Annotated in this window: 50 protein-coding genes; 29 read left to right on the forward strand and 21 right to left on the reverse strand. The window is 71.8% G+C overall.

What is annotated here, in order from left to right:
* Positions 1-782, reverse strand: a 782-nt coding sequence (locus ABFC67_RS00580) for an MFS transporter (RefSeq protein WP_346736093.1), incomplete at its 3' end; no start/stop codon positions are given.
* A gap of 76 nt (positions 783-858) precedes the next feature.
* Positions 859-1,419: a hypothetical protein gene (locus tag ABFC67_RS00585; protein ID WP_346736094.1), complete on the reverse strand. Its 561-nt coding sequence runs from the start codon at positions 1,417-1,419 to the stop codon at positions 859-861.
* Positions 1,420-1,700: 281 nt separating this feature from the next.
* Here ABFC67_RS00585 and ABFC67_RS00590 point away from each other — a divergent pair, with 281 nt between their 5' ends.
* Positions 1,701-3,356, forward strand: a complete 1,656-nt coding sequence (locus tag ABFC67_RS00590; RefSeq protein WP_346736095.1) for a 7TM diverse intracellular signaling domain-containing protein — start codon at positions 1,701-1,703, stop codon at positions 3,354-3,356.
* A gap of 115 nt (positions 3,357-3,471) precedes the next feature.
* Complete coding sequence (locus ABFC67_RS00595) at positions 3,472-4,125, forward strand: class I SAM-dependent methyltransferase (RefSeq protein WP_346736096.1); 654 nt, start codon at positions 3,472-3,474, stop codon at positions 4,123-4,125.
* A 13-nt stretch (positions 4,126-4,138) separates the two neighbouring features.
* On the opposite strand, the gene ABFC67_RS00600 is transcribed toward ABFC67_RS00595, so the two are convergent.
* Together ABFC67_RS00600 and ABFC67_RS00605 are read right to left on the reverse strand one after the other, a co-directional pair.
* Positions 4,139-4,696 carry a YkvA family protein gene (locus tag ABFC67_RS00600; RefSeq protein WP_346736097.1) on the reverse strand — a complete coding sequence of 186 codons (558 nt, stop codon included), beginning with the start codon at positions 4,694-4,696 and terminating at the stop codon, positions 4,139-4,141.
* Between the two features lie 94 nt (positions 4,697-4,790).
* Positions 4,791-5,948 (reverse strand): serine hydrolase, encoded by a 1,158-nt coding sequence (locus ABFC67_RS00605; protein ID WP_346736098.1) that lies wholly within the window; start codon positions 5,946-5,948, stop codon positions 4,791-4,793.
* Between the two features lie 143 nt (positions 5,949-6,091).
* Between ABFC67_RS00605 and ABFC67_RS00610 the strand changes: the two genes are divergently transcribed.
* The 3 genes from ABFC67_RS00610 (at position 6,092) to ABFC67_RS00620 (ending at position 9,170) form a co-directional block, all read left to right on the forward strand.
* Positions 6,092-6,580, forward strand: coding sequence for an 8-oxo-dGTP diphosphatase (locus tag ABFC67_RS00610; RefSeq protein ID WP_346736099.1), 489 nt, complete (start codon positions 6,092-6,094; stop codon positions 6,578-6,580).
* A gap of 91 nt (positions 6,581-6,671) precedes the next feature.
* Positions 6,672-8,468 (forward strand): DEAD/DEAH box helicase, encoded by a 1,797-nt coding sequence (locus ABFC67_RS00615; RefSeq protein WP_346736100.1) that lies wholly within the window; start codon positions 6,672-6,674, stop codon positions 8,466-8,468.
* 255 nt (positions 8,469-8,723) lie between these two features.
* On the forward strand, positions 8,724-9,170 hold the full coding sequence (locus ABFC67_RS00620) for a hypothetical protein (RefSeq protein WP_346736101.1): 447 nt from the start codon (positions 8,724-8,726) through the stop codon (positions 9,168-9,170).
* Between the two features lie 19 nt (positions 9,171-9,189).
* Here the strand turns inward: ABFC67_RS00620 and ABFC67_RS00625 are convergent, their stop codons facing one another.
* Both ABFC67_RS00625 and ABFC67_RS00630 read right to left on the reverse strand, forming a co-directional pair.
* Entirely contained in the window at positions 9,190-10,305 is a 1,116-nt protein-coding gene (locus ABFC67_RS00625; RefSeq protein ID WP_346736102.1) for an NAD(P)/FAD-dependent oxidoreductase, read from the reverse strand.
* A 10-nt stretch (positions 10,306-10,315) separates the two neighbouring features.
* Positions 10,316-10,876, reverse strand: coding sequence for a hypothetical protein (locus ABFC67_RS00630; RefSeq protein ID WP_346736103.1), 561 nt, complete (start codon positions 10,874-10,876; stop codon positions 10,316-10,318).
* Positions 10,877-11,009: 133 nt separating this feature from the next.
* Between ABFC67_RS00630 and ABFC67_RS00635 the strand changes: the two genes are divergently transcribed.
* Positions 11,010-11,963: a CPBP family intramembrane glutamic endopeptidase gene (locus ABFC67_RS00635; RefSeq protein WP_346736104.1), complete on the forward strand. Its 954-nt coding sequence runs from the start codon at positions 11,010-11,012 to the stop codon at positions 11,961-11,963.
* Positions 11,964-12,011: 48 nt separating this feature from the next.
* The gene (locus ABFC67_RS00640) at positions 12,012-12,665 is read left to right on the forward strand and encodes a DUF2238 domain-containing protein (RefSeq protein ID WP_346736105.1); all 654 of its coding nucleotides are present in this window, start codon (positions 12,012-12,014) and stop codon (positions 12,663-12,665) included.
* A gap of 18 nt (positions 12,666-12,683) precedes the next feature.
* On the opposite strand, the gene ABFC67_RS00645 is transcribed toward ABFC67_RS00640, so the two are convergent.
* From ABFC67_RS00645 to ABFC67_RS00655, 3 genes are all read right to left on the reverse strand, one after another.
* Positions 12,684-13,583 carry a sensor domain-containing protein gene (locus tag ABFC67_RS00645; protein ID WP_346736106.1) on the reverse strand — a complete coding sequence of 300 codons (900 nt, stop codon included), beginning with the start codon at positions 13,581-13,583 and terminating at the stop codon, positions 12,684-12,686.
* Positions 13,580-13,945, reverse strand: coding sequence for a PadR family transcriptional regulator (locus tag ABFC67_RS00650; RefSeq protein WP_346736107.1), 366 nt, complete (start codon positions 13,943-13,945; stop codon positions 13,580-13,582). The genes ABFC67_RS00645 and ABFC67_RS00650 overlap by 4 nt, the downstream gene beginning before the upstream one ends.
* A 109-nt stretch (positions 13,946-14,054) precedes the next feature.
* On the reverse strand, positions 14,055-14,477 hold the full coding sequence (locus ABFC67_RS00655) for a universal stress protein (RefSeq protein ID WP_346736108.1): 423 nt from the start codon (positions 14,475-14,477) through the stop codon (positions 14,055-14,057).
* Positions 14,478-14,643: 166 nt separating this feature from the next.
* On the opposite strand from ABFC67_RS00655, the gene ABFC67_RS00660 reads away from it, so the two are divergent.
* The 6 genes from ABFC67_RS00660 (at position 14,644) to ABFC67_RS00685 (ending at position 19,218) form a co-directional block, all read left to right on the forward strand.
* Complete coding sequence (locus tag ABFC67_RS00660) at positions 14,644-15,570, forward strand: peptidylprolyl isomerase (RefSeq protein ID WP_346736109.1); 927 nt, start codon at positions 14,644-14,646, stop codon at positions 15,568-15,570.
* Between the two features lie 63 nt (positions 15,571-15,633).
* Positions 15,634-16,641, forward strand: a complete 1,008-nt coding sequence (locus ABFC67_RS00665) for a CapA family protein (RefSeq protein ID WP_346736110.1) — start codon at positions 15,634-15,636, stop codon at positions 16,639-16,641.
* Between the two features lie 71 nt (positions 16,642-16,712).
* The gene (locus tag ABFC67_RS00670; protein WP_346736111.1) at positions 16,713-16,970 is read left to right on the forward strand and encodes a DUF2249 domain-containing protein; all 258 of its coding nucleotides are present in this window, start codon (positions 16,713-16,715) and stop codon (positions 16,968-16,970) included.
* Position 16,971: 1 nt separating this feature from the next.
* A complete protein-coding gene (locus ABFC67_RS00675) occupies positions 16,972-17,400 on the forward strand; it encodes a hemerythrin domain-containing protein (protein ID WP_346736112.1) in 429 nt (142 codons plus the stop codon).
* A complete protein-coding gene (locus ABFC67_RS00680) occupies positions 17,397-18,014 on the forward strand; it encodes a hypothetical protein (RefSeq protein ID WP_346736113.1) in 618 nt (205 codons plus the stop codon). Before ABFC67_RS00675 ends, ABFC67_RS00680 begins: the two co-directional genes overlap by 4 nt.
* 103 nt (positions 18,015-18,117) lie before the next feature.
* Complete coding sequence (locus tag ABFC67_RS00685; RefSeq protein WP_346736114.1) at positions 18,118-19,218, forward strand: hypothetical protein; 1,101 nt, start codon at positions 18,118-18,120, stop codon at positions 19,216-19,218.
* Between the two features lie 29 nt (positions 19,219-19,247).
* On the opposite strand, the gene ABFC67_RS00690 is transcribed toward ABFC67_RS00685, so the two are convergent.
* Positions 19,248-20,243: a ribose-phosphate pyrophosphokinase gene (locus ABFC67_RS00690; protein WP_346736115.1), complete on the reverse strand. Its 996-nt coding sequence runs from the start codon at positions 20,241-20,243 to the stop codon at positions 19,248-19,250.
* Between the two features lie 231 nt (positions 20,244-20,474).
* Between ABFC67_RS00690 and ABFC67_RS00695 the strand changes: the two genes are divergently transcribed.
* From ABFC67_RS00695 to ABFC67_RS00710, 4 genes are all read left to right on the forward strand, one after another.
* A complete protein-coding gene (locus ABFC67_RS00695) occupies positions 20,475-20,672 on the forward strand; it encodes a DUF2892 domain-containing protein (RefSeq protein WP_346736116.1) in 198 nt (65 codons plus the stop codon).
* 11 nt (positions 20,673-20,683) lie between these two features.
* Positions 20,684-20,977 (forward strand): hypothetical protein, encoded by a 294-nt coding sequence (locus tag ABFC67_RS00700; protein ID WP_346736117.1) that lies wholly within the window; start codon positions 20,684-20,686, stop codon positions 20,975-20,977.
* A 72-nt stretch (positions 20,978-21,049) separates the two neighbouring features.
* Positions 21,050-21,979 (forward strand): DMT family transporter, encoded by a 930-nt coding sequence (locus tag ABFC67_RS00705; RefSeq protein ID WP_346736118.1) that lies wholly within the window; start codon positions 21,050-21,052, stop codon positions 21,977-21,979.
* A 146-nt stretch (positions 21,980-22,125) separates the two neighbouring features.
* A complete protein-coding gene (locus ABFC67_RS00710; RefSeq protein WP_346736119.1) occupies positions 22,126-22,827 on the forward strand; it encodes a hypothetical protein in 702 nt (233 codons plus the stop codon).
* Positions 22,828-22,840: 13 nt separating this feature from the next.
* Here the strand turns inward: ABFC67_RS00710 and ABFC67_RS00715 are convergent, their stop codons facing one another.
* Both ABFC67_RS00715 and ABFC67_RS00720 read right to left on the reverse strand, forming a co-directional pair.
* Positions 22,841-24,187 carry a GAF domain-containing protein gene (locus ABFC67_RS00715; RefSeq protein WP_346736120.1) on the reverse strand — a complete coding sequence of 449 codons (1,347 nt, stop codon included), beginning with the start codon at positions 24,185-24,187 and terminating at the stop codon, positions 22,841-22,843.
* Entirely contained in the window at positions 24,184-24,831 is a 648-nt protein-coding gene (locus ABFC67_RS00720) for a hypothetical protein (RefSeq protein WP_346736121.1), read from the reverse strand. The genes ABFC67_RS00715 and ABFC67_RS00720 overlap by 4 nt, the downstream gene beginning before the upstream one ends.
* Between ABFC67_RS00720 and ABFC67_RS00725 the strand changes: the two genes are divergently transcribed.
* Positions 24,824-25,075: a hypothetical protein gene (locus ABFC67_RS00725; RefSeq protein WP_346736122.1), complete on the forward strand. Its 252-nt coding sequence runs from the start codon at positions 24,824-24,826 to the stop codon at positions 25,073-25,075. The two genes, ABFC67_RS00720 and ABFC67_RS00725, sit on opposite strands and share 8 nt — an antisense overlap.
* A 43-nt stretch (positions 25,076-25,118) precedes the next feature.
* Positions 25,119-26,552, forward strand: a complete 1,434-nt coding sequence (locus ABFC67_RS00730; protein WP_346736123.1) for an amidohydrolase family protein — start codon at positions 25,119-25,121, stop codon at positions 26,550-26,552.
* Between the two features lie 57 nt (positions 26,553-26,609).
* Here ABFC67_RS00730 and ABFC67_RS00735 read toward each other — a convergent pair whose 3' ends face one another.
* Both ABFC67_RS00735 and ABFC67_RS00740 read right to left on the reverse strand, forming a co-directional pair.
* On the reverse strand, positions 26,610-29,471 hold the full coding sequence (locus ABFC67_RS00735) for a TonB-dependent receptor (protein ID WP_346736124.1): 2,862 nt from the start codon (positions 29,469-29,471) through the stop codon (positions 26,610-26,612).
* A 119-nt stretch (positions 29,472-29,590) separates the two neighbouring features.
* Positions 29,591-30,526 carry a helix-turn-helix transcriptional regulator gene (locus tag ABFC67_RS00740; protein WP_346736125.1) on the reverse strand — a complete coding sequence of 312 codons (936 nt, stop codon included), beginning with the start codon at positions 30,524-30,526 and terminating at the stop codon, positions 29,591-29,593.
* A gap of 511 nt (positions 30,527-31,037) precedes the next feature.
* On the opposite strand from ABFC67_RS00740, the gene ABFC67_RS00745 reads away from it, so the two are divergent.
* The 3 genes from ABFC67_RS00745 to ABFC67_RS00755 all read left to right on the forward strand — a co-directional run bounded on the left by ABFC67_RS00745 (position 31,038) and on the right by ABFC67_RS00755 (position 34,531).
* The gene (locus ABFC67_RS00745; RefSeq protein WP_346736126.1) at positions 31,038-31,949 is read left to right on the forward strand and encodes a LysR family transcriptional regulator; all 912 of its coding nucleotides are present in this window, start codon (positions 31,038-31,040) and stop codon (positions 31,947-31,949) included.
* Between the two features lie 122 nt (positions 31,950-32,071).
* Positions 32,072-33,613: a D-alanyl-D-alanine carboxypeptidase/D-alanyl-D-alanine-endopeptidase gene (gene dacB, locus ABFC67_RS00750; RefSeq protein ID WP_346736127.1), complete on the forward strand. Its 1,542-nt coding sequence runs from the start codon at positions 32,072-32,074 to the stop codon at positions 33,611-33,613.
* 72 nt (positions 33,614-33,685) lie between these two features.
* Positions 33,686-34,531, forward strand: coding sequence for a DUF72 domain-containing protein (locus tag ABFC67_RS00755; RefSeq protein WP_346736128.1), 846 nt, complete (start codon positions 33,686-33,688; stop codon positions 34,529-34,531).
* 22 nt (positions 34,532-34,553) lie between these two features.
* On the opposite strand, the gene ABFC67_RS00760 is transcribed toward ABFC67_RS00755, so the two are convergent.
* The gene (locus ABFC67_RS00760) at positions 34,554-35,774 is read right to left on the reverse strand and encodes a hypothetical protein (RefSeq protein ID WP_346736129.1); all 1,221 of its coding nucleotides are present in this window, start codon (positions 35,772-35,774) and stop codon (positions 34,554-34,556) included.
* A gap of 176 nt (positions 35,775-35,950) precedes the next feature.
* Here ABFC67_RS00760 and ABFC67_RS00765 point away from each other — a divergent pair, with 176 nt between their 5' ends.
* Positions 35,951-38,245 carry a cbb3-type cytochrome c oxidase subunit I gene (locus tag ABFC67_RS00765; protein ID WP_346736130.1) on the forward strand — a complete coding sequence of 765 codons (2,295 nt, stop codon included), beginning with the start codon at positions 35,951-35,953 and terminating at the stop codon, positions 38,243-38,245.
* A 68-nt stretch (positions 38,246-38,313) separates the two neighbouring features.
* Here the strand turns inward: ABFC67_RS00765 and ABFC67_RS00770 are convergent, their stop codons facing one another.
* A complete protein-coding gene (locus ABFC67_RS00770) occupies positions 38,314-38,850 on the reverse strand; it encodes a flavin reductase family protein (RefSeq protein WP_346736131.1) in 537 nt (178 codons plus the stop codon).
* Between the two features lie 65 nt (positions 38,851-38,915).
* Complete coding sequence (locus ABFC67_RS00775) at positions 38,916-39,491, reverse strand: nitroreductase family protein (protein ID WP_346736132.1); 576 nt, start codon at positions 39,489-39,491, stop codon at positions 38,916-38,918.
* Positions 39,492-39,643: 152 nt separating this feature from the next.
* Between ABFC67_RS00775 and ABFC67_RS00780 the strand changes: the two genes are divergently transcribed.
* Complete coding sequence (locus ABFC67_RS00780; RefSeq protein WP_346736133.1) at positions 39,644-39,865, forward strand: RNA-binding S4 domain-containing protein; 222 nt, start codon at positions 39,644-39,646, stop codon at positions 39,863-39,865.
* A 37-nt stretch (positions 39,866-39,902) separates the two neighbouring features.
* Positions 39,903-40,571 (forward strand): class I SAM-dependent methyltransferase, encoded by a 669-nt coding sequence (locus ABFC67_RS00785; protein ID WP_346736134.1) that lies wholly within the window; start codon positions 39,903-39,905, stop codon positions 40,569-40,571.
* A 53-nt stretch (positions 40,572-40,624) separates the two neighbouring features.
* On the opposite strand, the gene ABFC67_RS00790 is transcribed toward ABFC67_RS00785, so the two are convergent.
* Positions 40,625-40,795, reverse strand: a complete 171-nt coding sequence (locus ABFC67_RS00790; protein ID WP_346736135.1) for a hypothetical protein — start codon at positions 40,793-40,795, stop codon at positions 40,625-40,627.
* Positions 40,796-40,887: 92 nt separating this feature from the next.
* On the opposite strand from ABFC67_RS00790, the gene ABFC67_RS00795 reads away from it, so the two are divergent.
* From ABFC67_RS00795 to ABFC67_RS00810, 4 genes are all read left to right on the forward strand, one after another.
* Positions 40,888-41,823 (forward strand): NAD-dependent epimerase/dehydratase family protein, encoded by a 936-nt coding sequence (locus ABFC67_RS00795; RefSeq protein WP_346736136.1) that lies wholly within the window; start codon positions 40,888-40,890, stop codon positions 41,821-41,823.
* A gap of 39 nt (positions 41,824-41,862) precedes the next feature.
* Positions 41,863-42,348, forward strand: coding sequence for an NUDIX domain-containing protein (locus ABFC67_RS00800; protein WP_346736137.1), 486 nt, complete (start codon positions 41,863-41,865; stop codon positions 42,346-42,348).
* A 69-nt stretch (positions 42,349-42,417) separates the two neighbouring features.
* Positions 42,418-42,993 (forward strand): YceI family protein, encoded by a 576-nt coding sequence (locus ABFC67_RS00805; protein WP_346736138.1) that lies wholly within the window; start codon positions 42,418-42,420, stop codon positions 42,991-42,993.
* A gap of 101 nt (positions 42,994-43,094) precedes the next feature.
* A complete protein-coding gene (locus ABFC67_RS00810) occupies positions 43,095-43,454 on the forward strand; it encodes a DUF1428 domain-containing protein (protein WP_346736139.1) in 360 nt (119 codons plus the stop codon).
* 140 nt (positions 43,455-43,594) lie between these two features.
* Here ABFC67_RS00810 and ABFC67_RS00815 read toward each other — a convergent pair whose 3' ends face one another.
* The 3 genes from ABFC67_RS00815 to ABFC67_RS00825 all read right to left on the reverse strand — a co-directional run bounded on the left by ABFC67_RS00815 (position 43,595) and on the right by ABFC67_RS00825 (position 45,548).
* Complete coding sequence (locus ABFC67_RS00815) at positions 43,595-44,587, reverse strand: hypothetical protein (RefSeq protein WP_346736140.1); 993 nt, start codon at positions 44,585-44,587, stop codon at positions 43,595-43,597.
* 89 nt (positions 44,588-44,676) lie between these two features.
* Positions 44,677-45,111 (reverse strand): hypothetical protein, encoded by a 435-nt coding sequence (locus ABFC67_RS00820; protein WP_346736141.1) that lies wholly within the window; start codon positions 45,109-45,111, stop codon positions 44,677-44,679.
* Complete coding sequence (locus ABFC67_RS00825) at positions 45,108-45,548, reverse strand: hypothetical protein (protein WP_346736142.1); 441 nt, start codon at positions 45,546-45,548, stop codon at positions 45,108-45,110. The genes ABFC67_RS00820 and ABFC67_RS00825 overlap by 4 nt, the downstream gene beginning before the upstream one ends.
* Positions 45,549-45,930: the final 382 nt, after the last annotated feature.

A 45,930-nucleotide genomic window follows, 5' to 3' on the forward strand; every position in this document is an offset into this window, starting at 1 on the left:
ACCATCGTCTGCGCGCCGACCTTGGGCGTGTCGAAGTGGTGCTGGGTCTTGAGGAAGGTCGGGTAAAGATCCTGCGAGCCGTGGCTGAACATGTTGAACAGCGCCATCAGCACGATCAGGTAGGCGAAGCGCCCCCAGTGCCCGCGCATCGCCGCCAGCGCGCTGCGCGGCGCGCCCGCTGCGCGGCGCGCCTGCCACACCGGCGACTCCGGCACCGCGCGGCGGATGTACAGCACCAGCAGCGCCGGCAGCGCGCCGATCATGAACATGCCGCGCCAGCCGATGTGGTCGAACAGCAGCCAGTACGCCGCGGCACCGAGGAAATAGCCGCACGGATAGCCGCTCTGCAGCAGGCCGGACACCAGCCCGCGCGAGCGCGCCGGGATGGATTCCATCGCCAGCGAAGCGCCGATGCCCCACTCGCCGCCCATCGCCACGCCGAACAGCGCGCGCAGCACCAGCAGTGCCGACAGCGATGGCGCGAACGCGCAGGCGAAACCCAGCGCCGAATACAACACCACGTCCAGCATCAGCACCGGACGCCGGCCGTAGCGGTCGGCCAGGCGGCCGAACACGAACGCGCCCAGCGGGCGCATCGCCAGGGTCAGGAACAGCGCGAAGGTGACCGCCGGTATGCCGACGCCGAACTCGCGCGCGACCTCCGGCATCACGAACACCAGCAGGAAGTAGTCGAACGCATCCAGCGTCCAGCCGAGGAAGCTGGCCAGCACGGTGTGCCGCTGGGCGTGGTCCAGTTCGCGCAGGGGAGCCAGGAACGCCATCGTCGCCTCCGTCGCGGCGGACGCAACCGCCGGCGCCGCGCAGGCTAGCACGGCGTCGGCGCGGCCCGGCGGCGCGCTATTTCGCCGGCGGCGGCGCGTAGCGCAGGTTGTCGAGCAGCGGCGTGCGCGGGCGCTGGATCACCAGCATGGGATTGCCGGCCAGCTCGTGGCAGCCGGTACAGGCGGCGGAGAGATCGTCGTAGGCCCTGGCGAACGCCGCCCTGTCCTGCCGGGCGAGCGCATCCTGCACGCGCGCGATCGCCGGATTCATCACCGAAGGCATCACCTCGGAGAGCTTCTGCGGCTGCAGCTCGGCGGCGTCGCCGTTGCTCTGCTCGATGCCGCGCAGCGCCTCGCCCAGTTCGCCGACCATGAAGTAGGCGAGATTCCAGTTGCCCGCCTCGCCGGCCCACCACAGGCGGTCGTGGCGCAGCTGCAGTTCCAGCATCTGCTGGCCAAGCTCTGGCCCCCGCACCTGCGTCTGCAGCGCGGCGACCTGCGCCTTCAATGCGGCGATCTCCGCCGCCAGCGCGGCGGCATCGTCGCGTTTGTCCGAGACCGCGGCGGGCGCGGCGCAGCAGGCGCACGCGGCCACCACCGCCATCGTCGACAGCAGCCAGCGGGAACGGATCGACATGGTGCGCCCTCAATGCGAACGATTATGATTTGCGCATGATCGCCGCTGCGCCGATGCGACGCAAGGCCGGCCGCTGCGACGCGCGTCGCGGCTGCCGCCAGGCGCGTCCACGGCATCGCCGCCGGCGTTCGGAACTGCGCGGACTTGTCCACGTTGCGAAAAATGCGCATCCGGGTTGCGCGCCCGGACGCGGCCCCGTATGGTGCGATCCACATGGGGATCAGGGTGCAGCCTTGGCGACACGCAACGCGGAACTCGCGGGCGGAAGCCGCGGTACACGCGTGCCGCGCCGGCGCTCGGCCTGGTGGCGGCTGGTCTGGGTGCTGCTGGCCTGGCCTGTATTGCTGCACGCGGCGCAGGCGCAGTCGCAGTCGAATTCGCTGCGCATCGAGCGGCTGACCCAGCCGCTGACGCCGGGCGAGATCCGCGCCGACCGCGGCACCCTGCCTTGGCAACCGGTGGCGGAATCGCCGGTGCGCGTCGGCGAAGGCTGGCTGCGCCTGACCGTGCTCGGCCCGCTGCCGGTGTCGCGGCCGCTGTACCTGGCGATGCCGCGGCGCGGCACGGCGCACATCGAGGTGTACCTGCCGAATCGCGTCGAACCGCTGGTCAGCGACGACTACGACGGCCCCTATCGTGCGGATGTCTCCACCCGCATGCACGTGTTCGAGATCGACAGGCTGGCGGCCGGCGATCGCCTCTACGTGCGCGCGACCGGCATGCGCGTGGCGCTGCTGCAGCCCGCCCTGCTCAGCCACGACGCGCTGCTGGATCGCGACCGCCTGCCGGCGCTGCTGACGCGCGTCCTGCGCATCCTGCTCGGCCTGGCCGGCGCAACGATGCTCGGTTGCGCGATCCTGCGGCGCGAGGGCGTCTATCTGGCCGGCGGTGCCTACCTGCTGCTCTGGCTCGCCTTCCTGAGCGCCAACGACGGCAGCCTGTATACGCTGCCCGGCACGGGCTGGCTCGCGGCGTTGCGCGTGACCGGCCCCTGGCTGTTCGGGCTGGCGGCGACGATCGCGCTGACCGCGTTCGCGCGCCCCCTGCTGCGCCTGCCGCGCCGCACGCCGCGCCTGGACCGCCTGCTGGTCGCGCTGATGCCGGCGTTCGCCGCGATCGCCATCGGCGCGCAACTGCCGGCGATACGCCCCTGGCTGCTGCCGCTGGGGAACGCAGCCAACGCGCTGCTGATACTCGACACGCTGGCGCTGCTTGCCGCCGCGGCGCTCGCCGCGCGCCGCGGCGCGCGCTACGCGAAGGTCTTCCTGCTGGCGTGGACGCCGACCGCCGCCAGCATCGTCGCCGACGCCATGGCGGCGACGCGCCTCGTCGACCTGTCGCAGGACATCGGGCTCGCCCTGATCGGCATCGCCGCGTTCGGCGGCGTCCTGTTCGCCGCGATCGCGGTCGATCGCGCCACGCTGCGCGGGCGCATGCTGGCGGCCGGCGCCGCGATGCGGCGCGGGGACGCGTCCGCGGAAGCGCTGGATGCCGCCCTGCAGCGCCTGTGCATGCTGGCCCGCGAGGGCGTGGTGCGACGCTTCGCCTTGCTGCTGATCCACCCGGGCGAGCCGCAGCCGAACGGCGAGCCCTTCCGCGCGGATGCGCACGCGGCGGCGCTGCGGCATACGGCAGCGCTGCTGCACGCCGAGCTGCGCGCGAACGACCGCTTCGGCACCTGCGGCGACGGCGTGCTGATGGCGCTGCTGCCGGATGCCGATCGCGCCGCCGCGGACGCCGTCGCCGGGCGCCTGCGGGCGCGCGCGCGGCATGCGCCGCTGACCGTGGTCGGCGTGGACGTGAACGTCTCGCCCAGCGTCGGCAGCGCGATCGGCAGCGCTTCCGCGGCCGATCCCGCGACGCTGCGCCTCGCCGCGGAACGCGCGCTGCAGGAGGCGCGCCAGGCCGCCGGCGACGTTGCCGCCGCCAAGCGCTGAACCGCACCCGGAACCTGCATGGCCGGCCGCGACGACGGCGCGGTTTCGCGCCGCAGCGCGACAAGCGCGCGCGGCTGGGCTATGGTCGCGTCATTGCCGTTGCCGCAGAGCAACCGTGCCCCCAGCCGACCTCGCCATTGCGCGCATCGTGCGCCGCCTGCCCTCGCGCGGGCTGCGCGGCTATGCCAGCGGCAAGCTGCGTATCGACCCGGTCTACGCCGAGGCCACGCGCATCCTCGCCGGCAGCCCGCTCGGACTGCTCGACATCGGCTGCGGCATGGGCCTGCTCGGTGCCTACCTGCGCGAACACGGCTGGCGCGGCGACTACCTCGGCATCGACAACGATCCGCGCAAGATCGCGGCGGGCCGCGCCGCGGTCGCCGGCGTGCTGCCGCCGCTGCGCCTGGAAGCGGGCGACGACCGCGCGCTGCCGGCGTTCAGCGGCCACGTCGCCCTGCTCGACGTGCTGCACTACCTGCCGGCGCCGCGCCAGCGCGCGCTGCTCGCCGCCGCCGCGGCGCACGTCGCGCCGGACGGCCTGCTGCTGATCCGCAACGTGCTGCGCGACCGTTCCTGGCGCTACCACGCCACCGTGTTCGAGGAACACCTGCTGCGGCTGTCGCGCTGGATGCGCACCGGCGCCACCTATTTTCCCAGCCTCGACGAGATCCGCGGCCCGCTGCAGGACGCCGGGCTGCGGGTCGAATGCCGTCCGCTGTGGGGGCGCACGCCGTTCAACAGCCACATCGTGACCGCGCGCCGCGCCTGAGCCGGCGCGACGCTCAGCGCCCGTCGCCGGCAGCCGCCGCGGGCGCCGGCGCGCCCAGCGCGTCGCCGCGCTGGCGCATGCGCCGCAGCAGCGCCACGCGCCGCTGCGCGAGCTTGCGCGCATAGGCGGTGCGCTCCGCGGGCGCCTGCGGCAGCGGGCCCAGCGCGGCGCGGTAGGCGCAGAAGCCGTCGTAGGCGCCGACCACGTGGCGCAGCCGGCGCAGCAGCAGCTCCAGCATGATCGCGTCGTCGAGCAGGCCGATCACCTCGACCTCGTCCGGGATCATGTCGTCGGGGTCGCCGAAGTACACCAGCGTCCTGACCACGTCGTCGCGCTCGGGCGACGGCAGCGCCCACGCCTCGTCCTCGAGCATCACGATCAGGTGCTGCACCTCGACGATGCGCTTGCGCACGTAGCCGGGCGCGCTGGCGATCGGCAGGTGGTCCAGCGCGTGCTTGGCGGCGTCGAGGATGTCCGTCTCGTCGGCGCAGCACACCAGCCGGTGCGCGCGCGCCAGCGCCTCGTGGAAACGCCGGATGTCCGCGTCTTCCAGTTCGATGGTGATGCGCATGCCGTTTCCCAGGTGCGCCGCGGCCGTCGCGCCGATGCGCAAGCATGCCGCAAGCGATCCGCGGCGTCATCCGGCGCCGCGCAGCGCGGCTGGCTCATCGCTCCGGCGCCGCCTGCAGCGCGCCGAGGATGCGCGCGATGGTGCCGGGAAAATCCTTGTCCCAGCGCAGCACGACGACCAGGTCGTGCGCGCCGTCGACGTAGATGTAATGGCCGCCGAAGCCGGCCGCCCAGTAGGCCGACCCGGGCGCCGCGGGCACCGCCTTGCGGCCGGTATTGAGCCACCACAGCAGGCCGTAGTCGTCCTTGGCCGGCGAGGGCCGCTGCACCTGCGGGATCCAGTCGGCCGGCAGCACCTGCCGTTCGCCCCAGCGCCCGCCGCGCAGGAACAGCAGGCCGTAGCGCGCGTGGTCGAGCGCGCTGACGAACATGCCGCCGCCGAAGTGGCCGCCGCCCGACACCGACTGCATGCGCAGGCCGTCCAGATCCACCCAGGAATCGTCGTAGCCGGTCCAGCGCCAGGTGGCGGAGGCGCCGATCGGGTCCATCACGCGCTCCTTCAGCACCTGCGGCAGCGGCTTGCGCCAGACCTGCAGCAGTGCGTAGGCCAGCGCGTTGATGCGCACGTCGTTGTACTTGAAGCGCGTGCCGGGCGCGTACAGCGTGCGCTGCGGCCAGCGCGCGCGGTCGGCGCCTTCCGGGCGATCGGCCCAGTCGGGGATGCCCCACAGCGTGCCCTGCCAGTCCGAGGTCTGCGTCAGCATGTGCCGCCAGGTGATCGGCGCATTGTGCGGCGAGGCGTAGGAACCATCGTCGACGGTGTCGGCCAGGCGGTCGTCCAGCGAACCGATCAGGCCGTCGGCCAGCGCCAGGCCGGCGACGCTGGAAAGGTAGCTCTTGGCCACGCTGAAGGTCATGTCGGCGCGCGCCACGTCGCCCCACTGCGCGACGATGTAGCCGTGGCGCACCACCACGCCGGCGGCGCCGACGCGCGGCTTCGTCGGACCGTGCACCCGGTAGCCCGGCTCGCGCGGGCCGTAGTGATCGAGCAGCACCTGGCGCATGTCGGCCGGCTGCACGTCGGCGTGCGCCTGCGCGTAGGCGACCGCCTCGGCCAGCCGCCGCGGATCGAAGCCGGCCGCGGCGGGCTCGCGCCGTTCCCAGTGCTGCCGCGACGGCACGTAGTCGGCCGCGCCCGCCGGCGCGGCCAGCAGCGCGAAGGCCAGCGCGAGGCCGGAACGCAGGAATCGCATGGCTTTCCCCCTGTCTGGAGCGGACCCGACGCGGACCGGTGCGCAGTGTCGCAGGCCGGCGCGGCGGCGCAACCCGCAAAGGTCACGCCGGCGGCGCGGTGCGGCGCGCCCTACAATGGCGCGTTTCCGCTGCGCGCGCCGCCATGCCCTACACGCCCATCGCCGCCACCCTCGGCTACGTCCTGTCGGCCGACCGCTCGCAGGTGCTGCTGATCCACCGCAACGCGCGCAAGGACGACCACCATCTCGGCAAGTACAACGGCCTTGGCGGCAAGCTCGAAGCCGACGAGGACGTGCTCGCCGGCATGCGCCGCGAGATCCGCGAGGAGGCCGGCATCGACTGCGTCGAGCTGGCCCTGCGCGGCACGATCAGTTGGCCCGGCTTCGGCAAGCGCGGCGAGGACTGGCTGGGCTTCGTGTTCCTCGTCACCGCCTTCACCGGCACGCCGCTGGAACGCAATCCGGAAGGCACGCTCGAATGGGTGCCGGTGGCGCGCATCCTCGACCTGCCGCTGTGGGAAGGCGACCGCCACTTCCTGCCGCTGGTGTTCGATGCCGACCCGCGCCCGTTCCACGGCGTGATGCCCTACCGCGACGGCCGCATGCAGTCCTGGCGCTACAGCCGCGCCTGATCCGCGCGGCGCGCGGCGCGCGGCGGCCCGACGCGCTACCATACCGCCCCGCCGATGCGTCCGCTCCGGCGTTCCACCCGCCGTCGAGCCCATGTCCAGCGATACGCCATCCCCCAGTTTCCGCGATCTCGGCCTGCCCGCGCCCCTGCTGCAGGCGCTGGACGCGGTCGGCTACGAATCACCCTCGCCGATCCAGGCCGCCACCATTCCGCCGCTGCTGCAAGGCCGCGACCTGCTCGGCCAGGCGCAGACCGGCACCGGCAAGACCGCCGCGTTCGCGCTGCCGATCCTGGCGCGCCTCGACGCGACGCAGGGCAAGCCGCAGGCGCTGGTGCTGGCGCCGACGCGCGAGCTGGCGATCCAGGTCGCCGAAGCGTTCCAGCGCTACGCCTCGCACCTGCCGGGCTTCCGCGTGCTGCCGATCTACGGCGGGCAGGCCTACGGCCCGCAGCTCGGCGGCCTGAAACGCGGCGCGCAGGTGGTCGTCGGCACGCCGGGGCGCGTGATCGACCACCTCGAGCGCGGTTCGCTGGACCTCTCGCAGCTCGCCTGGCTGGTGCTCGACGAGGCCGACGAGATGCTGCGCATGGGCTTCATCGACGACGTGCAGAAGGTGCTGGAGAAAACGCCGCCGACGCGCCAGGTGGCGCTGTTCTCGGCGACCATGCCGGCGCCGATCCGCCGCATCGCGCAGACCCACCTGCGCGAGCCGGTCGAGATCACCATCAAGGCGAAGACCACCACCGCCGCCAACATCCGCCAACGCTACTGGTGGGTCGACGGCATGCACAAGCTGGACGCGCTGACGCGCATCCTCGAGGCCGAGCCGTTCGAGGCGATGATCGTGTTCGCGCGCACCAAGCTGGCCACCGACGAACTGGCCGGCAAGCTGCAGGCGCGCGGCTTCGCCGCCGCCGCGATCAACGGCGACGTGGCGCAGCCGCAGCGCGAGCGCATCATCCAGCAGCTTCGGGACGGCAAGCTCGACATCCTGGTCGCCACCGACGTCGCCGCGCGCGGGCTCGACGTCGAGCGCATCAGCCACGTGCTGAACTACGACATCCCCTACGACACCGAATCCTACGTGCACCGCATCGGCCGCACCGGCCGCGCCGGGCGCAGCGGCGAGGCGATCCTGTTCGTCACCCCGCGCGAGAAGGGCATGCTGCGCGCGATCGAGCGCGCCACCCGCCAGCCGATCGCCGAGATGGAGCTGCCCAGCGTGGAGGCGGTCAACGACCGCCGCGTCGCACGCTTCATGCAGCGCATCACCGACACGCTGTCCGCCGGCGGCCTGGAGGCGTTCCAGGCGCTGATCGACCGCTACGAAAGCGGCCACGACGTGCCGACGCGCGAGATCGCCGCGGCGCTGGCGCGTCTCGCCCACGGCGAGGCGCCGCTGCTGCTGGAAGCGCCGCCCGTGGCGAAGCGCGCGCCGCGCGCCGCGGACGAGCGCGGCGCGCACGGCGCCGGCGCACGCCGGGAGGCGCCGTCGGGCAAGCCGCGCCGCGACGAACGCGGTGCGCGCCCGCAGCGCGCGCACGCGCCCGAGGCGGGCTTCGAGACCTACCGCATCGAAGTCGGCCACGCGCACCGCGTCAAGCCCGGCAACATCGTCGGCGCGATCGCCAACGAGGCCGGCCTCGACAGCCAGTACATCGGCCGCGTGCGCATCGAGGACGACTACAGCCTCGTCGACCTGCCCGAAGGCATGCCGTCCGAACTGCTGCAGCACCTGAAGAAGGTGCGCGTCGCCGGGCGCATGCTGCGCATTGCGCGCGTCGAAGCCGACGGCGCAGCCTCCGTGCCGGAGCGCGCGTCGCGCAAACCTGCACACGGTCGTCCCGGCGGCAAGGCGCCGCCGCGCCGCCCGCGCGAGCGGCGGTGAGGTGGTGTGGCGGGGATCGAGAAGCAGGATGCAGGGAGCGAGGCCTCCGCGCCCGCCGTCATTCCCGCGCAAGCGGGAATCCATTTTGCTTTTGCGGGGCGCCAGGAAGATGGATTCCCGCTTGCGCGGGAATGACGACCGAGGGGGACGCTTCCCGGTCCCCACTTTCCAATCCCTGCTCCCCCCCCCCTTAACACCCCCTCTACCATCACGCGCCCAGAATGACGCTGCCTCACCTTCAGGCGGAGGTGGCCCATGAAACAGCGCTGGGCGTTCTTCAAGGAGGCCGACCGCTCGTTCGGCCTGTTCTATCCGCGCCACTACGTGGTCGCCGGCTTCGACACCTACGAACGCGCGCAGACCGTCGCGCGGCAATTCATCGAGGCCGGCTTCGCCCACGACGACGTCGCCGCCGCGACCGGGCCGTTCGTGGCGCAGCGACTGGAGTCGCGGCGCAGCGCTAACTGGCTGCAACGCATCGAGGCGTCCATCGCCGAGGCCGTCGGCACCGAGGCCGGCTACATCGAGGACGACCTCAAGCTGGCGCGCCGCGGCGGCGCATTCCTGTTCGTGTACGTGCCGGACGCGGCGGCCGGGAAACGCGCCCGCCTGCTGCTCCGGCGCAGCCATCCGGTCTATGCGCGCCGCTACCACCCGCTGGGCATCGAGCGGTTGATCTATCCGCCGCAGTCGACGCTGTAGGCGATCGCGGCGGCGGCACCTAGCCGACCGCGCCGGCGAGGCGGTCGCGGACTTCCTCGCCCAGCGCGAGGCTGGCGGTCAGGCCGGGCGACTCGATGCCGAACAGATTGACCAGGCCGGGAACGCCGTGCACGGCCGCGTCATCGATGCGGAAATCCGCCATCGGTTCGCCCGGTCCCGCCAGCTTCGGGCGTACGCCGACGAAATCCGGCGCGAGATCCTCGTCGCGCAGCGCCGGCCACCACGCGCGCACCGCGTCGGCGAAGCGCGTGCGCCGGCTGTCGTCGAAGCGGTAGTCGGGTGCCGCGAGCCAGCGCACGTCGGGGCCGAAGCGCGCGCGCCCGGCCATGTCGAAGCCGAGATGCACGCCTAGTCCCTGCTGCTGCGGCAGCGGATAGATCAGCCGCGCGAACGGCGCGCGGCCGTGCAGCGCGTAGTAGTGGCCGGCGGCGTAATGCAGCGCCGGGACGTGCCGCGCATCCAGCCCCTCGACGCGCCGCGCAAGCTCGACCGCCCCCAGCCCCGCCGCGTTGACCAGCACGCGGCAGCGCGCCGCGCCGCCGTCGGCGGTTTCGACGCGGAAACCGTCCGCCTCGCGCACCGCGCGCCCGACGCGCGTGCGCACGAGCACCTGCCCGCCGGCGTGCTCGATCGCGCCGAGCAGGCTGATCACGTAGGCCGGCACGTCGACGATGCCCGAACTCGGCGACTCCAGCGCAGCGGCGCAGCGCAGCGCGGGCTCCAGCGCCTGCGCCGCCTCCGCGTCCAGCCAGCGCAGGCCCTGCGCCCCGTTCGCCTGCGCACGCGTCTGCAGCGCGCGCAGCGCATCGACTTCGCCTGCGGAGGCTGCCACCACCAGCTTGCCCAACCGCCGGTGCGGCACCGCGTGCGCCTGGCACCATGCGTACAGCAGCGCGTTGCCGCGCACGCACAGGCGCGCCTTCAGCGAACCGGACGGGTAGTACAGGCCGGCGTGGATCACGCCCGAGTTGCGGCTGGAGATGCCCTCGCCCGCCTTCGGCTCGGCTTCCAGCACCCACACCTCGCGGCCCGCGGCAGCGAGCGCATGCGCGCAGGCCAGGCCGACCACGCCGGCCCCGACCACGATCGCCTCGACGTCGTACGCCGCCTCCATGCCCTCGACCTCACTGCATGCGCGCGAACAGCACGCAGATGTAGGTGACGAATACGACGAAGTACGTCATCGCCAGCGTCGCCTGCACGGCGACGCGGCGTGAGACGAAGCCGGGGATCGCCAACAGCACCCACAGCAGGCGCATGGCGGCGTCGAAATCGAATTGAAGCCGGCCGAGCATCCATTGCTGGAAGAAGCTCGCCAGCGGCACCAGCGCGACGATCGCGTAGAACGGCCGGCGGCGTTCGATGAACTCCCGCACCAGCTCCTTGCCGTCGAGCATCAGGTCCGCCGGCAGGATCAGGTAGGCCAGCAGGTACAGCAGCATCGGCAAGACCATGAACGCGGCGTAGCCGAGGAAGGTCCACGCCTGCACGTAGCGCCAGACGAACGACGCCCACCACACCTGGAAGTGCACCAGCAGCAGCGTCGCCACCATCACCATCAGCCACCACGCAGGCGCCAGCGCGCGGCCGTCGCGCACCAGCCGGGCGATACCGGACAGCAACTGGGTGATGCCGAGGCCGAGGATGATCGACAGCAGTACCGAGATGTATTCGAAGTCGCTCATTTCCTGCCCGCTTGCTCCGGTGGCGGCGGCAAATTAGCAGGGTGGACGTCGTCGCGCGACCGGCGCGGCTTCCCGCGAGTGATGCGGCCGTGCCACGATGGCGGCACGCCACGTCCTGTCGAAGGAGTCGTCGATGCCGACCGCCGTCTCGCGCCTGCGCTGGCTGTTCCTCGGACCGGATGGGTTGCGCGCGGGCTGGCGCTTCCTTGCCTTTCTCGTGCTGTGGCTGCTCGTCGACAACGGGCTGCGCTGGGCGGTGCTGACCGCCACCCGCTACACCCCGCCGCCGGGCTTCGACCCGAAAGACCTGCTGATCGCCGACACCTTGATGGCGATCTCCGTGCTCGCGGTGAGCTGGGCGCTGGTCCGCGCCGAACGCCGCGGCACGGCCTGGTTCGGCCTGCCGCTGCGCGGTGCGTTCGGGTCCCTGTTCTGGGAAGGCGTGTTGTGGGGAGCGCTGCTGGTGTCCGCACTGTTCGCGGCGGCCTGGGTCGGCGGTGGCGTCGGCGTGAGCGGCTTCGCAGTGCACGGCGCCGAACTGGCGCGCATGGCCGTGCTGTGGATCGCGGCGATGGCGATGGTGGGACTCGCCGAGGAAAGCCTGTTCCGCGGCTATCCCTTCGTGGTGCTGGCGCGCGGCCTGGGCTTCTGGCCGGCGGCCTGGCTGCTGTCGCTGCTGTTCGGCGCCGACCACTATTTCTTCAAACCGATGGAGACCGTCGCCGACGGCCTCAGCGTCACCCTGCTCGGCCTGTTCTGCTGTTTCACCTTGTTGCGCACCGGGCAGCTGTGGTTCGCGATCGGCTTCCACGCGGCGTTCGATTTCTTCGCGTTAGGCCTATACGGCGCGCCCAACACCGGCAACAGCGGCAAAGCACTGCCCGGCCATCTGCTCGACACGCACTTCGCCGGGCCGACCTGGCTGACCGGCGGCCCGCAAGGCCTGGAAGCGAGCTGGCTGATCTTCCCGCTGCTCGCGTTGATGGCCTGGGCGTTCCACCGGCGCTACCCGCGGGCGTGGCTGGAAGCCCTGCCGCAGCGCGCTGCGGCATCGCCCGTCATGGCGAGCGGCGAGACGCTACCCTAGCGGTGCCGGGCGGATCGTCGTGCCCGCCGCCAGCGGAGGGCTGCCCCCATGACGTCCACGCCGATGCAGCGCTACTTCGCCCACCGCTGGGCCTACCCGGCCACGCTGCTTGGCGCGTTCGCGCTGTTCTGGCTCGCGCTGGCGATCCGCCCGCTGTACCGCCAGGACTGGCTGCTGGAAAACCTGCTGGTGGTGGTCGCGGTGCCGCTGTTCGTGGCGACGTTCCGCCGCCTGCGTTTTTCCAACGGCGCCTATGTCGCGCTGTTCGTGTTCTTCGTGCTGCACGAGGTCGGCGCGCACTACACCTACTCGCTGGTGCCCTACGACCGCTGGTTCGAGGCGCTGACCGGGCACGCGCTGAACCATGCGCTGGGGCTTGAACGCAACCACTACGACCGCCTGATCCACTTCGCCTACGGGCTGCTGATCCTGCCGGCGTCGGTGGAATTGCTCGACGCGGTGGCGCCGCCGCGCGGCGTGTGGCGCTGGCTGCTGCCGGTGCTGTTCGTGATGTCGCACTCGACCATCTACGAGCTGGTCGAATGGGCCGCCGCGGAAGTCTTCGGCGGCGAGCTCGGCCAGGCCTATCTCGGCACGCAGGGCGACATCTGGGACGCGCAGAAGGACATGGCGCTGGCGACGCTGGGCGCGGTGCTCGCCCAGCTCGCCGTGCAGTGGCGCCGGCGGCGGCGCGCGCGCTGAGCCGCCGGCGCCGCCCGCTCAATATTGCGCGGTCTTCACCAGCAGCTGCTTGGCCAGCGCGCCGTGCACGTGGCCGATGCCGCGCGCGAGATGCAGCAGCGCGCAGAACAGCACCACGCCGAGCACCAGCGTCAGCGGCTCCAGCCACAGCGGGATGCCGTAGGAGACGTCGTCGAGATTGATCACGCCGAATCCGGTGGTCGCGTACAGGATCGGCCCGACCAGCAGTTCCAGCGACAGCGCCACGCCGACGATCGCCACGGTGAAGTAGAGGATGCCCAGCGGCAGCATCAGCACCATGTAGAACAGCGTCGACCAGGTGCGCGGATCGACGAACATGCCCTTGATGCGCGCCATCAGCGGCTTGCCGCGGTCGGCGTACAGCGGCCGCCGCGGCATGCGCACGCCGAACATGGCTTCGATCAGGCGCCCCTCGACCAGCGACAGCGCGCGCACGGTGGCGATGAACAGCGTCGCGAACGGCAGGCCGAAGATCAGCACGCTCAGCCCCAGCGACAAGCTGGTGCCGGTGACCGCCCAGGTGAAATAGAAGATGCCGGTCGCCAGCGACAGGATCATGTAGAACAGCGCGGCCCAGGCGCGCGGATCGGCGCCGACGCCGAAGAAGCGCGCCAGCAGCGAGCGCCGCGCCGGCGGCGGCGGCGGGCGCAGCGCCTCCTGCACCTGCGCTTCCTTGTCGCGGTAGATGTCGGCCACTTCCTCCGGCGCCCCGTAGCTGGTCGCCACCTCGGCCAGCAGCTCGGCCTCGCCCCTGCCCGGGTTCTCGGCCAGCTCCGAGCGCAGGTATTCCTCGGCGTCGTACAGCGCGTCCTGGATCAGCGCCGCGTCGGCGCCGGCCAGCGCTTCGCGCAATTGCTCCAGGTAAGCCTCGATGGTCTTCGGGATGGCGGCGGTCATGGCGGTGTCCCCTGCAGGATGGCGTCGACGAATTCGCGGGTGTCGGACCAGGCGGCGCTCCAGGCGCGCAGCACCTCGCGGCCCAGCGGCGTGATCGCGTAATAGCGGCGCGGCGGCCCGGCCACCGACGGCTCGACGTGGCTCGCGGCCAGCCCGGCGGCGCTGAGGCTGCGCAGCACCGGGTACAGCGCGCTCTGCTTGCCGGCCAGCACGCCGCCGCCGCTGCGCTCGAGCCGCTTGGCGATCTGGTAGCCGTACATCGGCTCGCGCGCGCGCGCCAGCACCGCCAGCAGCACCATCGCCACGGTGCCGGCGGCCAGCTCCTTCTGGAACTTCTTGAGGTGGACTTCGCTGGAGATCACGACCCTGTCCGCAGGCAGCTAGGCACGGATCGACAATAGTACTAACTTATTGTTAGTGGATCGGCCGGAAGTCACGCCTGCGGCGGCGCCCGGCGTCCGCGGGGCGGCCTCAGCGCACGACCAGCACCGGCACCTTGCTCTGCGCCAGCACCTTGGTGGTCACCGAGCCCAGCAGCAGGCCGCGCAGGGCGCCGTGGCCGTGCGAGCCCATCACCACCAGGTCGTAGCGGCCGCGCCGGGCGAGCTGGGCGATCGCTTGCCCCGGCGCGCCGACCATGGCGATCGGCTTGATCTCCATGCCCGCCTTCTGCGCGGCCGCCAGCGGTGCCCGGAACGCCGCGTTGGCGTTGCGCTCGTAGTAGCGATCGACGTTGCTGCGCCCGAGCGCGCGGGCGATATGCGGCGGCAGCGGCGTGTCGACGTAGACCATGTCGACTTCCGGCTTGCGGCCGAAACGGGTCATGTGTTCGAGCACGTAGCGCACGGCGCGACGGGAAAACGCGCTGCCATCGACGGCGATCAGCACTTTCATCGGACACCTCCGCTGCATGGGGTCGCCAGCCGTGGCGACCATGTCATGCTCGCATGCTGGCGCAGCGGCCGCGTGCGGCATTGAGGCGCATCAAACGCCGCCGCTTGACGCGCGCGGCGCGGGCGGGCCTGATGCCGCCATCGATCGCAGCATGAGGGAGTCCGCGATGCGCGCCACCGCATGGTCCACCGCCCTGTCCGCCGCCATGCTCGTCGCGCTGGCCGCCTCTGCGCCCTCGGCCGCAGAGGCGCCCCGTCCGCGCACCATGCAGGAAGTGCTGGACGCCTCGAAACCGTCCGACTGGCGGCCGCTGGATCCGGCGCACACGCTGTACATGGACCTTGCCGCGGGGCGCGTGGTGATCGAGCTGGCGCCGGCGTTCGCGCCGCTGCACGCGGCCAACATCGAGACGCTGGCGCGCGCGCACTACTGGGACGGCCTGGCGATCCTGCGCGTGCAGGACGACTTCGTCGCGCAATGGGGCGATCCGGAGGCCGAGCACGCCGACAAGCGCCGTCCGCTGGGCGAGGCCAGGGCGACGCTGCCACCCGAGTTCACCCGCACCGCCGCCGGCCTGCCGTTCACGCGCCTGCCCGACGGCGACGTGTACGCGCCCGAGGTCGGCTTCAGCGACGGCTTCCCGGCGGCGCGCGACCCGCGCAGCGGCGAGGCCTGGCTGGCGCACTGCTACAGCATGGTCGGCGCCGGCCGCGACAACGACGTGCAAAGCGGCCCCGGCACCGAGCTGTACGCGGTGATCGGCCAGGCGCCGCGCCAGCTCGACCGCAACATCGCCGTGGTCGGCCGCGTCGTGCAGGGCATGGAGCTGCTGGCGGCGTTGCCGCGCGGCGGCGGCGCGCTCGGCTTCTACGAGCAGCCGCGGCAGCGCGTGCCGATCCTGCGCGTGCGGCTCGCCGCCGACGTGCCGGCGCCGCAACGCACGAATCTCGAGGTGCTGCGCACCGACACCGCCACCTTTGCCGCGCTGGTGGAATCGCGGCGCAACCGCCGCGACGACTGGTACAAGGTGCCGGCCGGCCGCATCGGCCTGTGCAACGTGCCGATCCCGGTGCGCGCCGCGCCTTCCCGCTGACCCGGCGACGCGGCCCCACCGGCGCGCCGCCGCGCGACAATGCCGGCGACGACGGAGGCGCCGATGGGCGGGACCGTGCGACTGCTGCTCGGCGGCGATGCGATGCTCGGACGCGGCGTCGACGCCGTGCTGCGCGAACGCGGGGCCGCGTACCCGTTCGCACCGCTGGCGCCGCTGCTGGCAACCGCCGATCTGCGCTTCGTCAACCTCGAATGCGCGATCACGCCGCGCCGCACGCGCTTCCAGGGCGCGCCCAAGGCGTTCTACTTCCGCGCCGATCCGGTCGCCGCCGACGCGCTGGCCGCCGCCGGCGTGGATCTGGTCGGCCTGGCCAACAATCACGCCCTCGACGCCGGCATCGAGGGGCTGCGGGACACGTTTGACGCCCTCGCGCAGCGGCACATCCGCTGGGTCGGCGCCGGTGCCGATCTCGACGCCGCCGCGGCACCCTGCGTCCTCGACTGCAAGGGGCAGCGCCTCGGCATTCTGGCCTGCTGCGATCACCAGCCGGACTTCGCGGCCGCCGCCGGCCGGCCCGGCATCCACTACCTCGACCTCGGCAACCCGCGCGATCGGCAGGCGCTGCTGGACCGCACCGCGGCGCTGGCGAGTCGCGTCGACCACGCCGTCGTCTCGCTGCACTGGATGCCGAACTGGGTGCCGGCGATCGCGCCCGAGCGCCGCCGGTTGGCCCGGGAACTCGTCGCCTCCGGCGCGCGCGTGGTCTGGGGGCACAGCCCCCACCACGTGCTGGGCGCGGAGTGGATGGGCGGCAGCGCGGTGCTCTACTCGACCGGCGACCTGCTCGACGACTACGCGCTCGATCCGCACTACCGCAACGACCGCCAGTGCCTGTACCTGCTCGAACTCGAGCCGCACCGGCTGGCCTCGCTGCACGCCCATCCGCTCGAACTGGAATACGCGCGCACCGTACCCGCCGGCGCCGCGGCGCGCCGCTGGCTGGCGCGCCGGCTCGCGGCCGCCTGCCGCCCGCTCGGCAGCCGCGTCCGCCGCGACGGCGAGCGCTTCGCGATCCTCCCCGCCGCCGCCCCCGGGACACGCCGCGCCTGACCCAGGTCAGGGCCGCGGCGCCGCGCGGGGCGCATGCTGGCGGTCCCGCAACCGTCGAGAGTCCGACCCCCATGAATGCGTGCGCCACGCCCTCGTCCGAGACCGCCCACCTGTTCGACGCCCGCGGCGTCGCCCGCCGCTTCCGCCATTCCGCGATCTTCGGCGCGCTGAGCGCGCTCGAGCCGGGCGAGACCATGCGCTTCGTCAACGACCACGACCCGCTGCCGCTGCTCGACCAGTTGCGCCAGCGCTTCGGCGAGCACCTGACCGTCACCTATCGGCAGCGCGAGCCGGGCGCGATCGTGATCGATTTCGGCATCGTCGCCTGAAGTGCGCCGCGCCGGCGCCCTGCTGCACCTGTCGCGCGAACACCACACCACGCTGGCGATGGCGGCGCACGCGCGCCGCGTCGCCGACGCTGGCGACGCGGCGGACTGCGCGGAGGCGCTGGCGCGCCTCGATGCGCACTGGCGCAGCATGATGAACGCGCACTGCGCGGCCGAGGAGCTGCTGCTGCGCCTCGCCGCGGACGCGGTGGGCGCGGCCGATGCCGCGCGCATCGTCGCCGAGCACGCCGAGCTGCACACGCTCGCCGTCGGCCCCTGCGCGCTGGACGCGCCCGCGCGCCTGCGCCGGTTCGCCGAACTTACCGTCGCCCACGTCCGCTACGAGGAACGCGAGCTGTTCCCGCAGCTGCAGGCCCATCCCAGCGTCGCCGCGCCGGACGCCGCGGCGGACAGTCCAAGGCCATCCGCATGAGTTTCCCCTCTTTCTTCGAACAGGCGCCGGTCGTGCGCATGCGCGACCCGCTCGCCGCCCTGCTCGGTGCCGCCGCCGGCGGCGTGATCGAGTACCACTACGCCGACGCCGTGCGCCTGGCCGGGCATTCCTGCCCCACCGTCGCCGGCGCGTACCTGATGGGGCGCGCGGCGCTGACCGCGCTGTACCCGGACCGCTTGCCCGAGCGCGGCGGCATCGCCGTGCGCATGCCCGCACCGCAGGACGAGGGCACCACCGGCGTCATCGCCCAGGTGCTGACCCTGCTCACCGGCGCCGCGGCCGACAACGGCTTCCACGGCATCGGCGGCCGCCACGTGCGCCACGGCCTGCTCAGCTACGCCGAGCGCAACGACGGCGACGCCGTGATCTTCCGCCGCCTCGACAACGGCACCGCGGTGGCGGTCGAACTGGACACCTCGCCGGTGCCGGCCGATCCGAGCCAGCGCGCGCTGCTGACCGCGATCCTGCAGGACCGCGCCGACGCCCGCCAGCAGACCGCCTTCGGCGACGCCTGGCAGGACCGCGTGCGCCGCCTGCTGCTGGAGTTCGCCGACGACCCGCGCGTGGTGCGCGTCGCCCGCGTGCCGGCCTGATCGGCAGCATCGGCCGCCGCGAACCGGCGGCCCCGTCCCCGCCAAGCCGCGCCGGCGCTGGAACGCCGGCGTATGCTGGCCCGCATGCCGGAAAGGATCCGACATGCGCCGTGCCGCCAAACCTGAGCCGCGGGCAACGCTGGAGGCGAAGGTCGCCTTCCTGAAGCGCGCCGACGCCTACCCCGGGCGGCCGGCGCGGGTGGAGGCGATCGAGACGCACTTCTCGTGGGTGTTCCTGACCCCACGCCACGCCTACAAGCTGAAGAAGCCGGTCCGCTTCGCCGCGCTCGACTACCGCTCGCTGCGCCTGCGCCGGCTGAACTGCATGCGCGAGGTGCGCCTGAACCGCCGCCTCGCGCCCGACGTGTATCTCGGCGTGGTGGCGCTGACCCGCGACGCGCGCGGGGCGCTGCGCCTCGGCGGCCGCGGGCGCCGCGTGGACTGGCTGGTGAAGATGCGCCGCCTGCCGGCGACGCGCACCCTCGCCCATGCGATCGCCGCCGGCCGCGTGCGCGACGCGGACCTGCGCCGCATCGCCGCGCACCTCGCCGATTTCTTCCGCACGGTGCCCGCGGTCGCGGTCGCCGCCGAAACCTACCGCCGGCGCTTCGCCCACGGCGTGCGCACGCACCGGCGCTACCTGCTGCGCCCCGCGTTCCGGCTGCCGCGCGCAGCCGTCGAGGCACCGGCCGCCGCCCTGCTGGATTTCCTGGCGCGCCGCGGCGACCTGCTGGAAGCGCGCGCCCGCGAGCGCCGCATCGTCGAGGGCCACGGCGACCTGCGGCCCGAGCACATCTACTTCGGCACACCGCCGGTCATCGTGGACTGCCTCGAATTCGAGCGTGCGCTGCGCACGCTCGATCCGGCCGAAGAGCTGGCGCTGCTCGTCGTGGAGTGCGAGCGGCTGGGCGCGCCGGCGGTCGGCGCGCGGCTGCTCGCCGCCTGGCGCAAGGCCGCCGCGGAGCGGGCGCCGCAGGTATTGTTCGAATTCCACATGGCCTGGCGCGCCTACCGGCGCGCCGTCGCCGCGGCCTCGCACCTGGATGCGCCCGCCCCGGCCGATCCCGCGAAGTGGCGCAGGCGCACGCGGCAATACCTGCGGCTGGCGCGCGACCACGCGCGCCGACTCGCGCAGCCCGCCCCGGCCCCCGACACGGCCGACGGCGCGCTAGCCGCAGCCGGCCGGCGCGCCCGCCGCGGCTGAAGGCGCGCGCGACCTGCGTTCCTTCCGCGTCAGCCGGCGCCTTCCGCCTGCAGTTCGACCAGCGAACCGCCCGCATGGATGCGCCGGATCGCCTCGGCGAACAGGCCCGCCGCATCGACCACGTCGAGCTTGCGCGCGGCCAGCGCGGGGTCGAGCCGGAACGGCGGCACGGTGTCGGTCACGGCCACGCGGTCGAGCGCGTCGTCGGCCAGCACCTCGCCCGCCGCGCCGAGGAACAACCCGTGTGCGGCGGCGACGCGGACGCTGCGCGCGCCCTGCGCGCGCGCTGCACGCGCCGCGCGCAGCACGGTGGTGCCGGTGCCGATCAGGTCGTCGACGATCAGCACGCTGCGCCCGCGCACGTCGGCGAACAACGCCTCGCCGGACACCACGCCGCCGCTGCGCTGCTTCTCCATGAAACCGAGCGGCAGCGGCCGCCGCAGCGCTTGCGCCAGCGCCTGGCGGAACGCGTCGGCGCGCTTGATGCCGCCCGCGTCGGGCGACAGCACGACGACGTCGTCGTCGCGCAGCAGCGGCGCGTAGTGCGCGACCAGCAGCGGGCGCGCCTCGAGGTGCTCGGTGACGCAGCGGAACGCGTTCTGGAAGGCGGCCAGGTTGTGCACGTCCAGCGTCACCACGCGGTCGACGCCGACCGCCTCGAACAGCGCGGCGACGTAGCGTGTGGTGAGCGGGTCGCGCGGCTTGGTGCGGCGGTCCTTGCGCGCGTAGCACAGGTACGGCAGCACCGCGGTCACGCGCGCGGCGGAGGCGTCGCGCAGCGCGCCGAGGAAGAACAGCAGCCGGCACAGCTTGTCGTTGACGCTCTGCGCTGCGTCGGCGTACAGCGACTGCACGACGAACACGTCCGCGTCGCGCACGCTGGCCAGCGGCCGCGCCTTGTGCTCGCCGTCCTCGAACTCGCGCTCCTCGTGCGGCGCCAGCGCCACGCCCAGGTGCGCGGCGATGCGCTCGCCGTAGGCGCGGCTGGCGTCCAGCGCGAACAGCCGAAGCTCGGTGCCGGGCATACGCGGTCTCCGCGGCGCGCGTCGTGGTGCAGGCGGATGCTGGCAGCCGCCGGCGGCGACGTTTCCGACCCAGATCAAATCCGCGCCGCGGCCGTGCCGGCTTGCGCCGCAACCGGCGGCGCATGTTGACGCACGTCAACACGCGTCGGCGACGGCGCGCCAATCTGTGCCGCAGAACTTCCGGGGCATCGCCACACGCGTACCGCTCACCGCACCGTCCGGAGATCCGCCATGAAGCTCAACGTCGGCATCACCGACCGTTTCATCCGCACCATGCTCGGCTTCGCCCTGCTGAGCCTGCTGCTGATGCCCGGCAACGCGCGCTGGCTCGGCCTGCTCGGGCTGATTCCGCTGCTGACCGCGCTGGTCGGCATGTGCCCGCTGTACACGCTGCTCGGCGTCGACACGCGCAAGCGCAAGGCGCACTGAGCGCTACGACCATGCCCGTGACCATCCACATCCGCATCACCGGCAGTGCCGACGACGCGCGCGCATTGGCCACCACGCTCGAGGGCCTGCCCGGTGTCGAGCGCATCGAGGAAGTGGCCGACATGATGCCGCACCTCGATGACGAGGACTCGAGCTCGGCCGGCCTGTCCGACGACCTCGGCCCCGGCGTGCACGCGCTCGAGGTCGAGGCACCCGACCGCGAGAGCGCCGAGCGCGTGCGCGAGCTGGCCGAGGCCGCCGGCATCGATCTCGGCGTGCCGATCGAGATCGTCGACGAGTTCTGAGCGCGGCCCCTCTTTCCAACGGCGCCGAAACGTCGCACGCTGTGCGGCTTCCGCCCCGTTCGCGCCGCCCCGATGCCGACCCAGCGCAAGGCCCTGCTGCAGATCCACCTGTGCGTGCTGCTGTGGGGCTTCACCGCCATCCTCGGCAAGCTGATCACGCTGCCGGCGCTGGCGCTGGTGTGGTGGCGCATGCTGATCGTCAGCGCGGCGCTGCTGCTGGCGCCGCGCGTCTGGCGCGGGCTGCGCGCGATGCCGATGCGGCTGCGCTTCGCCTACGCCGGCATCGGCGTGCTGGTGTCGCTGCACTGGCTGACGTTCTACGCCGCAGTCAAGCTGGCCAATGCCTCCGTCGGCGCGACCACGATCGCGCTCGGTCCCGTATTCCTTTCGCTGGTCGAGCCCTGGCTGGCGCGCCGCCGCTTCGATCCGCGCGAGCTGCTGCTCGGCGTCGCCGTGCTGCCCGGCGTGGCGCTGGTGGTCGGCGGCATCCCTGCGGGCATGCGCGCCGGCGTCGCCGTGGGCGTGGTCTCGGCGGTGTTCGTCGCCCTGTTCGGCGCGCTCAACAAACGCTTCGTCGAGCACGCCGACCCGCTGACCGTGACCTGCCTCGAACTCGGCGCCGGCACCGTGTTCCTGACCCTGCTGGCGCCGCTGCTGCCGCACGCGGGGCCGCTGCTGCCGCTGCCCGGCCTGCACGACGCCGTGCTGCTGCTGACGCTGGCGCTGGGCTGCACCCTGCTGCCATTCGCGCTGGCGCTGGTGGCGCTGCGCCGGCTGAGCGCGTTCGGCGTGCAGCTGATCACCAACCTGGAGCCGGTCTACGCGATCCTGCTGGCCGCGCTGCTGCTGGGCGAGCAGCGCGAGCTGTCGCCGGCGTTCTATGCCGGCGTGGCGATCATCCTCGCCGCGGTGTTCCTGCACCCGCTGCTGACGTGGCGCAGCGCGCCGGCCGACCACCCGGAAGTGCTGGGCACGGCGGAATCGAAAGGCATCGCCGACTGAATCCGCGCCGCCGCGCCGGATAGGAATCTTTTAGGAAAGGCTTAGCGGCGATTTAGCAACGCCGGCGGCAACGCCCGACTACGCTGGCGGGCTGTTGCCGGGCGCTCCCGCGCCGGCCTTCCCACGAGTAGACGGACCCGCAACGCATGAACGCCGCCAACATCCGCATGAACATGTACGGCCCGATCCACAAGGGCCTGCGCTCCCGCATGGCCGAAACCATGACCGCGCTGGGGCGCATGGACTGCAGCGATGCCGCCCAGGTCGAAGCGACCCTCGATCTGCTCGGCGACCTCCTCGATCTTTGCCGCGACCACCTCGAGCACGAAAACCGTTTCGTGCACACCGCGATGGAAGCGCGCGCGCCGGGCTCCGCCGACGCTGCCACCGTCGAGCACGCGCACCACCAGGCCGAGATCGCGGCGTTGCAGGCGCTGTGCTCGCACGTCGCCGGCAGTCGCGATCGCGAGCGCGCCGAGCTGGCGTACCGGCTCTACCTCGCGTTCTCCAGCTTCGTCGCCGAGAACCTGACGCACATGCGCTTCGAGGAGGAGCACAACAACGCCGTGCTGTGGTCGCACCACAGCGACGAGGAGCTGCTGGCGATCGAGCAGGCGCTGGTCGCCTCCATCCCCGAGGCGAAACGGCCGCGCGCGCTGCGCCTGATCGTGCCGGCGCTGGCGCACACCGAACGCGTGCAGTTCCTCGCCCATATGCGCGAGGGCATGCCGGCACCGGCTTTTGCCGGCGTGCTGGCCATGCTGATGCCGCTGCTGGATGCGCGCGAACAGGACAAGCTGCGCACGGCGCTCGGCCTCGACGAGGGGGCGGCCGGCATCGCCGCGTGAGCGCGCCGCGCGCTCAGCCCGCGGCCTGCTCGACCAGCCGCAGCGGGCGGGTGACGCGCAGGCGGAAGCGGCCGCGTCCGGTCTTGTCGATGCCGAGCCAATCGGCGCGCTCGGACAACCGCTTGGCCAGCAGGATCAGGCGCGCCTCCAGATTGTCGACCACGTCCGGCAGGCCGATCGCAGGATCCAGGCGCAGCTCGCGGTTGCTGTAATCGACGCGGCCGTCCCGCACATAACCACTCAGCAGCCGCCACAGGATCGCGCCGGCGACGCCCTTGATCAGGTAGTCGTCGCCGAGAAAGATGCTGTTGTCGCGCCGGTAGCGCCGTACCGTCACCGGCGTCGCACCGACGGCCGGCGCCGCCGGCGCGGCGGGCTCGCCGGCTTCCTCGCTGTCCGCCTCGTCGCGCAGCGCGCGCACGGCGACGCCGAGCGCGGCGGCGACCGCGCCCAGCGCGTCCTCGTCGTCGTGGCTGAAGCGCAAGTCCTGCGCGCTCTCCGCGTACAGCACGCCGAGCAGCTCGCCGCCGGCCTCGATCGGCACGGCCAGCTGGCTGCCCGGCTCGGCCAAACCCGGGAACGGGATCGCCGTCTCCAGCGTGTCCGCCGCGCCCTCGCCCAGCGCCGACTCGCGAACCGCGTGTCCGTAGGCGTACTCCGCGGCTTTGTGGTTGATGCGGATCGAGGTGCGGTACTGGGCGACGACGCCGACGATGCCGGCGCCGAACGGGATCTCCGAACCGACGCCCGAAGCCGCATAGCCGCGGCTGGCCACCGTGTACAGCCGCGTGTGCGCGCGGTCGCACAGCAGGAGCATCGCGTGCTCCACGCCGAACTGGCGGCCGAGCCCGTCCAGCGTCTGTTCGAACAGCGCGTCCATCGCCGACGCCGCGGCGATCCGCTGCGTCAGCAGGCGCACCGCCGGCAGCAGGTTGCGCTCGGCGTCCTGGCGGCGGCGCTCCTGCGCGTCGATGCGCTCGATGCGCAGCACGCGGTAGATGTCCGCGCCGAGCAGGCGGAACACGCCGCTCATGCCGGTGTGCGAGGCGATGCCGGCAAGACGCGCCTTCATGCGCTGGAACAGCGCGCCTTCGGTCTCGGTGCGTTCGAAGCGGAGATACAGGCGGTAGCACGCCGCCGTCTGCGGGTGGATCACCAGCACCGTCGCCAGCGGATGCGCCAGCACGTTCGCGTGCGTCTTGTTGAAGAACTGGAACGACAGCGCGACGTGGTCGCAGTCGACCAACTCGACCTGCGAGGCGTAGGCGACGTTGGGCGTGCCGTCCGGCGCGCAGGTGGCAATCACGGCCGGGATCACGCCGTCCAGGCAGGCGCGGATCGCGTTCAGCGTGGCGCTCACGGCGCGCTCCCGATCTTCGAACCGGCCCTCGGTCCCGGCGTCTGCAGGAACGCCTCGCTGGGCACGAACGCGACCACGCGCAGGTCGTCGTCGGCGTAATCGAAGTATCCGGCCAGCAGGCCCGGTGCGAAGCCGAGCGCCGCAAGGTTGCGGCTGAAGCTCTCGCGATAGTGCCGGGCGCACTCGCGGTCGGCGGCGTCCGGTATCTCCACGCGCGCGCCGCTGCCCTTGAGTTGCAGCGCGCGGTGCGTGCCGACCTCCGAGTAGACCGCCGCCACCGCGCCGCCGGTCTCGATGTCGCGCAGCAGCTCCACCGAATGCGAACCCACCACCAGGATGCGTACGCCGTGCTCGCCGTCCAGCGCGCGGCAGCCGTAGCCCTTGGTCAGCGTCGGCACGTTGGCGGCGTCGCGCGAGGCGACGGTGATGGAGACGCCGCCCTCGATGAAGCGCACCCAGTCCGGATCGAGCCAGGCGGAAACGGGGATCGGCGGCATGGGCGTACCGGCAGTCGGATCGTGCGAAGCCTCGGCGACAGCATAGCCGAGCGCCCGGCGGCCGTCGCCGCCGGCCGGCGTTTCGCGCCGGCGCGCGGCGATGCCAGAATGGCCGGCGTCTTCGACCAGGGAGCACTCGATGGACATGCCGCAACCCGGTCCCGCGCACGCGCAGTTCGCCCGCGTCGTCTTCCGCCCGCACGGCGTGATGATGCCCGACCCGGCCGACGGCGACGTGCTGCACCTCGCGAAACGCACGCCGCGCGGCGAGGCGCGCCATGCCTATCGTGCCGAAGGCGCCCGCCTCGGCTTCGCCGTCGAGACCCGCCTGCCCGGCCAGGACGCCTTCGGCGCCCTCCTGACCGGCGCCTACCGTCGCCGCGCGGATTGAATCGCCGCGCCGCATCGCATCGCTTCGAACTGGGGAGATCCGCATGAAACGCCTGCTCGCGCTCTGTCTCGGCCTGCTGCTCACCGTCGGCGCCTCGGCCGCGCCCGACCAGCCGCCCGGCGTCGATCCGCACAGCTTCGTCGCCTACGGCGCCAACGTGCTGGCGCTGACCGGCGCGCAACTGATCGACGGCACCGGCGCCGCACCGCGCCCGCACGTCACCGTGCTGATCCGCGACGGCCGCATCGCCGCGGTCGACGAGGACGGCAGCGTGGCGATCCCCGCCGACGCCAAGCGCATCGACCTCGCCGGCAAGACCCTGCTGCCCGGCTACGTGATGCTGCACGAGCACCTGTTCTATCCGACCGGACGGCTCTCCTACGCCAGCATGCCGTACAGCTTCCCGCGCCTGTACCTCGCCGGCGGCGTCACCACCATGCGCACCGCCGGCAGCATCAATCCGTACGCCGACCTCGGCATCAAGCAGTGGATCGACAGTGGCCGCGCGGTCGGCCCGCACATCTTCTTCACCGGCCCTTACATCACCGCGGCCAGCCCCGAGTTCCCGATCATGCAGGTGCCGGACTTCGGCGCGCCGCGCGCGGCGCGCGCGGAGGTGCGGCACTGGATCGACCTCGGCGCGCGCGACTTCAAGACCTACACCACGATCAGCCGCAAGACGCTGAAGGCGGTGATCGACGAGGCGCACGCGCACGGCGCGCGCGTCACCGGGCACCTCTGCTCGGTGACGTTCGCGGAAGCGGCGAACCTCGGCATCGACGACCTCGAACACGGCGTGTTCGTCGCCACCGACTTCGTCAAGGACAAGCAGCCGGACCGCTGCCCGCCCAATGCCGAAGTGGCGAAGTCGATCGCCGCGCTGGACGTGCAGGGTGCGCCGGCGCAAGGACTGATCCACACGCTGATCGCGCACCACGTCGCGCTGACCTCGACCCTGCCGGTGATCGAGGCGTTCACGCCCGGCCGCCCGGCCCTGCCCGCCGACGTGCTCGACCTGATGTCCGCGTCGGCGCGCGACAACTACCTGCGCGCCTACGCCGCGGTGGCGAGCGCGCATTCGCAGACCGCGATCGACGCCTTCAAACACGGCATGGCGTTCGAGAAGGCGTTCCTCGACGCCGGCGGCCTGCTGGTCAGCGGCACCGACCCGACCGGCAACGGCGGCGTGGTGCCGGGCTACTCCAACGCGCGCGAGGTCGAGCTGCTGGTCGAGGCCGGGCTCACCCTGCCGCAGGCGGTGCAGGTGGCGACGCTGAACGGCGCCAGGTTCCTGCACATCGACAAGGAGACCGGCAGCGTCGCGGTCGGCAAGCGCGCCGACCTCAGCGTGATCGACGGCGATCCGACCCGCAGCCCGAGCGAGCTGCGCAGGGTGCAGGTCGTGTTCAAGGACGGCGTCGGCTACGACGCGGCGAAACTGCGCGACAGCGTGCGCGGCGATGTCGGCACGCGCTGAAACGCGACGGGCCGCGCGGCTTGCGCCGCGCGGCCCGGGGTGCCGCCATGAAACAGATCAGAACTTGACGGTCACGCGGGCCCAGTAGTAGCGCCCCAGCGTGTCGTAGGTGTTCACGTCCGTGTTCGCGTTCTGCACGTTGTTCTGGAAGAACATCGGCGGCTGCTTGTCGAACGCGTTGTCCACGCCCACGTCGAGGTGCGTGTTGAACGCCTTCAGGTCGTAGCCCGCGCTGAGGTTGTTGTAGGCCTGGGCGCCGTACTTCAGCTCCACGCCCGGCACCATCTGGTCCGCGGAATAGCCCTGGCCCAGGTCGGCGCTGCCCACCGTCAGCGGACCCACGTAACGCACGTTCCACGCCGCCGACCACGGCCCCTGGCTCCAGGTCACGCCAGCCAGTGCGCGCCAGCGGGCATAGTTGCCGTACTGGCTGTTGTAGTGACCGGCCACGTGGCTGACCACGTCGCCCGGCAGACCCGGCGTCTGGTCGTTGTCGTACTGCAAGATGTAGCTGCTGTCGAACGTCAGCGCGAAGTTGCCGAAGCGGGTTTCCGGCAGGCGGTACCTGAAGCCGAAGTCCACGCCGCGGGTGTCGAGGCGGCCGAGGTTGGTGTACGGCGCCTTGATCGTGTTGATCGAGCCGTTGCCGAGCAACGCGATGCCGTCGCAGTACGGGCTGTTCGGGTTCGAGTAGCACATGTTGAACACCGTCTGCGCGGTCGGACGCACGATCAGGTCGGTCAGGTAGATGCGCCACAGATCGACGTTGACCGAGAAGCCGTCCAGCCAGCTCGGGTCGTAGACGAAGCCCCAATCGAAGGACTTGCCCTTCTCCGGCTTGAGCGTGCCGCCGGCCGCAATCGCGCCGGAAATCAGCGTCTGCACCTGGTCGCCCGAGCGCGACAGGCCGCCGCCCTGGCAGGCGCGGCCGTGCACCGGATCGGTGGCGTCGCCTGGGCCGCAGGGATTGGCGTACTGGTCGAACGAGGTCGCCGCGCCCGCATACAGTTCGTTGATGTTCGGCGCGCGGAACACCTCGGCCACCGTGCCGCGCAGCAGCAGGTCGTCGATCGGACGCCACTCGACGGCGAGCTTGCTGTTGGTGGTATTGCCGGCAGTGTTGTAGTCGGAGTAGCGGCTGCCGAGGGTAACGTTCACGGCCCGCGCGAACGGCAGATCCTTCAGCACCGGCACGAACAGTTCCGCGTAGGCTTCCTTGACGCTGAAGCCGCCCTGGTTGGGCGTCGAGCACGCCTCGGACTGGATCTTGCAGTTGCCGGTCTGCGGATCGGCCACGGCGATGTAGTCGACCATGTAGTGCTGGTATTCCTTGCGGTAAGCGCCGCCCGCCGCCAGGCTGACCGCGCCCGCGGGCAGATCGAACAGCTCGCCGTTCGCACTCACCTCGGCCTGACGCATGGTGTACAGCGTGTTGTAGAACGGATTCGCCGCGTACAGCTTGAGCAGCGTCGCGGTGGTCGGATCGTGCTGGTCGAAGATGTTCAGGCAGCCGCCCTTGGTCGAGCTGCCCTGCACGCAGCTGTCGCCCAGCGAACCATCGGCGCCCAGGCCGGCGGTGTCGAGATAGCCGAAAGACTGGTTCAACTGGCTGTAGTGGCCGTAATTGAGATCGGCTTCCCACTGCCAGCTCGTGTCGCCGACGCCGCCCTTCAGGCCGGCCACTGCCTGGTCGGTGGTGGTGGTGTAGTGCAATTGGCGGTTGCCCAGCGCGAGCATGCGGATGGCCAGATCGCCGAGCGAGCCATCGCCGCCGATCGGCACGCCGAACGGGTTGTTCGGATTGCCCGCGGACAGGGTGATGCCCTCGCCGGCGAGGTCGAGCGGCTCCGGCGCCAGTTCGGCCTCGGACGTCGTCTTGTTGTGGAAGACGTCCAGGAATGCCTCGATGTCGTCGTTGAGCCGGTAGTCCGCCAGCATGAACGCGTGCGCGCGCTCCTGCGGCGTCATGATCAGGTTGACCGCCTGGTAGTTGTAGGTGTCGCCCGGACCGGAACCCGACGGATCGACGTAACAGCGGTAGCCGGCCGGAATGCCGTTGCCGCCCGCCGCGGTCGGGTCGTAGGTGCCCGCGCCGAACTGGTTCGGGCAGTTCGCGAACTGCGGGGCGAAGATCAGGCCGCCCACGGACGCGAACGACCCCGAAGTGACCTTCTGCCCATTGCGGTAGTTGTAGGTGGCCTTCGAGTAGTCGCGGCTGGCGGCGCTGACCGCGTCGAAGCGGTTGTAGCTGACGCCGCCGATCACGCTGCCCTTGTCGCCGGTCTGGCCGAAGGTCAGGCCGAAGCCCCGGCGCGCGCCGTCGCCGCGCGAGGACACGCCGTAGTCGGTGCTGAACTCCGCGCCCTGGTAGTTCGAGCGCAGGATGAAGTTGACGACGCCGGCGATCGCGTCCGAGCCGTACACGGCGGAGGCGCCGTCCTTCAGCACTTCGACGCGCTCGACCATGTTCGCCGGGATGGCGTTGATGTCGCCGTCGACCACGCGCTGGCCGTTGACCAGGATCAGGGTGCGTTCCGCGCCGAGGCCGCGCAGGGAAACCTGCGAAGCGCCGTCGCCGCCGCCGTTGTTCACCTGCGGATTGTTGGCGGCGCCCGAGATGGAGGGCATCTGCTGGACGATGTCGCCAAGCGTCAACTTGCCCGACTGCTGGATCTGCGCGCGGTTGATCGAGAACACGGGGCTGGCGGTTTCCAGGTCGACGCGGCGAATGCGCGAACCGGTGACCACGATCGTCTCGAGCGCCTGCGGCTTCGCGGCGGGCTGGCTCTGCGCGGCGTCCTGCGCCATGGCGGCGAACGGCACGGCGGCCGCGAAGGCGGGGATGAGTAGCGGAATCTTGCCGAGGCCACGCGACGCGAGGGCGTGACGGATCGACCGCTGGATCAGCGGATTCGACATGGAGTTCTCCTGCTGTCTATCAAGGAATGCCGGAACGCTTCCGGCCGAAGAAGTTTAGGTTTCGTAAAAACGCGACGATCCGCCGCAAGTGACGTGAAGCGTGGCGATAATTGCCAACATCACTCCGCGACCTCGACATCGCCGCACGCGGTGCTTGCCAGCGCTTGCATCGCAGCGGCGTGCGGGCGTCTGCGCAGCTCGACCGAGGACACGCCGAGGCGACGTTTGATCGCGCGCGTCAGCGATGACTGGCTGTCGAAGCCGGTCGCCATCGCAACGTCGCCGACGCCGAGCGTGCCCGTCTCGATCATGCTGCGCGCGCGCTCGATGCGTCGTCCCATGAAATGCGCGTACGGCGTCTCGCCGAATACCGCGCCGAACGAGCGGATCAGATGCCAGTTCGAATAGCTCGCCATGCGCGCGAGCCTGGCGATGTCGAGTTCGCCGTCGGTATGCGTGGAAATGCAGTGCCGCACGCGCTGCAGCCGCAGGAAGGTCTGCTTGCGGTGCGCCAGCGAACGGCCGCGGCAGCGCGCGACCAGCTCGTCGTAGGGCGCCTGCAGATCGTGCAGCGCGTGTGCGAGCCAGGCGATCCGCGCCGCCGGCCACACGGTCGCCGCGCCGGAACCGATGGCGCCGGCCAACGACGCAAACGATGCGCCGAGCGCTGGCGGAACGTCGTGCAGCGCGGGGAACACGGCCGGTTCCGGCGCGATGCGGCCGCTGGTGATCGACGCCAACCTCGCCCAGGTGCGCTGCTGCGCGATCACGCCGATGCAGCGCGCGCCGGCGCTGGTCGCGATTTCCAGCGCACGCTCCGAATCCGAAGCGAACAGGCACTCGCCGCGCAGCGCGAGCTCGCCATCGGCGCTCGATGCCTGCACGCGACCCGCAACCGGACTCCACAGGCCGGCGAACTTGTGCGGCACGGCGAGCGCGGCGCCTTCGCCGATGTCGACGACCAGCAGGCCGGACGCCAGCGCGGCCACGGCGGATTCGTCGCGATCGAGCCTTTGCCGGCTGCCTGCCGCGATCCTGCGCGCGGCGAGCTTCATCGCCGCCATCCGGCATCGCGCCCGGCGCGGCGCCGACGCACGAAAGATGGCAGCCACCGGGGTCCCGGTCCCGGTGGCGTGCCAAGGGCCCTTCTTGTCGCACTTGCACAACACTGCCCGTTGGAGGGCGGGCAAATGCTATCGGCGCGCACGTCGGCGCGATCGGCACTTGCGGCGCGTTCGCGTGGCAGGAATTGCGCGCCCATGCCGCAGGCGCCGATACGGCGCCCCCGGCGGGCCGCCGCACGGACGCACGCGCCGGCGCGACGCACGCCTTCCGGCACATCCGGGGAAACAGGGTTCGGCAGCATGATGATGGGTGGTTTCATCGGGAAACGCACGCCACGGTGCGGCGTGGAACGAGGCGCGGCCGATCGCGCGCGGCCGGTTCGCGGCGCGGGCGGCACACCAGCGGTGCGCCGTGCGCGTCTGCGTGCCATCGTCCTGCGGCGCCGTCGCGCGATGAAGCCGGGTGCGAGCACAACACTCTTGTCGCCGGAGCAATGCCAACATGGTTGCGGATGAGCTTTCCCTGATCGTGACGTTCTCGCGCGTGGCCGAGACGGGCACCTTCTCGGCCGCCGCGGAACACCTGCACGTCGCCCCATCGGTGGTCAGCCGCCACATCGCCCGGCTCGAGGCCGAGCTCGGCGCGCGCCTGGTCCACCGCACCACGCGCAAGCTCGCGCTGACCGACGCCGGCCACGCCTACTACGCGCACTGCCGCCGCATCCTCGAGGAGATGGAGCTGTCGCGCGAAACCGTCGCCAGCCTGCAAGGCGAGCTGCGCGGGCAGTTGCGGGTCAACAGCACCGTGGGCTTCGGGCCGCTGGTGCTGACGCCGCTGTTGCCGGCGTTCCGGCGCCGTTATCCGAAGCTGGAGCTCAAGCTGTCGTTCACCGACCGCATGATCGACCTGGTCAAGACCGGTCACGATCTCGCCCTCCGCTTCATCGACGCGCCGCCGCCGAACATGGTCGCGCGCCGCCTCGCGCACGAGCCCGACGCGATCTGCGCGGCGCCGGCCTACCTGCGCGCGCACGGCGTGCCGACGTCGCCGGCCGAGCTGGAACGGCACGCTTGCCTGGTGCTCGAATCCCACGACGAATCGCACGACTGGCGTTTCCGCCGCGGCGCCACCGAGTGGCACGTGCGCCCAAGGCATGGCTACCGCATCAACTACGCCGCCGCCCTGCTCGATCTGGCCGTGCGCGGCGAAGGCATCCTGGTCCTTCCCGAATACATGCTGCGCAGCGACCTCGAGGCCGGCCGCCTGGTCCGCGTGCTGGAGGACTGCACCTTCATCGACGACAACACGCTGCACGCGATCTATCCGCAGAGCCGACAGACGCCGCAGAAGGTGCGCGTCTTCCTCGACTTCCTCGCCAGGCACCTGCAACCGGATGCGGCACGCGCCGCCTGAACCGGCGAGCGCGCACCGCACCGACCGCGCGCTTCCGCGGATACCGCGACGCGACGCAACATCGCCAGCGTGCCGCGCGCTCCGCTACGCTAGGTGCGACCGGGGCACGCGCACGACTTCCCATGATCACGAGACTGCTGCCTGGACTGCTCGCGGCGCTGTCGCTCGCCGCATGCAGCACCACGCCGGTGCGGCCGCCGGCGCCTGCGCCGACGTCGCTGGCCGCGCGCATCGACGCCTACCTCGCGCAGCCGCGCTTCGCCGCGGCGTCGTGGGGCATCCACGTGGTCTCGCTGGACAGCGGGCGCACGCTGTACGCGCACGGCGCCGACAAGCTGGCCGTGCCCGCATCCAACGCCAAACTGTATACGGCGGCATTGGCGCTGGACGCGCTGGGCGCGGACTACCGCATCGCCACCACGCTGTACGCGACGCGCTCGCCGGGCGCGCACGGCGTGCTGCGCGGCGACCTGCTGCTGGTCGGTCGCGGCGACCCCGGCTTCGGCGCGGCCGACGGCCCGACCGCCGACTGGGCCGAGCGCTTCGCCGAAGCCGTCGCCGCGCGTGGCATCGTCCGCGTGCGCGGCGATCTGCTCGCCGACGCCACCTTCTATCGAGGTCCGGAATTCGGCAGCGGCTGGGAGGCCGGCGACCTGCAGAGCGGCTTCGCCGCGCCGGTGTCGGCGCTGGGCGTCGCCGACAACACCGTGAAGGTGGCGGTCAGGCGCGACGGCACGCGCTGCTGCGCGGTGGCGGTGACGCCCGCGGCGGCCGGCCTCGCCGTGGTCAACCTCACCTCCGCCGCGTCCGACGCCGCGCTTGGGCTGTACCGCGCCCCCGGCACGTCCACGCTGTACGCGCTGGGCAGCCTGCCCGCCGGCGTCGACGCGAGAAACTACACGCTGTCCGCGCCGGATCCCGCGGCATGGGCCGGGAACCTGCTGCGCGAGGCGCTGGCGCGGCGCGGCGTCCGCATCGACGGCGAAGTGCGTACGCTGCGCTGGCCGCAGACGGATCCCGCACTGGCCTCGGCGGACCTGCAGCCGCTCGCCGAAGCCGCCTCGCCGCCGTTGTCCGAACTGGTGCGCCGCGCGCTGAAGGATTCCGACAACCTGTACGCGCAGCACCTGCTGCTGCAGGTGGGTTTGCAGGCCGCGCGCCGCGGCGTCTGCGCCGACCGCGCGCCGCCGCCCGACACCACCGACGGCTGGGGCCTGTGCGTGCTGCGCGCGCTGCTGGCGCGCATCGGCATCGCGCCGGGCGCGGCGACGTTCGAGGAAGGCAGCGGCCTGTCGCGCAAGGATCTGGTCGCGCCGCGCGCTACCACCGCGCTGCTGGCGTGGGTGCGCACGCAGCCGTTCGCGCAGGCGTATCTGGACGCGCTGCCCGTCGCCGGCGTCGACGGCACGCTCGACCACCGCTTCGCCGGCACGCCTGCCGACGGCCGGCTGCAGGCCAAGACCGGCACGCTCGCGCACAGCTACGCGCTGGCCGGCTACGTCACCGACGCGGCCGGCAAACGTCTCGCGTTCGCGCTGATGCTCGATCGCTACGTGCGCCCGACCGATGCGCGGGGCGAACCGACCGGCCCCGCCCCCAGCGCCGACCTGGACGCGATCGCCGCGATGCTGGCCGGGTCCGCCGAAGCGCCGCGGGGCCGTTAGCGCAGCGCGCGGCTGGATCGCCGCGGCGCATGCGGGCTATCGTGGGCATCCCCGCGCCACACCGCCGCCGCCATGAAAATCTCCGCATCCACCGGCAGCGACCTGTTCGCCGCCGCGTCCGCCGCGCCGCGCATCCGCGTCGGCATCGGCGGCTGGACCTTCGCGCCGTGGCGCGCCAATTTCTATCCGGCCGGCCTGCCGCAGCGGCGCGAGCTCGAATACGCCAGCCACCAGCTCACCGCGATCGAGATCAACGGCACCTGGTACGGCGCGCAGAAGCCGGCGACCTACGCAAAGTGGCGCAGCGAGACGCCGGACGGCTTCGTGTTCTCGCTGAAGGCGCCGCGCTACACCACCGAGGCGAAGAAGCTGGCCGGCGTGGGCGGCACCGTCGCCGCCTTCGTGTCCGGCGGGCTGGCCGAACTGGGCGACCGGCTCGGCCCGATCCTGTGGCAGTTCCCGCCGACGCGCCGCTTCGAGCGCGACGACTTCGCCGCGTTCCTCGACCTGCTGCCGCGCGAACTGGACGGCTCCCCGCTGCGCCACGTGCTCGAAGTGCGTCACCCGAGTTTCCTCTGTGACGCCTACCTCGACCTCGCCCGCGCGCATCGCCTGCCCAGCGTGTTCACCGATTCCGACGAATACCCGTCGTTCGCCGATCCGACCGGCGACTTCGTCTACGCGCGCTTGATGCGCAGCCGCGCCGGGGAACCGGCCGGCTACGCGCCGGACGCGCTGGACGCATGGGCCGCGCGTGCGCGGCAGTGGGCCGAAGGCGCGGCGCCGGCCGATCTGCCGTACGTGCAGCCCGCGCCGAAGACGCGGGCGCCGCGCGACGTGTTCGTCTACTTCATCAGCAGCGCCAAGGCGCGCAATCCGGCCGCCGCGCAGGCGCTGCTGGCGCGCCTCGGCGCGTAAGCGCGCCCGGCGACGCGGCGCGTCACGGCGCCAGCCATTCGCGCAGGCGCGCCGCCACCCGCGCGTCGCCGAGCAGGTCCATGTGGCGCATGCCGCGGCCGACCCAGGTCTGCGCCGTCGGGAAGCGCAGATGCCGCGCCGGATCGGCGTGCTCGCCCAGCGCGCTCGGCAGCGGCACCAGGCCATCGCCGAACGTGCGCGCGGCGCGGTCGTCGCGGCGACGCGCGACGACCGCGGCGACTGCGCAGCAGCGCACGTCCGCCGGCAGCGGCAGCGGCGTGCGCGTGTCCGCACCGTCGGCGAAGCGGTCGCACCGCTGCCAGTCGGCATCGAGCAGGTTGCCGTGGCGCAGGTCGGTGATCGCGGCGCTGCGCATGCGCCCGAGCCGCGCCAGCGGCGCCGCGTAGGGCACCCGTCCGAGCAGCGCCTGCAGCCCGTGGCCGCCGCGCTCCAGCCATGCGCCGTGGTGCGGCGTGCCGAGGCAAGCCAGGACGCGCAGCCGCCGCCGCCACGCGTGGCCGTCGCGTTCGCCGACATGGCAGGCGCTGCGCGCGACCAGGCCGCCCATGCTGTGGCCGACGATCGCCAGCGTCTCGAGCGGATGCGGCCACGCCTGCACCAGCGCCTCGAGCAGATGCGCGAAGGCGCGGCCGTTGGTGGAGACATGCAGCCCGCTGTTGTAGTGCAGGTAGAGCGGCGTGTAGCCGTGCGCACGCGCCAGCATCGCGCCGTAGTCGCCGCCGTCGCGCCGCCACTGCAGGTCGCCGAGGCACAGCCCGTGCACCAGCACCGCCACGCGTCCGCCGGCATGCGGCAACGCCGCCGCCAGCGACGCGGCATCGAGCGCGAGCGGCACGCCGTCGTGCCGCAGCGTCATCGGAATCGCCAGCGGGTTGGCGCTCGCCAGCAGGTGGTCGCCAAGCACGCCGTTCAGCGCCGCCTGCAGCGCGGCACGCGCCTCCGACTGCGGCCGTTCGCGCGCCTCCGGCAGCCAGCGCGCGGTGGTCGCCGCCGCCGCGCCGACCGCGCGCGTCACGCCGCGCACGCTGGCGTAGACGAGACCGCTGATGCCGCGCGTGCGCTGCGCCGCCGCTGCGCCGCCGCGGTCCCGCGGCCGCACGATGCCGGCGTGCATGGCCTCGACGATGTCGGTGGCGCCGAGGGTGGCGTCCGCGGCCAGTTGCGCCAGGGCGGCGAAGTCGGCGAGACGGAAGTGAGCGCGGTCGGTGGATGCGATGGACATCGGGGCTGCGCGTGGTCGCTGCGGCGCCGCAGGTCGCTCCAGCGTAGCAGCACGCGCGCCGGTTCGATATCGGGCCCGGCCGCGGCGGCGCCGGATGCGGGTGCTGCGGCTTGACCTGCATGGACACTGCGCGAATGATGCGCGTCACGTGTACAGCCTCGGCAAGGGAGACGCTCATGGCAGTCGTCGATCGCACGACCGATACGGAAGAAGCCGCGCTGTCGCCCTGGTGGATGCGCGCGGTGCTGATCGTGATGGTGGTCGGCTTCGCCGTGCTGCTCGGCGTCACCACCCTCGCCTACCGCAACGCGCCACCGATTCCGGACCGCGTGGTCGATGCGCAGGGCGCCACGCTGTTCACCGGCGACGACATCAGCGCCGGCCAGGCCGTCTTCCTCAAGTACGGCCTGATGGACAACGGCAGCATCTGGGGCCACGGCGCCTACCTCGGCCCCGATTACTCCGCCGAAGCGCTGCACCGCATCGGCCTCGACACCGCCGACGCGCTGGCGCAGCGCCAGTACGGACAGCCGGCCGCCGCGCTGACGCCGATGCAGCAGGCAGCGCTGCAGGGCGAGGTGGCGCTGACGCTCAAGACCAACCGCTACGATGCCGCCACCGGCACGCTCGGCCTGACCGACGCGGAGACCGCCGCCTACCGCCAGCAGATCGGCTACTGGACCGACTACTTCAAGCACCCCGCCGGCAACGGCGGCCTGAAGCCGGACCTGATCAGCGATCCGACCGAGCTGCGCCAGTTCACCGCCTTCGTCACCTGGGCGGCGTGGGCCTCGGTGGCCAACCGGCCGGGCGCCGACTTCTCCTACACCAACAACTTCCCGTACGACCCCAGCGTCGGCAACCGGCCGACCTCGGGCGCGCTGCTGTGGAGCGCGCTCAGCCTGGTGGTGCTGCTGGCCGGTATCGCCGCGGTGCTGCTGGCGTTCGGCAAGTTCGACTACCTCGGCTGGGTCACCCACGGCCACCACGTGCATCCGCAGATGCTGCCCGGCGAGGCCAGCGCCGGACAGCGCGCGCTGGTCAAGTTCTTCGTGGTGGTGGCGCTGCTGTTCCTGGCGCAGACGCTGGTCGGCGGCGCGACCGCGCACTACCGCGCCGAGCCCGGCAGCTTCTACGGCATCCCGCTGGAGAAATTCCTGCCCAGCAACCTGCTGCGCACCTGGCACCTGCAGACCGCGATCTTCTGGATCGCCACCTCCTACGTTGCCGCCGCGCTGTTCCTCGGCCGCTCGCTGCGCAGCGACGAGCCGCGCTGGCTGGCCGGCGCGACGCACCTGCTGTTCGTCGCGTTCGCGGTGGTGATCGCCGGCAGCCTGCTCGGCGAATGGGCCGGCATGTCCGGGCTGCTCGGACGCTGGTGGTTCTGGCTCGGCAACCAGGGCTGGGAATTCCTCGAGCTGGGCCGGATCTGGCAGTACCTGCTGGTGGTCGGCCTGCTGGCCTGGTTCGCGATGCTGTGGTGGCTGGCGCGGCCGCGCACGGTGACGAACCCGAACGCGCGGCCGCTGGCGCGCATGTTCCTGTGGGCGGCGCTGGCGATCCCGGTGTTCTACATCCCCGCGCTGTTCTTCGGCGCCAAGACCAACTACACGGTGGTCGACACCTGGCGCTTCTGGATCATCCACCTGTGGGTGGAGGGCTTCTTCGAGTTCTTCGCCACCACGGTGGTGGCGCTGGTGTTCTTCCAGCTCGGCCTGGCCCACCGCAACACCGCGCTGCGGGTGATCTATCTCGACGCGATTTTGTACTTCCTCGGCGGCCTGGTCGGCACCGGCCACCACTGGTACTTCACCGGCCAGACCCACGTGAACATGGCGCTGTCGGCGCTGGTGTCGGTGCTGGAAGTGGTGCCGCTGACCCTGCTGACGCTGGACGCCTGGGACTTCGTGCGCACCACGCGCGGCCAGTGCAACGAATGCGGCATGAAGGTTTCCATCCCGCACAAATGGTCGTTCTACTTCCTGATGGCGGTGGGCTTCTGGAACTTCGTCGGCGCCGGCATGTTCGGCTTCCTGATCAACCTGCCGATCGTCAGCTACTACGAGGTCGGCACCATCCTCACCCCGAACCACGGCCACGCCGCGCTGATGGGCGTGTTCGGCATGCTGGCGATCGCGCTGCTGGTGCTGGTGCTGCGCCAGACCAGCGACGACGCGCGCTGGCCCGGCATCGAGAAGTACGTCAAGGTGGCGTTCTGGGGCACCAACATCGGCCTGGCGATGATGATCGTGCTGAGCCTGTTCCCCGGCGGCGTGCTGCAGGTGTGGGACGTGGTCCAGCATGGCTACTGGCACGCGCGCAGCCTCGACTACACCGCCACCCGCACCGCGCGGCTGGTCGAGTGGATGCGCCTGCCCGGCGACATCGTGTTCATCGCCTTCGGCGCCGTGCCGCTGGCGATCGCCTCGATCAAGGGCTGGCTTGGCGTGCGCGCGACGCGCACCGCCTGACGCCGCACGGGGCGCGGCCGGGCACCGCCGCCGGCGTGCCCGCCGTCGCCCTGCAGCGCACCGCCCCGCTACTTCGCGCGCGAAGGCAGCTTCAGCTCGCGGCCCGCGACCATGAACACGCCCCTGCCGCGGTGGTGCAGCGTGCGCGGCTGGCGCACCGCCGGGTCGATCCACGCCTTCACCACTTCCAGCACGAAGAAGTTGTAGCGCGCCACCCAGCGCGCGTCGGCCACGCGGCATTCGAGGTTGGCGTAGCACTCGCCGACCAGCGGCGCGTCCACGTTCGCGGCAGCGACCGGCGTCAGCCCGAACCGGGCGAACTTGTCGACGCGGCGCCCGGACACGTTGCCGCAGCCGACCGCCTGCGCCGCGATCTTCGCGGTGGGAATGTTGATCGTGCATGCGCGCGTCGCCCGCAGCGCCTCGAAGCTGAAGTTGCGCGCGCTGACCACGCAGCCGACCAGCGGCGGCTCGAATTCCATCATCGTGTGCCAGGACATCGCCATCACGTTGGTGCGGCCCGCGCGGGCCGTCGCCAGCAGCACGACCGGCCCCGGCTCGAGCAGGCGGTAGACGCGCGACAACGGCAGGGATCGCTTCTTCATCGGCACGCTCCCGCGGCGATGCCCGGTGTCCTCGCGCGGAGCCGCAGCCGGTCGCGCGCGCAGCCTCAATCGCACCACACGATCCGCGGCGTGTGGCGCGCCGTCGCGTCGGGCCAGGCCTGCGGATAGCCGACGACGATCGGCGCAACCGCCACGTGCTCCGCCGACAGGCCGAACTCGTCCTTCGTCGCGGGCAGGTCGAGCCACGGCCGCGCGAATCCGATCCAGCAACTGCCGAGGTTCATCGCGCGCGCCGCGAGCATCAGGTTCTGCGCGGCGAGGCAGCAGTCCTGGTCGGGGCGCACCAGCGCGGCGGGCGCGTCCGATACCGCGGCGTAGACGACGATCAGCGCGGGCGCGCCGTACAGGATGTCGAAATGCGGGTCGTGCAGCATGTCGGTGCGGCGCAGCAGGCCGGGCCCCGTGTCGAGCGACGCGACCAGATGCGCCTTGGCGCGCCGCGCGATGTCGGCGACCCGCTCGCGGCCGAGCGCGACGAGGAAGGTCCACGGCTGCAGGTTCATCGCGCTGGGCGCCTGCACCGCGGCATCGACCAGCACCTGCACGGTCGGGCGATCCAGCGCCTCGTCGGTGAACGCGCGCACCGCCCGGCGCGCGCGGATGGCCTGCAGCACGTCCATCGGCCGTCTCCGTAGGCGATGGCGGCAGCCTAGGTCACGCACACACGCGAACGCTGACGCAGGTCAAACTGATGGCTCCGCGGCGAGGCGACCGCTAAGCTTGGCGCGCGCCCGCCGTCGCCGGCGCAGCGGCCGCCCCACCACGGAATCCCATGCAGACCATCGACTTCGAACTCGACCGCGACCACGTCGAACTGAACCAGTTGCTCAAGCTGGTCGGCCTGTGCGACAGCGGCGGCGCCGGCAAGGCGATCGTCGCCGGCGGCGCGGTGACGGTGGACGGCGCGGCCGAGCTGCGCAAGACCTGCAAGATCCGCGCGGGGCAGACCGTCGAGGTCGACGGCACCACGATTCGCGTGCGCGCGGCGCCGTGACGCGCCGCGGTGCGCGCCCTGCAACGGAACAGACGGCATGATGACCCACGCCCCCGACCCCACCGACGTCGCCGCCGCCTACGACCGCTGGTCGCAGGTCTACGACACCGACGAGAACCGGACCCGCGACCTCGACGCGGCGATGCTGCGCCGCCAGGACTTCGACCTTCGCGGCCGCGACGTGCTGGAGATCGGCTGCGGCACCGGCAAGAACACCGCGTGGCTGGCCGGGCGCGCGCGCAGCGTCGTCGCCGTGGACTTCTCCGCCGGCATGCTGGCGCAGGCGCAGCGGCGCGTCGCCGCGCCGCACGTCCGCTTCGTGCGCCACGACGTGCGCGAACCCTGGCCGCTGGCCGACGCCAGCGTGGACCTGGTGATCGGCAACCTGGTGCTGGAGCACGTCGAGACGCTGGACGACGTGTTCGCGCAGGCATTCCGCGTGCTGCGCGACGGCGGCGAGTGCTACTTCTGCGAGCTGCACCCGTTCCGCCAGATGATGGGCAAGCAGGCGCGCTTCGCCCACCTGGAAACCGGCGAGACGGTGCGCGTCGCCGCCTTCCTGCACGACGTCTCCGACTACGTGAACGCGGCGATCCGTGCCGGCCTGCGCGTCGTCGCCGTGCACGAATGGCGCGACGAGACGCCCGCGTCGGCGGCCGCGATCCCGCGCCTGTTCGCGCTGCGCTGCCGACGCGAGCCGCGCTGAGCCGCGGCGCCGGTGTGCGGGCGCCGGTCAGGCCGCGAGGGCCGCGGCCCTGGTCAGCGCGATCCAGCGCGCGAACGCCGACAGCAGCGCCGCCAGTGCCTTGCGCGTTGCCGCAGCGCTTCCGGCCCGCCCTGCGTCGCCTGCTCGAGATCCCCGTCGAACAGCGGCAGCGCCGGCGCGTCGCCGATTTCGATCGCCATGCCGGCGGGCGCCAGCGCGGCCACGCGGGGCATCTCCTGCGGAAAGCGACTGCACCGGCTGGACCCATCGGTTTCCCCTGCTAGGCTGATGCCCTTGATCGGCGCGGGAGCCTCGCATGCAGACCATCCTCGGTGCCGGCGGCGTGATCGGCCGCGGACTGGCGCGCGAACTGCCCGCGTACGGCACGCGCGTACGCCTCGCCAGCCGGCATCCTGCGGCGGTCAACGCCGACGACGAGTGCGTGCCCACCGACCTGCTGGATCCTGAGCAGGTGGAGCGCGCGGTCGCCGGCAGCCGCGTGGCGTATCTCGTCGCCGGCCTCGCCTACGACGCGCGCGTGTGGGAGGCGCAATGGCCGCGCGTGCTCGGCAACGCCATCGCCGCCTGCGCGCGCCACGGCTGCCGGCTGGTGTTCTTCGACAACGTCTACTGCTACGGCCGCGTCGACGGGCCGATGACCGAAGCGACGCCGATGCGTCCGGTCAGCCGCAAGGGCGAAGTGCGCGCGCGCCTCGCCGATCGCCTGCTGGACGCCGCGGCCTGCGGCGAAGTCGACGCGCTGGTCGCGCGCTCGGCCGACTTCTACGGCCCGGAGGCGACCCACACCTTCGTGCATCCGATGGTGTTCCAGAAGCTGCTGCGCGGCGAACGCGCGGCATGGCTTTGCAACGACGCCGTGCCGCACTCGATGACCTACACGCCGGACGCGGTGCGCGCCACCGCGCTGCTCGGCAACAGCGCCAACGTCTCCGCCCAGGTCTGGCACCTGCCGACCGCCGCCGATCCGCCCGACGGCCGCGCCTTCATCGCCGCGGTTGCCGCCGCTTGCGGCGTCGAGCCGCGCCACTACGTGCTGAAGCCGTGGCTGCTGCGCCTGATCGGGTTGTTCAACCCGCTGGTGCGCGAGTCGATGGAGATGCTGTACCAGAACACGCATCCGTACGTCTTCGACAGCCGCAAGTTCAGCGCCCGCTACTTCGCGCCGACGCCCTACGCCGAAGGCATCCGCGCCACCGTGGCGGCACTGCGCGAGACCACGACGATTCGCTGACACCGAACGACACGTCACCCCACGAGTACGATCGCCGCCATGGCCGAGATCCCGATCCGCTGCACGATGGCCTCCGTGGTCGCGGTGCGCGACGCCGAAGGCGACGCGCAGGTGCTGCTGCTGCACCGCGCCAGCCCCTATCTGCGCGGCGTGTGGAGCTACGCCGCCGGCCACATCGAACCCGACGAACGCGCCTGGCAATGCGCGCTGCGCGAGCTCGCGGAAGAAACCGGGCTGGCGCCGACCGCGCTCTACTCCGCCAACCGCTGCGAGCAGTTCTACGACCCGCGCGAGGAATGCATCGCGGTGGTGCCGGCCTTCGTCGCCTTCGTCGCCGCCGACGCCGCGGTGCGCCTCAATCGCGAGCACGACGCGTTCCGCTGGCTCGGTTTCGAGGAAACGATGCCGCTGCTGCCGTTCGGCGGCCAGCGCGAGCTGTTTGCGCACGTGCGCCGCGAGTTTGTCGAGCGCGCGCCGCAGGAGCGGCTGCGCATCGCACTCGACGGCCGCGCCGATGTGCATTGACTGACCCGCCTGCCCGGAAGCCGGCGGCCGGAACGCCCGCGGCCATCCCGGCGACCACGGAGATCCGCCATGCTTGCGAAGTTGCTCCTGTCCACCGCCCTCGCCGCCGCCCTGTTGCCGGCCGCCGCCGCGCCCGCGCACTACACCGTCGATCCCAACCACACCTATCCCAGCTTCGAGGCCGACCACATGGGCATCTCGTACTGGCGCGGCAAGTTCAACCACACCACCGGCACGGTGACGCTGGACCGGGCCGCGGAGACGGGGTCGGTGAACGTGGCCATCGACCTCGACAGCGTCGACTACGGCCAGGACGAGTTGAACAAGTGGGCGCGCGGCCCGCAGTTCTTCGACACGGCGAAATACCCGCAGGCCACCTATGCAGGCACGCTGGCGGATTTCGTCGCCGGCGCGCCCACGCGGGTGGTGGGCACGCTGACGCTGCACGGCGTGAGCCGGCCGCTCGACCTCGCCATCGGCCGTTTCAAGTGCATCCCGCACCCGCTGTACAAGCGCGAACTGTGCGGCGCCGACGCGCAAGCCACGTTCCGGCGCGACGCGTTCGGGCTGGACGCCGGCAAGGACTACGGCTTCGACATGGACGTCAGGCTGCGCATCCAGGTCGAGGCGTTGAAGGACGACTGAGCGCCGTCGAGCGCAATCCGGGCCGGCCGGACCGCTGCTGCAAGCAACAAGCGCCGCTCGTGCCGGGCCGGCCCCAACCCTGGTCGAGATCGGGAGGACTTATGAACTACGTCGACGGTTTCGTGGCGCCGGTACCGAAGAAGAACCTCGCCGCCTACCGCCGCATGGCGCGGCGCGCCGGCAAGATCTGGCGCGAACACGGCGCGCTGCAATACACCGAGTGCGTCGCCGACGACGTGAAGCCCGGCAAGCTCACGTCGTTCCCGCAGGCGGTCAAGCTGAAGCCGGGCGAAGTCGTGGTGTTCTCGTGGATCGTCTACAAATCGCGCGCCGCGCGCGACCGCGCCAACAGGATGGTGATGGCCGACCCGCGCCTCGCCGACCTGATGGACCCGAAGAAACTGCCCTTCGACGGCAAGCGCATGTTCTGGGGCGGCTTCAAGCCGTTCCTCGAACTTTAGCCGCGCAAGGTCCGCGGGATGCGACCAGCCACGGGCCGGTCGCATCGCCGCGCGATTCAGGCATCGAACAGATGGCGTGCGCTCCGCGTCCGGTGCGGCCTCGCATCATGATTCCCCTTCGCTCAGCGCGGTGCGTGAACTCAGCCGCCCTTCGGCGCAGCTGCGGACGAGCCGCCGACGGGAATGCTCTGCTCGGCTGTGACCGCATGGCCCCCATCGCTGTCGCCCACGATCTTGAAGACGGCATCGTCCTTCGTCGCGGCTCGGTGGGAGGTCAGCGCCTTGTCCATGATGTTCACGCCCGAGAAGACGATGACATCGCCGAGCTTCGGGATGAAGTAGACCGACCGGTCGTCCTCGTCCAGCTCATAGCCCACGGCTTGGGCGCGCTCCTTCAGATAGGGGAAGTAACCCTGGACCGTGGTCAGCTTGGTGTCGTCCCTGACGTAGGGATGCGACACGTCCTTGAGCATGACTTCAATGGCGCGCCGCAGATCTTCGTAGACCGCGCTTCGGAGAATCGCACCTCCATCAGCGGTCCAGCTGTTGGCGCCCGAAAGCGGTCGCGGTTGCCCGGAGGAAGCGATGTAGCGCGTCTCCCAGCTCTGTTTGGCGCCCTTGGCGGTCGCAAGGTCCGCCTTCAACAGCACGTAGGGGCGAGCATCCGTCGCGTTGACGAACGTCAGGATCACGGCGCTGGTCACATCCAGGGTCGGTCCTGCTGCATCGGTCGACTGGGTGAACTTTCCTGAAAACCGGTCGGACGCGAGCAGATCCTTGGTGACCCGTTGCGCCTCACTCGTCAGTGAAATGCGCAACGCATCCTCCACGTTCTTTGTCGCGTCCTTGCCCGCGGAGGAATTGATGGCGCTCTGTACCGCCACGCCAACCACCCCGAACAAAAAGCCGGTGGCCCCGCCCTTCTGGTGGCCGGAAACGACGACCTGGCTGTCGGGAACGCGGTAGACGCCGGCCGGCATGTCCGACCAGGCAGACAACTCGGCCCCCGTGAACCTCACCGCGATGGGTTGCTGTTGTGCCGGCGCCGGCTTGGTCCTGTTGAAGCTGGCGCAACCGCCCAAGCCCATGGTGGCGACGGCAAGTACCGCCAAAGCACGCGTAGCGAAACTCATGTTTCCCCCTTCATCCATGTTGATGCAGCGAAGTCGTTCAACCAGCGACAAAGGAGCAGCTCGGACTGCCCCGCTTGCGATCTTCCGTGCTAGCGCGGGCACACCAACGGTGCGACCGTCGCGTCGAAGGCGAGCCCGGCGCGACTGGTCTTGTCCTCGCGGTAGATGGCCAGGCTGCACTTCTCCGCGCGCACCTCGAAGTCGGCGTAATAAACGACGTTCTCGTAGGCGTCGAAGCTCATGCCGGGCGAGCAGTGGTACGTGACCTGGTAGCCGGACGCGACGTAGGTGTGCCAGAGGCTCACGCGCTGATCGGCCGGCACCTCGACGTAGCCGTCCTTCACCGGCACGCGGTACTGCCCCTTGCTCGTGCACATCCCCAGCGAGCCGCTGGCGATGTTGGGCGAGAGCTTCACCCGCGCGAGCGGCTCGTGCGGTTCCGGCACGTAGGTCGGCAGGCCCACGCACGCCGCGAGCGACGACAGGGCGGCACTGGCCAGCAGCAATCTGAGCGCGCGCCTCACGACTGCTTCTCCTGGCTGTGCAGGAACGAGGCGTAGCGCGCCAACGTGGCGTCGGTCGCAAGATCGCCGGCCTGCTGCGCGTCGTCGAACAGCACGAACACCCAGTCGCCGAGCTTGCCGCCGACGCGGCCGATCGTCGCCACTTCCACCGGCCGGTTGCGGATAGCGTCCGACAGCGCGGAATAGACGCGGAAATACGGCTTGTGCCGCTGCTGGGCCAGCTCGGCGCAGTGGTACATCAGGTAGGCGGTGATCGTCTCGCGGTCGATGTAACCGTTGCCGGCGAACCCCACCTTGAGCAACTCGCCAGGGCCCGGCTCGTCCCAGTAGCCGCCGGTGAAGCCGCGCAGCGGATCCGCGGCGCTGTGGTAACCGGTCGCACATCCCGCAAGCATCAGCGCCATTGCGGCGCCGAGCCACATCCTTGTCGCCTTCATCGATCGCCCCATCCGAAGTGCGCCGCGCATCCGTCACGCACCGAAGCGCCCGGCCCATGCATGGCCGGTGGGCCGGAGCCCGCGGCTGAATTCCCCGCGCCATCATGCACGCGCGGAGCGACAGGTGTCGAGAGGCCCGGCCGTAGCTGCGAGCGGATAGTGCGCTCTGGCCCCTGTTTTGCCGCTCCGCGCACGATGCGACGGCAAGCCGTGCCGCGACCGGACTCGTCGGGCCTGCCCGCGGCCTCAGGCCCCGGAAGTGAACCAGGTCCCGTTTTCGCCGTCCCCGGCTCAAGTTCCGCACGGGAGTGTCGAACAGACCTCCGAAGGCGCGAATCAGGTGGACCGGCCCGCCGCCACCTGCGACGCACCCGGGCACACC

Origin of the sequence: Mizugakiibacter sp., from assembly GCF_039680435.1 — a bacterium.
Classification (GTDB): Bacteria; Pseudomonadota; Gammaproteobacteria; order Xanthomonadales; family Rhodanobacteraceae; genus Mizugakiibacter.

Excerpts from the sequence above, each read along its gene's own strand:
- ABFC67_RS00665 (WP_346736110.1), top strand. The coding sequence starts at position 15,634 with ATGGGCGGGACCGTGCGACTGCTGCTCGGCGGCGATGCGATGCTCGGA.
- dacB (WP_346736127.1), top strand. The coding sequence starts at position 32,072 with ATGATCACGAGACTGCTGCCTGGACTGCTCGCGGCGCTGTCGCTCGCC.
- ABFC67_RS00615 (WP_346736100.1), top strand. The coding sequence starts at position 6,672 with ATGTCCAGCGATACGCCATCCCCCAGTTTCCGCGATCTCGGCCTGCCC.
- ABFC67_RS00780 (WP_346736133.1), top strand. The coding sequence starts at position 39,644 with ATGCAGACCATCGACTTCGAACTCGACCGCGACCACGTCGAACTGAAC.
- ABFC67_RS00735 (WP_346736124.1), bottom strand. The coding sequence starts at position 29,471 with ATGTCGAATCCGCTGATCCAGCGGTCGATCCGTCACGCCCTCGCGTCG.
- ABFC67_RS00600 (WP_346736097.1), bottom strand. The coding sequence starts at position 4,696 with ATGCGCATCACCATCGAACTGGAAGACGCGGACATCCGGCGTTTCCAC.
- ABFC67_RS00670 (WP_346736111.1), top strand. The coding sequence starts at position 16,713 with ATGAATGCGTGCGCCACGCCCTCGTCCGAGACCGCCCACCTGTTCGAC.
- ABFC67_RS00785 (WP_346736134.1), top strand. The coding sequence starts at position 39,903 with ATGATGACCCACGCCCCCGACCCCACCGACGTCGCCGCCGCCTACGAC.
- ABFC67_RS00645 (WP_346736106.1), bottom strand. The coding sequence starts at position 13,583 with ATGACCGCCGCCATCCCGAAGACCATCGAGGCTTACCTGGAGCAATTG.
- ABFC67_RS00585 (WP_346736094.1), bottom strand. The coding sequence starts at position 1,419 with ATGTCGATCCGTTCCCGCTGGCTGCTGTCGACGATGGCGGTGGTGGCC.
- ABFC67_RS00720 (WP_346736121.1), bottom strand. The coding sequence starts at position 24,831 with ATGTCCATCGAGTGCTCCCTGGTCGAAGACGCCGGCCATTCTGGCATC.
- ABFC67_RS00630 (WP_346736103.1), bottom strand. The coding sequence starts at position 10,876 with ATGAGCGACTTCGAATACATCTCGGTACTGCTGTCGATCATCCTCGGC.
- ABFC67_RS00740 (WP_346736125.1), bottom strand. The coding sequence starts at position 30,526 with ATGAAGCTCGCCGCGCGCAGGATCGCGGCAGGCAGCCGGCAAAGGCTC.
- ABFC67_RS00640 (WP_346736105.1), top strand. The coding sequence starts at position 12,012 with ATGACGTCCACGCCGATGCAGCGCTACTTCGCCCACCGCTGGGCCTAC.
- ABFC67_RS00775 (WP_346736132.1), bottom strand. The coding sequence starts at position 39,491 with ATGGACGTGCTGCAGGCCATCCGCGCGCGCCGGGCGGTGCGCGCGTTC.
- ABFC67_RS00760 (WP_346736129.1), bottom strand. The coding sequence starts at position 35,774 with ATGTCCATCGCATCCACCGACCGCGCTCACTTCCGTCTCGCCGACTTC.
- ABFC67_RS00770 (WP_346736131.1), bottom strand. The coding sequence starts at position 38,850 with ATGAAGAAGCGATCCCTGCCGTTGTCGCGCGTCTACCGCCTGCTCGAG.
- ABFC67_RS00710 (WP_346736119.1), top strand. The coding sequence starts at position 22,126 with ATGAACGCCGCCAACATCCGCATGAACATGTACGGCCCGATCCACAAG.
- ABFC67_RS00745 (WP_346736126.1), top strand. The coding sequence starts at position 31,038 with ATGGTTGCGGATGAGCTTTCCCTGATCGTGACGTTCTCGCGCGTGGCC.
- ABFC67_RS00685 (WP_346736114.1), top strand. The coding sequence starts at position 18,118 with ATGCGCCGTGCCGCCAAACCTGAGCCGCGGGCAACGCTGGAGGCGAAG.
- ABFC67_RS00655 (WP_346736108.1), bottom strand. The coding sequence starts at position 14,477 with ATGAAAGTGCTGATCGCCGTCGATGGCAGCGCGTTTTCCCGTCGCGCC.
- ABFC67_RS00805 (WP_346736138.1), top strand. The coding sequence starts at position 42,418 with ATGCTTGCGAAGTTGCTCCTGTCCACCGCCCTCGCCGCCGCCCTGTTG.
- ABFC67_RS00625 (WP_346736102.1), bottom strand. The coding sequence starts at position 10,305 with ATGGAGGCGGCGTACGACGTCGAGGCGATCGTGGTCGGGGCCGGCGTG.
- ABFC67_RS00620 (WP_346736101.1), top strand. The coding sequence starts at position 8,724 with ATGAAACAGCGCTGGGCGTTCTTCAAGGAGGCCGACCGCTCGTTCGGC.
- ABFC67_RS00695 (WP_346736116.1), top strand. The coding sequence starts at position 20,475 with ATGAAGCTCAACGTCGGCATCACCGACCGTTTCATCCGCACCATGCTC.
- ABFC67_RS00725 (WP_346736122.1), top strand. The coding sequence starts at position 24,824 with ATGGACATGCCGCAACCCGGTCCCGCGCACGCGCAGTTCGCCCGCGTC.
- ABFC67_RS00815 (WP_346736140.1), bottom strand. The coding sequence starts at position 44,587 with ATGAGTTTCGCTACGCGTGCTTTGGCGGTACTTGCCGTCGCCACCATG.
- ABFC67_RS00605 (WP_346736098.1), bottom strand. The coding sequence starts at position 5,948 with ATGCGATTCCTGCGTTCCGGCCTCGCGCTGGCCTTCGCGCTGCTGGCC.
- ABFC67_RS00705 (WP_346736118.1), top strand. The coding sequence starts at position 21,050 with ATGCCGACCCAGCGCAAGGCCCTGCTGCAGATCCACCTGTGCGTGCTG.
- ABFC67_RS00765 (WP_346736130.1), top strand. The coding sequence starts at position 35,951 with ATGGCAGTCGTCGATCGCACGACCGATACGGAAGAAGCCGCGCTGTCG.
- ABFC67_RS00795 (WP_346736136.1), top strand. The coding sequence starts at position 40,888 with ATGCAGACCATCCTCGGTGCCGGCGGCGTGATCGGCCGCGGACTGGCG.
- ABFC67_RS00755 (WP_346736128.1), top strand. The coding sequence starts at position 33,686 with ATGAAAATCTCCGCATCCACCGGCAGCGACCTGTTCGCCGCCGCGTCC.
- ABFC67_RS00690 (WP_346736115.1), bottom strand. The coding sequence starts at position 20,243 with ATGCCCGGCACCGAGCTTCGGCTGTTCGCGCTGGACGCCAGCCGCGCC.
- ABFC67_RS00730 (WP_346736123.1), top strand. The coding sequence starts at position 25,119 with ATGAAACGCCTGCTCGCGCTCTGTCTCGGCCTGCTGCTCACCGTCGGC.
- ABFC67_RS00700 (WP_346736117.1), top strand. The coding sequence starts at position 20,684 with ATGCCCGTGACCATCCACATCCGCATCACCGGCAGTGCCGACGACGCG.
- ABFC67_RS00810 (WP_346736139.1), top strand. The coding sequence starts at position 43,095 with ATGAACTACGTCGACGGTTTCGTGGCGCCGGTACCGAAGAAGAACCTC.
- ABFC67_RS00800 (WP_346736137.1), top strand. The coding sequence starts at position 41,863 with ATGGCCGAGATCCCGATCCGCTGCACGATGGCCTCCGTGGTCGCGGTG.
- ABFC67_RS00680 (WP_346736113.1), top strand. The coding sequence starts at position 17,397 with ATGAGTTTCCCCTCTTTCTTCGAACAGGCGCCGGTCGTGCGCATGCGC.
- ABFC67_RS00825 (WP_346736142.1), bottom strand. The coding sequence starts at position 45,548 with ATGAAGGCGACAAGGATGTGGCTCGGCGCCGCAATGGCGCTGATGCTT.
- ABFC67_RS00610 (WP_346736099.1), top strand. The coding sequence starts at position 6,092 with ATGCCCTACACGCCCATCGCCGCCACCCTCGGCTACGTCCTGTCGGCC.
- ABFC67_RS00635 (WP_346736104.1), top strand. The coding sequence starts at position 11,010 with ATGCCGACCGCCGTCTCGCGCCTGCGCTGGCTGTTCCTCGGACCGGAT.
- ABFC67_RS00660 (WP_346736109.1), top strand. The coding sequence starts at position 14,644 with ATGCGCGCCACCGCATGGTCCACCGCCCTGTCCGCCGCCATGCTCGTC.